This is a genomic window from Paenibacillus sp. 1-8, assembly GCF_056316205.1.
This window is the reverse complement of record NZ_CM149995.1, coordinates 5,000,686-5,057,390: the sequence shown is the minus strand read 5'-3', so window position 1 is coordinate 5,057,390 and position 56,705 is coordinate 5,000,686. Positions and strand designations below refer to the sequence as shown.

The window sequence follows — 56,705 nt, the reverse complement described above, 5'->3', positions numbered from 1 at the left end:
ACAATTGCTCTCGTTGCTCGGACCGAGTGGATGTGGCAAAACGACCACGCTTCGTCTGATTGCAGGATTTCTCGAAGCTAAACAAGGAACATTTTTGTTTGGCGATAAGGATTACACCCGGGTTCCGGTGAACAAACGGAATTTCGGTTTTGTATTCCAAAGCTATGCGCTTTTCCCACATTTGTCCGTTTTTGATAATGTTGCCTTTGGCCTGCGGTTGCGCAAGGTGAAGGAAGATGATGTAAAGCGCCGTGTTATGGCTATGCTAGATACGGTCAGTCTGGAGGGCTTTGAAAAGCGCTTCCCCGGCGAACTGTCAGGTGGTCAGCGTCAGCGTGTCGCGATTGCGCGGGCACTTGTGATTGAACCCGACCTGCTGTTATTTGATGAACCGCTGAGCAACTTGGATGCGAACCTGCGTGTGAATATGCGTGTGGAAATTCGCCGTATTCAACAGGAATTGGGGATTACCACCGTATACGTATCGCATGATCAGGAGGAATGTTTTTCGATTTCTGACCAGGTTGCGATTATGAATAAGGGGAACATCGAGCAATTAGATGCACCATCGACCATTTTTAAATATCCAACTACCGAATTTGTCGCCCGTTTTATTGGATTCAATAATTTCCTGTCTTTTGACGAGCGTGCTGAGGAGGGGGAACGAATTCGTCTGAGTACAAGCGATCTTTCGTTCAGTGTGGCCCGTAATCAGGGGACAGTCCAGCCGGGTGCCCGTCAAGGGGCTATTCGTCCGGATGATTTGGTTATCCGCACAGCAGGCAATGAGACTGGGGAAAATGAGCTTCCCGGCATCATTAAAGTGAGCACTTACCTGGGACGTAGCTATCAGTATGTGATAGAAACGGCGAAAGGAAGCTTCACCGCCAATCAGGAGATGGACACGCCTTACCTCAGTGGTCAACGGGTTACCCTGCATTTTCCGGCAGATAAAATGGTGCTGGTCCAATAATCAGCGGGTTCGACGAAGGAGATACATCATGCGTGCAGACAAAATGATTTTACAAGTTAAGGTGTATAACAGCTATTACAAGACGTTCGAGGAAGGCAATGTTGCTATACTTGACGGCAAGTTTATGTATATCGGTCAGCGTGGCCTAGAGTCGTTTGAAGTGAATGAAATTGTGGAAGGGCACGGGAAATATATGATTCCCGGCCTGATCGACATTCATCTGCATATCGAGAGTACAATGGTGACACCGGCAACCTTTTCCTATGGGCTCATTCGCAATGGGGTAACGACGATTGTACCGGAACCGCACGAAATGGCGAATGTTTTCGGATTGGAAGGCATTCAGGAAATGATGACGGCCAGTAAGGAGTGCGTAGCTGATATGTTCTATGGCATTCCAAGCTCGGTCCCGGCAACACCCATGGAGACCTCGGGTGGGGAGATTGATATTCCTGAGATTGAAACACTGTTGCAAACCGGTGAGATGATCTGCCTGGGTGAAATTATGAACTATGTGGATGTGATTCGTGACCCGGAGAGCAAGACCAATCGCATTTTACGCCATGTTCGTGAGCATTACCCGGAGCTGATCATTGAAGGGCATACGCCGCAGTTGCTTGATCTGGACCTGCATCAGTTGGTCTACGCGGGAATTGGCTCGGATCATACCCACCAAAGCATTGAAGGCATGAAGGCGCGTATGGCTGCGGGGATGTTCATCGAGATTCAGGAAAAATCCATGACCCCTGAAGTGATGGGGTATTTGATTCAGGAAGACGTGGCGCAGCATTTTTGCTTTGTAACGGACGATGTGATGCCGGATTCCTTCGTAGAGTGTGGGCATCTGAACCATATTGTAAGCAAAGCAATCGGGATGGGCATGAAGCCTGAGGATGCCATTTATGCAGCTACGTTTACTCCTGCTGCACGGATGCGAATGCATGACCGCGGAACTATTGCACCGGGAAAAATAGCTGACTTTGTACTGCTGTCTGATCTTGGTCAGTTTGATGTGGAGCAAGTCTATAAGGATGGACACAAGGTATTTGATAAATTCGAGGAATACCATCAGGCACCAGTAAAATGTCGCTTCCCCGCCCATTTTTATCAAAGTGTGAAGCTGAAGCCGCTCACGGAGCAGGATTTTACTGTAGAGCTGGATGTAGCGGATGGCACACATCAATGTCGTATTATGATGGTCAAGGACGGATCGACCTTTACGAGCGAACGAATTGCACCTGAGCAAGTGGCGAATGGTGAGCTGATGTGGGAACAGAGTGAACACGGGCTTATCGCTACTTTTGAGCGGTATGGCAAGAACGGTAACCGGGCCTACGGTTTGATCGGGGGAGACACGATTAAGCGCGGGGCGGTAGCAACCACGTATTCGCACGATAACCATAACTTGCTGGTCGTGGGGCATAACAAGCAGGATATGGTATTGGCCGCGAATACGGTTCTTTCTAGCCAAGGCGGCTTTTGTGTGGTTGAAAATGGCAAGGTGCTGTCCCATCTGCCGTTAACCGTAGGCGGGATTTTAACAGAAGGACCGCTGGAAATGGTAGCGGCCCACGTGAAGGAGCTGCGTTCTGCCTTGCTGTCGCTCGGCTATCGCCATTACAATCCAATCATGTCGCTGAGCACTCATTCTTTACCTGTCAGCCCGGCTTTGAAAATTACGGATCACGGCCTGATTGATGTAAACGCAGGCAAGATTGTACCCTTGATTGTGGACCTTTCGGAGATAAAAGAATAATAGTAGAGCCGACCCTCTTGCGGGTCGGCTTTTTTTTGAAGGATTTGATACTTCACGTAATCTTCATGATTAAGGCCTAATAAGCTCTTGCAAATAACTGAGCTAGTGTTATAATTAAAACAGGATTTAGATTAAGTCTAAATTAATTACTGAGTATTTATTGGAATCACGCATGAGATGTACAGGTTAATCAAACACTAATGTCAACGGGATTCAAGGCTTCACTCCAACTATACTATTGATGATCATGAGAGGGGAATTACACATGAGTACATTAAATCACACGAACGTTCAACCTACACAAGAGGCTATTCAAGAATTGCATAAGGCTTTGAACCGTCAGGTAGCTACCTGGTCGGTGTTGTACACGAAGCTGCATTATTTCCACTGGTACGTAAAAGGACCTCACTTCTTCACACTGCATGCTAAATTTGAGGAGCTTTATAATGAAGCGACAGCTAATCTGGACACTATTGCTGAACGTCTGTTGGCTATTGGCGGCCGTCCGGCTGCTACCTTGAAGGAGCACTTGCAACTGTCAGCCATTCAGGAATCCGCAGGTGAGCAGACAGCCGACGATATGGTGAAATCCGTGGTTGCGGATTTCAAAACCATCACGACTGAGCTGACTAACGGCATGGAAGCAGCGGATGCGGCACATGACAAAGCGACAGAGGATCTTCTTAATGGTCTGAGAGAAACGGTGGATAAACATATCTGGATGCTTAGCGCATATTTGGGATAAGCTTCTGGGAGGGATTCTCACGGATGTGAAGATCAGGTGAACAAGACACTCATCCCGTTGGTTCCAGACCGCCACTGGAGTATAATGACGGATAGGCGTGAAAGACAACGGGCTCATAAGTATGGAGAGCTGCCGGGATGGGGTATACGTATGGAAGTAAAGCAACAGCTTTTGCGTGAAGCAGAACAGTTTATATATACATGCTATGAGGAGCTGGGCCGAAGCCGCGAAGAAGCGGAGGCCCGGCTTCTTGATATTCGTCATGACATTGAAACTACAGGAACGTATGATCATACCTATGATGAGCTGGAGCATGGGGCACAGATGGCTTGGCGTAACAGTAATCGTTGTATCGGTCGTTTATTTTGGGACAAGCTTTTGGTAAGGGATGCCCGCGAGGCTTCGAGTATGGCAGAAGTCGTCCATGAGCTAGGGGAGCATATACGCATAGGCACAAATGGCGGTAAAATCAAGCCGACGCTTACCGTGTTTCGCTCGTCCAAGCCGGGCCAACCGGATATTCGCATTTGGAACCATCAATTGATTCGATATGCTGGCTATGAGACCGCTGAAGGGGTAATCGGGGACCCGATCTCGGTTGAATTCACAAATGCGTGCCGCCGCATGGGCTGGCAAGGAGCGATGACTCCCTTTGATGTATTGCCGCTGGTTGTGGAAGCAGGTGGACAGCCTCCCGAGCTGTTTGATATTCCCAAACATCTGGTATATGAGGTAACTATTGAACACCCGGAACTTCCGGGGTTGGCTTCGCTGGGTTTGCGCTGGTATGCCGTGCCTATGATTTCGGACATGACGCTGGAAATTGGCGGTATTATCTATACGGCAGCTCCTTTTAACGGCTGGTATATGGGGACAGAGATTGGTGCGCGTAATTTTGCCGATACCTTCCGTTATAATATGCTACCGCAGGTAGCTGAGCTGATGGGGCTGGATACTACCAGCGAAACGACATTATGGCGTGATCGGGCGCTGGTGGAGCTGAACAGTGCGGTGCTCTATTCTTTTAAAAAAGCGGGAGTCAGTATTGTCGATCACCATACGGCAGCTGCACAATTCCAGCTGTTTGAGGAACGGGAAGCCCAGGCGGGGCGTGCGCTCACAGGCGATTGGACATGGCTGATCCCGCCGTTATCTCCGGCGACCACGCATATTTTTCACAGTTCCTACGATAATCGGCTTGTAAAGCCGAATTTTGGAGTACAAGAGAAGCCGTATATGCCGAAGAAGCCCCAAGGCTGCCCTTTTCATTCTTAATCATGGAAAGCTTTAAGCATCGGAATCAGGTTCCGGCTTATCCCATGCAACGATAAATAGGGTAGCCAGTGGCCCAATCAATAATGAAAGCAAAAACCAGTTTAGCCCGCTCCGGTTTTTGGCCTGTGCCAGACCGGTGTTAATCAGGGCAAGTGTTCCCCAGCCTACGTAATATTGTTCTTGCATGTTGCCCTCCTTTTTTTAAAGGTATAATATCTTACTGTGCAATACATGAATACATTCATTATTCTATATGATTAGAGTACATTCAGCTTTTTCATATCATAAGTTTGAGGAGCGAAGCGGAGTTGGAAAGAAATCAGGCAGAGTGCATCGTCGCTGAGCTTTTGCAACGGGCTGATATAGGTGTGACGGTCAAGCTGGAGAAACGGTTTCCCGGCGGGCGGCTAATTGGGGGCAAATATGCCATGAATGCTCACGCCATTACGATGTATACAGACACGATTGAAACACAATGTATACAGATGTTCGGTAGCGCCGAACGAGCCGAGGAGTACTTTACGGTTGTGCTAGCGCATGAGATTGGGCACGCCGCTGATTCTGAGCTGCTTGATCTTTCCGATGCTTTGGAGCAGGAGAGCGGGTTAGGGACTCGACAACGGCTTGCGCTGCAAATTGAAGAAAACGCATGGAACTATGCGCTCAGATTGGTGCCGGAGATTGAGGAAACGTTTATTTCCGCCGTTATTGACGAGTCCTTGTTGGCCTATCGGGTCCCGGTTATGAAGCAGTCTGGCATTGCATAAGGATGATGATCCGAGAGCCGATAGGCTCGTTTTTTGTGTGGCGAGATCAAACGCGGGTAATTGGAACGATTCAAAGCAGAAGTTTTTTAAGCTGTGACACGCGTCCCTGAGACAATTCGAGCATCTCGGCCAATTCTTTTTGTGAAACATTAGGGTGCTCTTTCATGAGCTGTTTTAGTTTATGCAGGAGCTCAGTCTGATTTCTGTAATTCCTTCTTTTCTTGGGCTGAGCAGAACGTGTTTCGCCTAAATGACTGGAGGGATTATCGCTCTTTAGTTTCTCAATGCAATCGTTGCATATCAGATGATCTCTGAAGTAGCTCAGGTTATCTACGGCACCGCAAAAATAACAAGATACCCCTGTATATTTACGGATCATCAGGCCCTCGGGTGTAATAAAAAAATCAAGGGCATCTCCAATATTGATATTCATAGAATTGCGCAGCTCCTTGGGTAGCACGATGCGCCCCAGATGGTCTAATGGTCGTGTCATTCCTGTATTTTTCATTATTCATTTCCCCTTTCATAAATGCGCTTATCGGTGCAAAAATCGTAGGTTATGTATGTTGTAAAGTACAAAGCGCGTATACTGCAGTTTGAATTGTATTAGCTATGAACAAAAAAGAAGCTCCAGCATGACGAACAATGACGTCTGCCGGAGCGTGGTACAGCCCAATGAATCTAAGATGTCGAGTTAAACTATTGTGGGTTGGTTGTCCAAATACCGGCTACTTTTAATTGAACCCGCGAAGGCAGCTTCAATGCCGCCAATGTCAGATCGGCCATATCTTGTGGCTGAAGCATGCGGTCCTCGTCGCCAATCGGCAAACCTGCATTTGCCGCCAGTTCCGTATTGACTGTGCTTGGAGTCAGCGCGGTGACGCGAATGTTGGATTTGCGAACCTCCTGCATCAGTGCCTCCGTGAAGCCCATCAAAGCAAACTTCGAGGCGCAATACGCCGAGCCTGTCGCAAAGCCCCGTTCCCCTGCTGTGGAGGACACATTAATAATGTTGCCGCTCTGCTGAGCAAGCATGCTCGGAAGAACTGCGTGTGTGACATAATAGGTTCCCAGCAAATTCACGCGGATAATGCGTTCCCACTCTTCGGGGTCCATGTCTGCGACTGTGCCGAATGTAGCAATTCCTGCATTGTTGATCAAAATATCGACAGCGCCCAGCTCATGCTCCAGCGAGGCTACAGCCGCAGCGGCCTGTGCGCGATCGGATATATCCGCGATAGCGCTAACCACCTTCACGCCGTATGTACTCCCCAGCGAATCTTGCAGCTTTTGCAGGTCAGGTAGTGTGCGTGAGATTAATCCCAGGTTGACGCCTTCCTTGGCCAAGGCCTCAGCAATGGCTTTACCAATGCCTTTGGTGGCGCCTGTAATAATGGCTGTTTTATTTTTAAGTTCCATCCAGTCTCCTCCTTATGGCTACATATCATAGTTGTGCACTTAGGCACATGGTTATATTATACTAATTAAATTTCCCTGAACCAAATTTCAACTCCAACCAGGTCACGTAAGTTGCCTTGCTGCGATCTGAAGTGGAAAACTTCTTGCCATGGTCATGTTGGCTTATTTGGAAATAGCAATATTGCCTGAAGTCGTTTCGACCTTCATAACGTTGACACTACCGGGAACGGATTCGGGAGCATCTATGCTTCCTAAATCGGAGCGAACATTATAAATACCTTTAAAATCAGGAGCCTGCTTAATCCTCACATCACCGGAGTGTGAATCGACTTTCAAGTTGGCTGCGGTACGTTGTGTGATATTCGTACTACCGGAGGTCAGGGAAACTTGACCATTGCCGCTATAATCGCAAATTTTGGCATCCCCTGAAGTGAGGTGTAATTCCATATCTGCTGTAACCTGACTAGCCGTAAAATTGCCGGATGTTAACTTGGCGACCAAGCGGGTACTTTGGAGGTTTGAAATCTCGGCATTGCCTGAAGTGGCCGTGATGCTTGTATTTTGAATGGAAGCATCCTGTAGTTTTACGTTCCCCGAATGTACATCTGCCTGTAGCCCTTTCAGGGTTTCACCAGCGGGCATCTCTACTGTGATCATTTGTTTCAGCTCAGGAGAGATAGAGAAGAATGCCAGGGAAAGGGGTGGCTCAGATTGAATGAAAAGCTTACTGTTCTCAATTCGGGCATTATGAATCTGGTCGGCTACTTGCGTCTGAACTTCTCCACTCATGCGTATCGTGCCCTGCTCGCCGGAACCGGGAGTAAACACAATAGAGACATCATCAGAGCTATTCACTTTAAGATCCTGTAGCTGTCCGCGTGTGAACGTCCATGTTTTATCAATAGCTGTTATTTCCCGCATCGCTTGTTGATTCCATGGAGCACCGTAGGCCACCATCCCGACCACACCGATGATGATACATAGACCCGCTGCAATAAACCATTTTTTATTCATGTTACTCGTTAGCTCCCCTCAGGGTAGTCTGATTCCATTTCGAGTATCGAACGGTACCTCTGACCAGAAGGTTCAGAAGGTAGCGTACTCCAGGCAACAGGAATAGGCCAATCCCGGTCAACGTGATGGCAAAAAAGAATTTAGCGGGATAAAAGTTGCCGTTCAGCGCATAATCTGCGACAGCGAGAAGGGGGGCCGCTATGAAGCTGACTGCTGCTACGGCCAACGAAACCCATACTGCCCATAAAGAGGCTAAGACAGGAATGGAGATTAACAAATTAAGAAATAGCAGCCCCAAGAAAGTAAATAGATTGCGCGCGAAGCTTCCCTGGCGAAGCGGAGGAGGAGAGGTATTCCAGAGTGCGTTAGGATCATCCAGCGCTTCGCGAGCGATATCCTCGGGGTTGCCCAGTTCGCTGGCAATTTCGACTTCGCTTTTTCCATTCACCAGCCCATAGTCAAAATGCTGACTTAAATCACCAAGCAGCTCATTACGTTCCTCTGCGGGGAGAGGGGAGAGACGTTGCTCCACCTCTGTAAGAAACTGTTTTCTATTCATCGGGATTTCCTTCCTCCAGTAGGCTTGCGACATGATGGACAAATTCATTCCATTCCCGTGTAAGTATTCTTGTGTAATTGCTGCCTGCATCAGTCAGCCGATAATATTTACGCGGGGGTCCCTCGGTCGATTCCTGTAAATAAGTTGTACAGTATCCCTCTGATACCAGACGGCGAAGCAGCGGATATAAAGCTCCTTCGGCTACTTCGATATGACGGGAGACGGCCTGAGCCAGTTCGTAGCCGTAACGGTCCCTGCGCCCAATTAAAACAAGAACGCACAGTTCCAGCACCCCTTTTTTGAATTGGATGTTCACATTCATGATGAGCGGTGCTCCCTTCCTGGATGTTATCATTGCTTCATAGGTGTCGTTTGGAGTATGGGGGAGAAATGTGTGCTTGAGCATAAAATAGTTCAGGTACTAATCATAAATTAGTAGTCAGGTATAATTTAACATCATGTACTGATTAATGCAAGGTACTAAAAATTTAAAAATAGATCTACGGGCTCATTTTAGGAGTTTTCTTTTGCTTTTAGAGTCAGTGAGATAGGGAATGCTGTTGAAAAAAGTAGTTTTATTTAGAAATACGCCGAATCCTGGGGAATTTGCGGAAAGGGGCCCGCTTTAATTTCATTCATTAGGATGTTAAATTGTAAAATAAAGGTTCCATAGAGTTGAAGATCATTTCTTATGAAAAGGATGGGGCGAAGAATGAATTGGGAACGCTGGTATATGGAGCTGGATCAGGATGATGAGACTTGGGATGTATCGGAGGAAATCGTGCTTCGGGGCGCGATGCAGCTCCATTTTTGCGGACAGGACTCAGAGGTAGAGATAGAGTTTATGGTGTCCGCCGATTCCGAGGAAGAAGCGCAGGCTATAAGAGAGCCTAAGCAGGAGCAAAAAAAGACGTGGGAGCAATATATGGCACATGGGTCCGACATTCATCCTCATGTGCTGGAAGCGATACATCATTACTATGCAGGTATAGTGGAAAAGTACCGGAACGCTTATATCTCGTGGGGAGAAAATCCGGATGAATATGCGCCCTACGTGAAGGATTCGGCACAATTACTGGAATGGCTACAGCTCGTGTCTATACTGGTTCCTGACTCAACAGAAGAGGATGAGCTGTACTTGAATTTTAGCTGTTCATGGGATAGAGAGCATGGCTTGGGTGTGCATCTGAAGCAGGGACAACCCGAGCATATTCAAGGAGCTTATACATTATATGATTTGGAATAGAATCCCCTTCCGGCTTGCAGGGATAAAAGGGTCCAGGAAGGGGATAGGTATAGAAATTAGCTGGATACAGTCAACGAATCTCTGGCAGCTTGAGCGGCCAGCACCATTTGCCGCAATGCAGCTACAGATTCATCCTTGGTGCGGGTTTTCAGACCGCAGTCTGGATTGACCCAAAATAAATCGGAAGGCAGTACGCGCAGGGCACGCTGGATCATACTCAGCATTTCCGATACATCGGGAATACGCGGACTGTGGATATCGTATACGCCCAGACCAATGCCTTTGTCATACACCTGATCCTCAAAGCTGACAATCAGTTCTCCGTGGCTTCGCGAGGTTTCAATAGAAATGACGTCCGCATCCATATCGGAGATGGATTGGATCATATCCTGAAATTCGGAATAGCACATATGCGTATGGATTTGGGTGGCGGGTTCAACGGTTGCTGTTGTAACAAGGAAGGCTTGAACCGCCCACTCCAGGTAGGCCTGCTGCTGTTCCTTTTTCAGCGGAAGCCCTTCACGGATTGCGGGTTCATCGACCTGAATCATGCCAATCCCCGCTTTTTCCAATGCTTCTACCTCAGCCCGTAGTGCCAGTGCTAACTGTAAAGCAACCTGACTGCGAGGAATATCATTACGTTCGAAGGACCAGTTCAAAATCGTTACCGGACCTGTCAGCATTCCCTTGACCGGTTTGGAGGTCAACGATTGGGCGAAGGCCGTTTCTTCCACGGTCATAGGTTGGTCGAACGACACGTCTCCGTATATAATCGGCGGTTTAACACAGCGGGAGCCGTAGGACTGTACCCACCCGTTTTGTGTAAAGGCAAAGCCTTTCAGCTTTTCGCCAAAAAACTCAACCATGTCGGTCCGCTCAAACTCCCCGTGTACAAGCACATCAATACCAATGTCCTCCTGTATATCAATCCATTCCTTGATTTGCTGCTGAATGAATGTTCGGTACTGCTCGGCAGACCATTCCCCTCTGCGATAGTGCAGACGGGCTTTGCGAACCTCGGCGGTTTGCGGGAAGCTGCCAATCGTCGTCGTAGGAAGTGGAGGCAGCTTCAGCTTGTCCTGCTGAATCACACGACGCTCGACGAAGGGAACGCTGCGTGACTGCGGCTCTTTCGCCAGTAGAGCCGCCATATCGGCAGCGGTCTGTACTCGTGCCGCCGAGCTGTTGAAGCGAGCTACCGCGTCCGCACTCTGCTCAAGCTTGGCAAGTGCCGAGGGTTCGCGTTTGCCAAGCGCAGCGGTCAAAGCTGCGATTTCTTCCAGCTTTTCATCGGCAAAGGCCAGCGCTTGTACCAGCTCTGGGTCCAGCTTATGCTCTGCTTCCAGACTGACCGGCACATGCAGCAGACTGCATGATGGCTGTACGATGAGCTGGGCGGCGGGCGTTTGTTCTGCCAGCTGTTCAAGCAGCGCAGCCACGGCGTTCAGATCGGAGCGCCATATATTGCGCCCGTCAATAACGCCAGCGGCCAGCGTTTTGCCTGCGGGGAAGCCATGCTGGAGCACATGTTGAAGGTTTTCGCCATCATCATGTACAAAATCCATACCTAATCCCTGTACCGGGAGCGTGGACAGGTGCTCATAATGATCCAGACTGCCAAAGTAGGTTTGCAGCACGATATTTAAGGATGGAGCAGCCTCGGACAAGGCTTCATAAGCCTCCTGAATAATGTCCAAATCCTCTGCCGGGAATGAGGTGGTCAGGACAGGCTCATCCACCTGCACCCACTGAACGCCTTCCGCAGCCAGCTCAGACAGGACGCGGGCATACAGTGGCAGGAAGCTTCGTACAATGGCGGCCAAATCCTTACGATCATAGCCTTTGGACAGGGCAACGAACGAATAAGGACCGATCATGACGGGTTTACCCTCAATGCCCAACTCCTGTTTCGCTTCACGATAAGCCTGCAACGGCTTATTCTCCGTGAACACCGGGGTTGCATTCGCCAATTCCGGTACGATGTAATGGTAATTGGTATTCAGCCATTTGGTCATTTCACTGGCGGTGGCACCCTTTTGTCCACGGGCTATCCCGAAATAGACGGATAGGGGAACAGGTCCCTCGAGACGGTAGTTGAACCGTTCCGGCACCAGACCGAACATCACGGATGTATCCAGCATGTGATCGTAATAGGAAAAGTCTCCGACTGGAATTCGATCAATTCCCTTGTCACGCTGCTTGCTCAGATGCTCCAACCGCAATCGTTTCATCTCGATATGCAGTTCACCTTCATCCATGCTGCCGTTCCAGAAGCGTTCCAGTGCTTTCTTCCATTCCCGGTTCCCACCGATACGCGGATATCCCAGGTTACTGCTGATCAAGCCGGGCAAATCAGGCAATTCGGTAAATGACATGTACTTTTCCTCCCAGGCTGGTAACCAGTTTATTTTTGCGTACAAAAAAAGACATTCCTCCCCGGGGTAAAAATGAATAGGGGAAAGAATGCCTCCGTTATTTAAAAATAAAAATTCGGCGACTGCTCTTAACACCTCCCTATCTCCCGTAGGTACTTGCGATGTTGTTGAAATAGGCAGGTCTCCTGACTTACGAATCATGACTTTCAGCGCTCCTTCCCGGTCTGTGGACCAGTGGGTGTATCAACAGCTGAAAATTCCCCGTTTACAGTGGCGGGACCGCGCCGGACTTGCACCGGCTTCCCTTTTAAGCCTGAACTGAATAGAACAGACACCTATCTCCAAGCTATGCGATTATGGTATGACGAATAATTATGCACTCGTATACTTGTTCACCATCATAAGTGAAACCTGCGGGATGCGCAATAGAAACTCCGTTTGAACCTGCAATGAAACGATTAAGTTTATGGAAGCACATTTAAGGTTTATTAAAAGCGTTCTGCTTATCAGTACGTTATCCCGTGTTCCCGATTTAAAGCACCCCCCTTTCCAACTACACGCAAAAAAAGACAAGCCCTCCCATAGGGAAAGGACTCGTCTTAGGGCATAACAACTCATGCGAGTATAACATCGCCTCAGGCTAATGTAACGGTAGATCCTGCCAGAATGCTGGCCTTCACATCAACCAGTCGCTGATTGCGGCTGCCTCGGAAGGGAAGGGTCAGATCCTTTTGCTGTTCTACAAAAGGACCGTCCACAATCACATCGCACAGCAGCGCCAGCTCCTGCCGGGCCTGATCCGTAAGCAGTTCTTCGTAGACGAAGCCCGTATAGGCCCACACGGTTCGGTCAGGGCAGGCTGCGCGGAAGTCGCGTACAAACTGCGAGCATTCCGCTGCCGAGAAAAAGGGGTCTCCGCCGCAAAGGGTTAACCCGTCCAGCAATGGATTATCGGCGATGTCACGGATAACCTCCTGCTGCCGCTCCGGTGTGAACGGTTCGCCTGTACGGAAGCTCCAGGATGCCGGATTGAAGCAGCCGGGGCAGGCATGGCGGCAACCGCTAATGAACACAACGGTGCGCAGGCCGTGTCCTTCGTTCAGAGATTCCGGAATGTAGCCGCATAAATTCACCGATGCTTCACCCGGTCACGTACCTCGGCTTGTTTTGCGGTGTTGAACCGGACGGTATAATCACCTGTCAGATATCCGGTTACCCGGCGTAAGCGCTGAAAATGCGTATGTTCCTCATCAGCACCGCAATGGGGACAGCTTGTCCCGATAATGCCCTCGTAGCCGCATTCCGGGCAACGATCTACGGGATGATTAATGGAGAAGTACCCAATGTTTTGATGAAGCGCATATTGTACAATTTTAAGAAACGCCTCCGGGTTATTCCGCGCATTGCCATCCAGCTCAATGTACGAAATCGCTCCAGCGTTGCACAGGTTATGAAATGGGGCTTCGAGGCTGATTTTACGGGCAGCCGGAAGCGTGTAATACACAGGAATGTGAAAAGAATTCGTGTAATATTCACGATCATTCACACCGGGAATGACTCCGAAATCACGCTGATCCAGCAACGTGAATTTGCCGGATAGACCCTCGGCAGGCGTAGCGAATAGCGTAATATTAAGGTTATGCAATTCACTCATCCGGTCGCAGTAGACACGCATGGAAGCTATGACTCGTTGTGCCTCGCGGTATACAGCGTCATTCTCCCCGTGGTGTTTGCCGTACAGTGCCTTCATGCACTCAGCTAACCCGATGAATCCGATGGAAAGCGTACCGTGCTTTAGTATGCTTCCCACCTCTTCATCCGGCTCCAGCTCTTCTCCGCCTTCCCATACTCCTTCGCGCATCATAAAGTCTGAGGCTTTTGCCGGCTGGCTGGTCTGTATATGATAGCGATGGATCAGTCCGTCCACGGCAATGCGCATAACCTCTTCCAGTCTGGTATCAAAGCCATCCCGGTCAGGTGCCTTGCGCTTGCCTGTGCAAATGCCGTACTCAATGCCAAGACGCACCAGATTAATTGTATTGAATGAGAGGTTACCCTTTCCGCTCTGACGGTTTCTGCCAAAACGGTCAGCAATGGTGCGGGTACGGCAGCCCATCGTCGCAATAATGGTATCCGGATCATCTGCGCGGTAATAGGGCAGGTTGAAGGTAGCATCCACATTGACAAAATTGGGATACATACGTTTGCTGGAGCATTCTACTGCCCGCAGGAACAAGTCATAGTTAATATCGCCTTCGGCCTGATTGATCCCTTTTTTGCATTGGAAAATATGCTGTGGAAAAACAGGGGTTTCCCCGCTGCCCAAGCCACGAATAGTGGCCTCCAGCAACGATTGCGTAACAAGCCGCCCCTCAGCAGAAGTACACATGCCGTAATTCAGTGATGTGAACGGAATTTGTCCGCCTGCCCGACTGCTCATGGTGTTCAGGTTGTGAATAAGTGATTCGGCGGCCTGCCGGGTTTCCGTCTCCGTTTCTTCGCGTGCGAATGCGTATGAACGAGGGCAGATCTCATGTAATAGGCTGTTGGCTATATGTAATTCGTCATCAGGCAGGGCGGGTTCTATTCCTTCTCCGAACAGACGGAGTCCCTTGCGCAGATGCTTGCGGAAGGACCGGGCCACGAAAGGAGCAAGGTCCCAGTCTATTTTATTGGCAGAAACGCCTCCAAATTGGCTGTTTTGCTGAGACTGGAATATGATAGCCACCAGTGCCATAGCAGACATAATAGTTTGTGGTGTGCGCACAGAGCCGTTGCCTGTATTAAAACCATCTCGCAACAAGCGACCAAAAGGAATAAAGATACAGTTCGTAGTCCCGAGCGCATATTGGTCCAAATCGTGAACATACACATATCCGTGGTCGATAGCGTCTGTCAGTTCAGGCGGAAGCACACGCAGTCGCGAATACCACTTGGCGTACTCGGAGCCGAGCTTGCTCATTTTGCCGCTGAACGATTCTCCATTCAAATTTGCATTCTCCCGCAGCGTGTCCAAATCTTGTGCCCCAATGACCCGCTCGCCGATGTCGTATAATTGATGTTCCTCCAACACCTTCATCGCAAAACCCTCCATATAGTAAAATATATATTTTTCTCCCAAAAACAATATATTGACAATATCGTGTACAAACCAATTGTTTCAGTCTATATATTGTATATGTGGATGGATAGAGCGTATGTGATTATTGTCACGTCGATAGGGAGGGGAAAGCACAAAAAAGCCAGGTGAAAAGTCAGGAACACATCAACGAATACGCTCCTTACTCTACACCTGACGATCGAATATTTGACGGAAAATAATATGAGGACAGATCCATTGGATCTGAGTATGTGTTGTAATAAATTACTGGATCATTTAAAGCAGCTTTTTCAACTGGGACACCCGGCCTTGTGAGATATTGAGCATTTCGGCATATATCTTTTGCGGCAGGTTGGGATGTTCCTGAATCAGCTTTCGGAGCTTTTTTACCATGTCTCCTTGCTGCACTCTGGATTGTTTGGGCTGCCAGGTTGTATGGTTATGAACCGGCTTGCTAAGTTCTTGAGCCTGGATGGCTTCGGTGCTGGTGGGATGTACATTTTCCTCTGTCTTTAATACCTGAATGCAATCGGCGCAAATAAAGCTATCACGAAAATAAGTCAAATGATCAACTGCGCCGCAAAATTTGCAGGCTACACCTGTATATTTCCTTAATACAAAGCCTTCTTCATTCACGAAAAATTCGAGCGAATCACCAATATTGATATCCATCGTGGTACGCATTTCCTTGGGAAGCACGATTCGCCCCAATTGATCCAGAGGCCGTGTCATTCCGGTATTTTTCATAAGCTCTTCCTCCTTCAATTATATATATCCTGATTATACCAAAAAATATTATTTTTTGCTTTGTTTACTGAAGAAAATATACAATTTTTTTATGCATTTATCATATACCTTCACACGTATTGTCGGGGTACTCCTTTTTCGTTATGATATATTAAAACGCTTTCATACACCTTTTCATCGTATTTTGATTGGGATAAGGAGATGACGGATATGAGTCATGAAACAACGGGTTTAGAATATCTTTTTCAAAATCCGAAGATTCATCCGAAAAGCCTTTTACAGAAGGCAAAGCCCAGTCTATGATGACCTCTTACAACCTGATTAATGGGACACCTGCTACGTTGTATCACGGTGTTAACGATATTGTCAGGGACGAATGGGGAATGGACGGCTTTGTGGTCAGTGATGCCGGTGATGTGATGGGAATCGTAAAGGATAGCGCCCGATACGAACGATAGCTCTGTCACTGAAGGTACCGTCAACTCTCTTGTTACACTTGATGCCACGGATACTCTGAATGTGTGGGTGGACATTACGAATCAGAGCAGGTTTGCCGGAGAAGAGGTCGTACAATTATATGTGCGGTCCGGGGCTTCACGGATTTCAGCGTATTTGTCTGGAGCCGGGCGAGACGCGAACGGTTACATTTACGGTTCGAGTAAAGGACTGGGCAATTTGGGATGTCACGCGGGATCGCTATTGTGTTGAATCAGGCGAATATACATTGCTGGCAGGCGCTTCTATTACAGCGGATTCCGGCCTTCAGGCTTGAACTTGCTTCTGACTTCACGTACAATGCATTCAACGAAGTTTCTACAGCTTAGGGGTGTCATTACATTTGAATAGTAAGAAAAGACTACGCACCGCGACGCCCAAATGGCTTGGAGTCGCGGTCAAGGCGCTTGTCTATTTGGAAAAGCATGGAGAGCTCTGTGCCAGCGGTTCCATTGCCCGCTCCATTGACTGCGAAGTAACCTTGGTGCGCAGGGTGCTGACGCGACTTGTACAGGCGGATTTAATTGCGGCACGCGAAGGCCGCGAGGGGGGCTATGTGCTTACCCGCTCGGCAGATCATATTACACTCGCCGATATATACCACGCCATTGAAATATGCGATCCCATTTTTCCTGGCATGATGCATGAGCCGCAGAGCAGCCCTTTTTGCGAGGATTTGGCGACAGCCGTATCGGAAATTGTAGCCGAAAGCGAACGCCGGATGCTGGAAGTATGGGAATCCCATACCCTGGCTTCGCTTGCCAAGCGTACCACGCTGGTGGTAGGCGGCTGCCATCGTGAAGGCAAGGATGCCAAGGCTTCCTCCAAAGGGGATTAACACATTTTTTTCAAAACAGATAATAGCCGATACGACTCTTCCGAGAGAGGGTTGTATCGGCTATTTCTGTAGAGTTATACCTGATAGGAGCAGACCCGATTGCGCCCTGCATTTTTAGCTTCGTATAGTGCTTTATCCGCCTGTTCCAGCAGAGCCGCCCCGGACATATCCCCCCCCGTATCGGGAAAGGTCGTTACGCCGATAGAGACCGTGATTTTGAGTACAAGCCCGTCCGACAAAACAAACTCGTACTGATCTACCCCACCAAGGATCTGATTCGCTATGCGTAACGCTTGCTGGAAAGCACAATTCGGCAGAAGTACGGTGAATTCCTCCCCGCCGCTGCGGGTTACCACATCAGAGGAGCGACATTTGCCCATCAAAATCTGACCTAGCTGACGCAGCACCGCATCCCCGGCCGCATGACCGTAGGTATCGTTCACTTCCTTAAAATGATCAATATCCAATACAAGTACAGATAGATGCTCATGACGCTGACGAGCTTGGGGAAGCTTCTCTTCCAACGATAATTCAAGCTGTCTCCTGTTGCTCAGATTCGTGAGATGGTCTGTAAAGGAGGTATGCTCCAGACGAAGTAACAGCTCATTGGACGTGTTGATGGATTCGGCAATGAGATACAGGAGACATCCGCCGACCATGGAAATGAAGAACTGTAGCGGATAAACGCGCAGAACATCATAGATATCGTCCAAATTGATCAGGAGAGAGCAGAAGATTATCCCCAAGGCAAAAACATTCATGGTTATAAGCTTCAATAAACGGGACCAGGACAGACGTGACAGCAGAGCGCAGCCCAGACCGATAAGTATCATGAAAATCGCGCTGACGATGGCTTGCTTGGTTACACCAAACAGCAATAATCTGCCCACACACAAACAAAGGGTAGCTATGAGCGCTGCCGGACCGCCAATGTATGTTGCGGTAGCTACAACGGCCAGATGGCGAAGATCGGCAATGGTATTAAATCCGACTGGAATCGAGTAGTACATAATCACAATGCCGTAGCCACCAAATAGAGCGCCACCGATCCAATGAGCCTTGCGTTTTAAATTTTGGAGACGTATTTTATATCTTTGCGATATGAGACCGGTTATGTACAGAAAGGTGACAAGAATACAGGTATTTACAAAAAACGTACTAAACAAGATGCTAACCCTCCCGAGAGGCATATTACTTCATTTTATCAAAAAAAATGACATTAAGCTTGAAAATGAAGAACTTTATTGAAATTTATTACGCTGACGTGGCTTATAACGTTTCGTTCCTTCATTTAATGCATAAATGGGAATAGAATGAGCATACTCCAAATATCAAATAATTAGGAAAAAATAGGTGGAATATATGACTACCACTCTGGAAATGAGGTTTGCTCATGATTCGCTATCCCTATCGCAAACATAACAAAAAGTCGGATGCGGACAAAAATAATAAAAATTCTTCGCGTTATTTAAAGATCGAAGCTCATTTGGAAACCAACTTGCAGCAATTTAAGGAATTGACGTCCAACAGCCCGGACTTCCTGATTCGCCGCTTTAGTCTGGGGTTGAAGGCAGACGTCCCTGCGGCCATTGTATTTCTGAGTAGTATGGTCAAGACGGATATGGTGAATGAACTCGTCATGAAATCACTGCTTAGCCGACCATCTGCCGAGATGGCTGCCGAGGCAAAAAGTGCAGAAGAGCTTTTCAGTCGGATACAGAGTCACGCGCTCGAACTGGGTGAAGTGAAGGAATGTGATGATTGGAACTCTATGATGGAGCAAATATTGACGGGATATACGATTATTTTACTGGAAGGCTGTGAAAAAGCCATCGCATGCGGTACACGTGGAGGAGAGGCGCGGGCGGTCGCTGAGCCCACCACACATACTGTCGTCAGCGGACCGAAAGAAGGATTTGTAGAATCACTGTTTACAAACATCTCTCTTATACGCCGACGGATTAAAAGCTCCGAGCTTGCGATAGAGATGTTCAAAGTGGGAAATACGTCCCTCACGAATGTGGCCATGCTGTATATGAAGACTATTGCAGATCAAAGTGTCATAGATGAGGTTCGCAGACGGGTAAAATCCATCAATATTGATGCGATATTTGAATCCGGCATGGTAGAAGAGATGATACAAGATCATTATCTAACCCCTTTACCGACCATTTTTAACTCGGAAAGACCCGATACGATTAGCAGCAACATTATGGAGGGGCGAGTAGCGCTCATTGTGGATGGAACCCCGTTTGTGCTAGTTATGCCTACGGTATTTGCTCAATTTTTTCAGAGCTCTGCAGATTATTCGGAACGTTTCAACATGGTGATCGTCGTGCGGCTCATCCGGTATATCAGCTTTATTATTCTGATCCTGGGGCCGTCTCTCTACATTGCCTTAACGACGTATCATTATGAAATGATACCGACCCCACTGCTCATCAGCATAATGGCGCAGCGGGAATTTGTTCCTTTTCCGGCATTTGTGGAGGCGTTTATTTTGGAGGTCACCTTTGAGATCTTGCGTGAAGCTGGTATTCGAATGCCGCGTGTGGGCGGGCAGACCGTATCCGTTATCGGTGCGCTTGTATTGGGACAAGCGGCTGTGGAGGCTGGACTCGTCACCCCGCTGCTCACAATTGTAGTAGCGCTGACGGGGATTGCCAGCTACGCCATTCCGGCATATAACATGGCGACTGCCGGAAGACTGTTCCGGTTTGCCTTTATGTTGCTGGCTGCGTTTATGGGCTTGTTCGGTATAACATTGGGGCTGATTGCGCTGATTGCTCACATGAACAGCCTGCGCTCCTTCGGTGTGCCCTATATGGCTCCCTTCAGTCCCTTTATACTGGAGAACCAAAAGGATGCTGTATTGCGGCTCCCATTCTGGATGATGCAGGAACGTCCTAAAAGTATTACATCTACGAATCAGAAACGAATGAAGGATGGAAGTGCGAGTTCCCCTTCCAATGAAACTACACCGCAGGAGGGGGGCGCTCAGGGTGCATCAGGGGAAGGGGAATGAACAAAGCACAGCAACCTTCAAGTGGAGAATGCGGGTTCTGAGTTTGGTAGGACTGCTATGGATTCCATTTATATCCGGTTGCTGGGATTCAGTGGAGCTAAATCAGAGAGCGATAGTAGCGGCTATAGGCATTGATATGGATGGAGAATCCGGTTATGAAGTTTCTCTACAGGTTATCGTGGCGAGTGAAATATTAGGGAATAAAGGAAGGGGAGATAGCCCTGTCGTGTTATACCAGCAGAAGGGAAAAAGCATATATCAAGCAATCCGCAGGGCGTCGCAGAAGATTCCGCGGGATATTTCCCTCTCCCATGTGAGGCTTGTTGTTCTTGGAGAGAAGCTGGCCCGCCATGGAATCGGGCATACCCTTGATTTTATGGAGAGGTATGTAGAAACCCGATCAACGATGAAAATGATGGTGGCCCGCGGTAAAACTGGAAAGGATGTATTGGCATCCATGACCGCGATGGGCCGCATTCCGGCTAGAGACATCTCAGGAAAATTAGAAAGATCCCAACGTATGTACGCAGGTCATTACTCAGTGAATCTGGATGATGTTATTCGCGGCATATCCAATAAGGGCGGAGGGCCTGTCATTACCGGTGTAGAAGTAGATGGTGATTTGGAACAAGCCCGCAAGTCTAAATTGGAGACCATTATTCCAGAAGCTATGGTTCACATTAAGGGGATGGGAGTGTTTCGAAAGGATCGTCTCATCTATTGGTTGGACGATGATAAAGCCGTTGGTTTGTCCATGGTGAATAACAAGATAACAGGATCCGAAATGGTGCTGGATTACGGTAAGGAAAGTGGAGTTATCGGTATCACCACTGTATTTTCGCGGACGCGAATACACAGTCTGATGGAACGAGGTAAGCCTGTATTTATAGTTGATCTAGAACAGACGGGTTCCATAGACGAGGTCGAGAGTTCAATTGACATGAAAAATCCACAGGTGATGAAATATTTGCAATATCAATGGTCGAGGGAAACCAGGAAGATTATGGATTCGGTTATCAGGGACGTTCAGCGTATGCACAGCGATGTTCTCGGATTTGGGCATGAACTGGAAATGAGTCACCCTACACAATGGGAGAAGCTTTCTTCTCAGTGGAGCCAACATTTTGCAGAGAGTGCTGTTCGTGTTCATGTAACTTCGGTAATAAAGCAATCGCAGACGCTGATAGAACGCCATTTGAGGAGCGATACGGATTAGTGAATTAAGGAAGGTGAGGACACTGTGAAGAAGGAGCAAGTGATAGATGCAATGGAGATGATCTCCTTAATGTTACTGTTTGAATTAGGAACCACGGTGATTTCTATTCCTGGGAGGGATGCGGGTAAGGATGCATGGCTAGCTATCTTATTGTCTACGGGCTTCGGTGCTCTCCTTTTCTTTTGCTACGGCACTCTTCATCGGCGTTTCCCCGGCATGCTGCTGACCCAGTACATCAAGGTGATTACGGGTAGAAAAGTAGGAAGTGTACTTGCTTTCCTGTATATTTTGTTCTTTCTGTACGGCGGGACGCGTGATTTGAGAGATGCCGGTATTCTGATTTCTGATACGACTCTTTTTCGTACACCGTTGGCTGTAATAAGCGCCCTAATCATAGGGGTAGTGATGTACGTAATGTATTTGGGAATTGAGGCCGCTGGACGGACAGCGATTTGGCTGTTGTCCTTTCTACTATTGCTGGGCTTGACTACAACTATCTTGCTCTCGTTATCCGGCTCTATAGACTGGAAGAATATGATGCCCATAGCTCAGCATGGCTGGGGGGGAATATGGAAGGCGGTTTATACCGAAGGCATTATGCTCCCGTTCGGCGAGATGGTTACGTTTACGATGATTCTTCCTTCGTTAAAAAAAGATTATCGTGCCAATGTTGTGGGTATTACTTCTGTGCTGCTGGGAGGCATAGCCTTTTCCTTGATTGCGTTGATAAATGTGCTGGTTCTAGGAGAAGATTTGTTCCAGCGAGCAACATACCCGCTGCTCACGATGATCGGCAAGGTGGAAATAACGGATTTTATCGACAGGCTGGATGTGATTGGCGTTATGACCGTTATCATTGTCGACTTTTTTAAAATTTTTATTTTCTTTTATGCGGCGGTTAAAGCAGGAAGCGATGTACTGCGTATTCCTCCCGACAGATTGTTGTTGCCATTTGGACTGATTATGCTTACCTCCTCCTTGCTAATGGCCCAAAGCTATCAAGAGCATATTGCCATAGGTCAGTTTGTGCTTAAGTGGATGTTTCCGACATTTTCAGTGGTATTTCCTCTTTTGCTGCTTATCGTGTCAGGATTCCGAAAAAAAGGTAGCAGTAAAGGAAAAGGGAATGCTTCATAAGACACTATCTTAATGTTGAACGACACGTCAGTATCATTTATTTGCCCCGTTATTTGTTGTTACCTCTTTGGCCTTGTTGCTCTTTTGTATGGAAGCAGAGGTGGAGGCGGGAACACTCAGAAATCGTGACCATCGAGAGAAAAGAAAGCGAAATGTGTATCCAATTTGCTTTTTACCTACGGTAACCAAGAGCAGCAGTAGCATTCCTGCCAAGACGATATATTCGGATGATCGCGTGGTGCGAAAAGCCAATAACATAGGCTCCCAGGGATTATGAATACCGAATAGCCAATTCACCAGCAGATTGGTTCCGAGCATGAGTACCATAAAGAGTGTGAATATCCAGAGTATTTTCATCAAATATCCCCCTCGTGTGTATGAGTTGAACGTATATCTTGTATACATTGTGTTGCAAAGTGGCTCAATTTATCCGATTCCATTGACTTGAAATGAATTAGGATTTATACTTATTCTAAATTAATTTTTGTTGTAATTATAAGTTGAGAATAAATATAATCTGCGTTCGTTAAGGGAGATGCGGTATGAGAACTTTGAATTTAACTTCGCAGCGCCAAGCAGTGTACGATGTGGTCCGTGAGGCCCACGATCATCCCACTGCGGCTGACGTTATGAACCGGTTGATGGAGCGCGGATATAATCTTGCCTATGGAACGGTCTATAATTCACTGCGTTATTTGACGGATAAGGAATTAATCCGCGAATTAAAGCTGGGGGAGGCCGCCAGCCGTTATGATGGACGGATGGACGACCACCAGCATATTATCTGTCAGGTGTGTGGACAGGTAGATGAAGTGATGAGCGAGGTTCCACATGATTGGATTGAGACGGTTGCGCATGAAACGGGGTACACTATTGCCCATGCCCATGTCGTATTCGGAGGAGTGTGTAAGGCATGCCAAAGCAAGCGAATCAGGTAACGAATCAGCTCAAAGCGGCAGATATGCCGAGACGGGTGAAGGGCATCTGGACCTCCATGCTGTCAGCTCCTTCTGTCCCTGCGTTCCAGGCGGTTCCTTCCAATGAGCCGTTGTACTGTCCAACGACGCGTCGCATCGTTCTGATCAGCTCGGTTCCAGGTGTAGTTCACGGCTTGGTGCGTACGCTGTCAGACGCGTGCTTTGATGTGATGGTGTTCCACCGCTGGGAGCCTGAAGTACAACGTCATCTGGGAAGCGATCTGCTGATTTACGATTTGACCGCTACCGATACACGGAGTGAATTACTGGATATCCGCAATCGTCTTGAGGCAGAACAGATGAAAGACATACCCGTCATATATGTGATTCAGGATCGGATGGCTGTAGGTGCGCATGAGTTGCTTCCTTCGGAAGAAGTTCTGGTATGGCCGCTGGCTTCCAATCATATGGTGCATGATATTGAACGGATGATTGTACGACATCCGGCAGCTTCCCGTCAGGCAGCGCAAGGAAGCCGTCGCACGGTGTTCAAGGACATCTGGATTGACCGTGATAAAATGTTAGTATATAAAGAAGAGAGTCAATTGAATCTGACCAAAACGGAATATGATTTGCTGTTGAAGCTACTTGATGCTCAAGGCAAAGTCATTTCTCGTGAGCAGATGATGCATGATATCTGGGAGACGGATTTTGTAGGCGGCAGCAATGTCGTAGATGTGCATGTCAAAAGCTTGCGCAAGAAGCTGGGCGACCGGCCTGCGGAGCCTGAATATATAGCAACGGTAAGAGGTGTAGGCTACAGATTGGCGGATTGAACGGAAGCTGATCAGGCTATGAATTGCCGCCGGATGGAGACATTCGGCGGATGTATATAAGTCCCTTTGAAGAAACTGACATTAGGTGTGACGGTTGACTTTATCAGGATGTATACACTACAATCGGTAGTGCGAGGTGCTTCTTATGAAACGACTGAATTTTAAAACTGGCGAAACCGGACTCAACCGTTTTTTCGGATCTCTGGAAGCCCAAATTATGGATATTTTATGGTCCACTTCGGATCGGAGCATCAAAGAAGTGCAGACCGCGTTGGAGGGGGATCGGGACTTTAATTTCAATACGGTAATGACCGTGATGAACCGTCTGGTGGAAAAGGGAATACTGAGCAAGAGTATACGCGGGAGAACGTCTTTGTATCGACCGGTTTTGAGCAGGGAAGAATTCAGGGATGAACAGTCCAAGGAGTTAAGCCACGAACTGGTGGATGAATTCGGCCCACTCGCTGTAAATCATATGATTGATGCTCTGGAGGTGGCCGATCCGATGCTGATCGAACGTCTGGAACAAAAAATTAAACAATGGAAAAAGGATATATAGACGATGTGGAAAACACGTTCTAAATTACTGTTTACAGCAGGCGCCTTTATTTCGGGTTTCGCCCTTATACAGATGGGTATGTACGCCGGGCAGCATATTTTCGGCTGGAAATTGGATTTTAACGTGTTTCAGATTTGTAGAAGTCTGTTGCAGAACTACGGAATTGGCTACATGGTGGATGCGCTCAGTGGACTCGTCTTTCTCACCTTCGGGATTGCCGGGGTAGAAGCGATACGACAGTGTATGGCCACAAGGGCAGCTTTCAGCAGACTGCGCCGGATGCGTGATTCCATGCTTACGGAGGCTTTGGGTGCACGATATCGTGATCTTGGAGCTGACCGGATTTGGGTCATTAGTTACGCGAAGCCTGCCGCATTCACCATGGGCTTATGGAAGCCGCGCATTGTGCTGTCCTCCGCATTGCTGTCTGTACTGGACAGGAATGAGGAGGAGGCAGTTGTATATCATGAGGCGTATCATATGAAGCATTATGATCCGTTGAAGACCTGGCTGCTGCAAATGTGTGCTACATTGCTATTTTACTTGCCCGTGCTGCGTCATATTACAAAGCTTTACAAGACAGCTCGCGAAATTCTGGCTGACAATGAAGCAATTAACCGCACAGGTTCACCGATGGGAATTGGAAGTGCATTGCTCAAACTTCTTAGTATGACCCCCGCCAATGCCCATCTGGTGAATTCCGCCGCTTGTTCCTCTTTTGCAGAAACGTCCATTAATTATCGGATCTCACGTATTCTGGACCCTCAGCAAGAGCTGGTAATCCAACTGCCCTGGCGTTCGATTATGTTTTCCGGTTATGTACTTGTGATGCTGACGCTTATGTTTGGACTGGCTATAGTCTAGTCTGGCAAGATATGTCCTGGCGGGTGGCGCGCTCTGCGCTACCGATTCTTCATATGTAATACACTACAGCGTGTAGTTTATTGCATGATCATACTACAACCTTAGAGGGAGATGAGTTTATGAATCAAACACTTACGAATATTGGATTGTTGCTGGTACGCATTTTTACAGGGGTCATTTTCATTGTTCACGGGTCACAAAAATTTCAGGGATTAGACGGAACCTCGGGTTTCTTCCAAAGTATCGGGCTTCCCGGCTGGTTGGCCCCTGTGGTCGCTACAGTTGAGCTGGTTGGAGGTATTGCACTGGTTCTGGGTATCGGAACAAGAATCGCCGGAGCAGCATTGACGATTGTCATGATTGGTGTTCTGTTAACTGCTAAAAAAGGACAACCTTTTGGTTCTATTGAATTTGATCTTTTGGTTCTGTTCGCCAGTCTTCAGCAAGCGTTGGGCGGCGCACGTTTTCTTTCGCTAGATCAGTTGTTCAGCCGTAAAAAGCCTGAAAGTAGTAGCGTACAGGTCTAAATAATCATACAACCGCACCCTTAGTCGCATAGGGTGCGGTTTTTATTTTGCTTGTTTGTGAAAATTTCCTGTAAATCATTTGCTTACTTTAACCGATATAGTTTCCATTGAGTGTAATTCAAATATATCGCTTTTTGAGCAAAGGGGAAAAACACATGGAAACAACGCGAAAGAGAAAGACTATATGGACACTCAGGAACAAGCTAAGTTTAGGTTTTTTGCTTGTTTTGCTAATTCCGAGCTTAAGTATTTCCATTGCGGCCTATAAATCATCATATAATGCTATGGAAAAACAGCTCCACATCAGTGCAAATCAGGGGGTAGCCACGGCTAACTCGATTATTGAATATGCAATCGTCAGTAAAATTAAAGATGTGAGTTATTTGGCGGAGCGTCTGGACGGCTCGATGATTGATGATCGAAACAGCCCTTTGATTCAGCCCAAGCTGATCCAATACAAAGGCTTGCACGAAGATGCGAATGATATTTTTGTTGGAACACCGCAGGGGCTGATGATCCGGGGGGTGCCCAAGGAGGACGAAGGGACATTTGATCCTCGCAAACGACCATGGTACATCGAAGCGATGAAGCAACCCGGTAAGGTAGCGATCACCCCTGTTATTATCAATTCATCGGGTATTCCTGTTGTGGTGGTATCTCAGACGCTTTCCGACCAGTCCGGGGTTATCGGGATCTCTCTAAATCTGGAAAGTGTACGTAAACTGGCCTCTATCAAAGTGGGCCAGCAGGGGTATATTGCCATTTTAGATCATACGAAGAAATTTGTAGTCCACCCTACGGCTAAACCGGGTTCATCTTCTCAGGAAAGTTTTATCAATAAAATGTATACTGCACCGAGCGGGAACTTTAACTATATGCATCAAGATCGTGAAAAATATTTGACCTATGTAACGAACGAGCATACCGGCTGGAAAATTGCAGGTACCTTCTATCAATCCGAGATTAGCGATGCCACCGCTGCTATGCGTTATGTAACCATTTTCGTGCTGGCAGCCTCGTTGGTGCTTGCACTTATTGCTATTTTCCTGATCACCCGTTCGGTTCTGGTACCGATCCGCAGATTGCAAAAATCGGCAGAGCGGATCAGTGAAGGGGATTTGACCGGAGATCTGGAAACCGGAAAAACAGATGAGGTTGGCGAGTTATCTTCCCATTTTCAAACGATGGTGGACAGTTTACGCACGATGATTCGAAGCGTACACGAAACAACAGATCGGGTAAGTTCCTCGGCAGAGGAGCTGGCTGCGGGTGCAGATCAGACGACTAAAGCTATCGAGCATGTCACCATTGCTATTCAGGATGTAGCCGTAGGCAGCGAACGCCAGGTCCAGAGTGTAGAATATGGCTCCGGGCGTATGGAGGAATTTGCCCGGCAGGCTGAGAACGTATCCGAGCGTATGATGGGCGTATCTGAAAATGTGAAGCGAAATGCTGAGTCAGCTCAAGAGGGCAGCAAGGCAGCTACGCAAGCTGTACAGAAGATGCATGACATTGACGAGACGGTTAATGATCTCGGACAAGCGATGGATTCTCTTAGCGAGCGCTCCGGTGAAATTGTGAATATTATCAGTGTTATATCCGGTATTGCCAAACAGACGAATCTGCTGGCACTGAACGCGTCCATTGAGGCGGCACGCGCCGGGGATCATGGTAAAGGGTTTGCTGTGGTTGCGACAGAGGTACGTAAGCTGGCCGAGGAATCGGCCAAATCGGCTACCTTGATTTCGCAGCGTATTGATGCGATGCAGGTGGATATGAACCATGCTTTGACGGCTATGCATCAAGCACGGACACGGGTTACGGAAGGAATTGATTCGGTATGCACGTCGGAGCAATCCTTTGCAGAAATTAGCCATGCCGTGGAACGAGCGATGGAGCATATCAATGATATTACCGGAGTGACACAGGAGATGGCTCGGGGAGCAGTAGGTGTCGTTGGAATTATGAGCGACATTTCCCAGATTTCGAACGAGGCAGCGGGCAACACCGAGTCGATCTCAGCCGCCGCTGAGCAGCAGCTCGCCTCTATTGAGGAAATTGCTTCTTCCTCAGCGGACCTGAGCCAAATGGCAGAGGAACTGCGCGAGCTGGTCGGACGTTTCCAAGTGGAAGGAAAAGAACAATAAAACCAAAAAAGCGCCCGGATACATGAGTCTATCTCATGTCCAGGCGCTTTTTTTGCATGCATTTTGCCACAACTTCTTGTTGAAGGTATAAAAATTATCTTTGGAATGACTTGCGACGATCCAGCCGAAAACGCATGCGGCGCGGGCTGTCGGAAGTGCGTAGAGAACTTCTTTGATACATATTGTTGAGCAGCAGCGCGAAAATGACCAGTAATGTCCCGTACAGCTCAAAGTGGCTGATGGTATAGCCTTGGAAATACATAAGTACCAGCGTGGTAATCGGTACAAAGTTAATAAATAAAATTCCGTTCAGCGGTGACAACATTCGGATTCCGGCATTCCAGCTCAGCAAGGCTGCCAGCCCCGGAAGCAGGATCATAAAGCTCATTTCGTATTTGACCGACCATACATGCTGCCAGTCCGGTACCGCAACCCAGTTGAAGGCGGAGGCGGTTGTAACGACTACGAAGGAAACCAGGGTTCCGAGCAGGCAGGTTAAGGTAGAGTAGCGAAGGGTGGACCATCCTGCAAAATGGCTGCCTCCCATGGAATACACGACCCATCCAATCACCCCTGCGAAAATGAGCAGCAGCGGCAGCAAATGCTGTCCGGCGAGTGTGAAGAAGGTCCATTTTCCGTTCGTAATCACGAGTACAGCTCCAGCCAGTGCAATCATCATACTGATCAGTGTGTATTTTGGCGGCATTTTACGGGTCATGACCCATATCATCGCAATCGAAATCATCGGCATCAGCACTTCCATAATAGAAGCTACAAGGGTACCTGCTGCACCCATCGCGTGCTGTCCCTGGAAAACGGCCATGTTGTAGATGGTAAATCCCATCGTACCGAAGAACAGCAACGTCTTGCCCTTGCCCTCAAAGCGAAATGCAGCCCGTCCCTCCTTGAGCCACAGGAGGACAATTAATATGAGCGTAACCGAGAAATAACGTAAAAATGAAAAGTACAGCGGATTAACTTGTTGCAATGCAATGTGCGAAACCGGAAACATGGCCCCCCAGGACATACTGGCGATCAGGCACAATAAAGATCCGGTCATGATTTGTCTATTCATGGTGAAAAAAAGCTCCTCCTTGCCGGCCGCAGCGGACATATCTTATGGACACATCATAATGGATAGGGAGCTGTTGGTAAAATGATTGAAAATAAACGTTATCATCATTTAAAATGATAATAAGTGACAAGGCACGTCAATTTTGATAGCCTTGCCCTTCACGATAAGGGGGAGCGGTAGTGGATCTGAACGACTTAAACATTTTCCAGACGGTGGCTGCTCATGGCAGTGTCAGCAAGGCGGCAGCCGAGCTTAGCTATGTCCAGTCCAATGTAACGGCCAGAATCAAGCTGCTGGAAAAGGAGCTGCAAACGCCTTTATTTTATAGACATAAGCGGGGCATGATCCTCAACGCAGAGGGCAAGCGTCTGCTGCAATATACGAAAAGCATTTTGTCGCAATTCGAGGAAATGAAACATGCATTTCAGAGTACCTCAGCGCCTTCGGGGGTGCTGGAGATAGGGATCGTGGAGACGGTGATCGCTCTCCCGGCGATTTTACATGCTTACTATAGCAAGTACCCAGATGTCGAGTTGTCCCTCAAGGCAGGGGTTACGGAGCACCTGGTACAGGAGGTTGCGGAGATGAGGCTGGATGGTGCCTTTGTGACCGGACCGGTGAAGCATCCCCTCATTGAACAGTTGGATGTGTTTCAGGAAAAGCTGGTCCTTGTTTCCCAAGGAGATGACTTTTCCGTTGAGGATGTAACGACCCGTCCGCTCCTTTTATATAAAAAGGGCTGCGGCTACCGTGGGCGGCTGGAAACCTGGCTCAAGATGGAGGGCATTATTCCCAAGCAGATTATGGAGTTTGGAACATTCGAGACGATTATCGGCAGTGTGGCGGCTGGCATTGGAATGACGGTTTTTCCTGAATCCTCGATCAGCGGGCTGGCTGCCCAGGGTCTGGTGCATTGTCATGCAATGCCTGAGCCGTACAACGAAGTGACAACGGTATTTATCCGTCGTAAGGAAGCCTATGTGACCAGTACCTTGCAGTCTTTTATGGATGAAATTATCGCTCAGACAGAGGCATAGCTTTATCGTTGGGTGGAGATTGTCTCCATCGTGCTGTACGGCGAGCTGCGTCATGAGACAACCGTGGGCATGTGGCGGTAACGAATTTTGGTGGTATCCAGCGGATGTCCGCGGGCCACGGGATCATCCATACGGAGCACAACGCTTCGCAAACGGACGATGTCAGTTTACTTCAATTGTGGTTTGGCCCGCTTACGAGAGGGCTGGAACCGTCGTATGAAGCTACTGCGTTCAACCCGGATCGTTGTTCTGGGAGACATATTTGTGCCCCTAAAATCTTTGTATTTTCGGAAATCAACAGTTTTTCAGTGGCCTCACTTTATGCTGGTGGGGCTTTTTTTGTTTTATATTGCTCATATAGGCTTACTCTGCCCAAAGCGGATACTTCAAATAAGTTACAAAAGTTATTGACAACTGTTAGATTTTGGAGAACAATAGAATACAAAAATATAAAAATTTTGGAACTTTTATGTGAAGGGTGGATATGACATGAAGCATACACCTACGGTTTTAGCGGAGTTGGAAGATTATTTAAAGCAAAACGACTTGACTTTGGCTCAATTTGCGGAATATTCAGGTGTTCATCAAAGAACACTTAGTAACTGGATTACTCAACATCGTCCTGTTTCTGTACAACAGCTTGACCTAATCACGTTGGCCATGGGATTACCGGAGGGTTATTTTTACGAACTATACATAGAAAATTACATCATCAACCTTCCCCCGAATTGGCGGCGAATCGAGCCACTATTATATCGTTGTGGAGAGCTGGACAAGCTGGATGCGATCCGTCGAATGGTTGGACATATTATGGACAATCCGTTGTATTCGCCCAGACTATTTGACATTGCGGAAGCGCTATTTGCACAGGGACGACATGCTGCGGCACTGCTGCTCTATGAGAGTGTAGCAGAAGTGGAAAAGTACCAACATTCGGAACGCTTGGCAATCTGCCATTATCGTATATTCACAATTCAGGTTGGAGACGATCATAGGCGAAATCTCAAGGCAGCTACACGTTTTGATCTTTTGTCCATCGTTTAGAAGAAATAGACCAGCTTGACGCATTGAAGGATTTGGCTAACGTGTATAGGTCTTTGCGTGAATGGGATCGTGTCTTGGAAGTTGCCAAGGATTTAAGGACTTTAGCCAAAGCTCAATACTCCATGGCGTTAAAACAGAGAAGGGAACAACATAAGAAGCTATTGCGACCACTATTTGTTTACGTAGCTTTCAGTAATTTGCTTATCGGAGGCGCTTATTACGAGCAAGAAAACTATGAGTTAGCCTTGCGAGTAGCCCATGAATCTTGTGATTTGGAATGGGTTAAAGAGACTGATGAAGAAGCTATGCGCTGGAAAAAGTTATTTAAGGAGTGGAGCGAGGCTAATGTGTATTTAACCAAGCTTATGGCTGGAGATATAGAAGTACTTCCTTTATATACTGAGTTCATCTCAACAAAAAATGAGGAAATACTTCCGGGTTTATGGAATATAATGATTGCAGCCAATCGTTATAACATAGACGTAGATGATATTCTGAATCGATTTGAGTGGGAAATTTCAAACTTACATGATCAAGGAGGAGATGAAACCACTGACCAGCAAAATATCGACGATCAGATTAGCGGCTTTTTGAGTGAATTGGCCGACTACTATTTATCTAGAGGCCAGTACGAAAAAGGAATTCGGTACTTATTAGACGGCATGAGAAAATCCACTATAATCAATAATGAACACTCTATCCTTCGTTGCGTGAGAATGTTCGAACGTTATCGGAAATTTGTCTTAGCTGAAGCCAAGACGGAGTATCATAATTTAGTGGAAATGGGGTAATGTTTTTATGAAGCGAATAATTAGAAGGCTATGCACAACTACTTTTTTATTGGTATTAGTAATAAGTGCACAAACAGGTGGTTTTCAAGTGTTAGGCTGGCATATAGGAAGTTAGCACGCTTGGCTAAATAGTATGAGTGTTTGTTTGTTTCTAATCTAATTGAAAAGGTGTGGTTAGACAATGTTGAAAAAAATGGTTCTTCTGATCGTCGCAGCTAGTTTTCTGTTTATCGCGAATGGGCCTAATCATGCTTATAACCAGCACCATAGTATTCAGCTTTACGATACCATTGGAGGATACTAAACGGATAGGAACAAAACAATCCCCGCTAACCTTAACCGGTCGGCGGGGACTGTTTTATTATCTCTTTTCAGCCCGATACTATGATGTAACTGCGGCATTAAAACCTTGTTATCTGTTCCGAATCACTTTAATTAATGCTTTATTATATTCATATGTTATCATATCCGTTTTACGCAGGAGATGAAGTTCCCTTATCTTCGTTATTTTTAACTTTTCTTATTTTCTTAGTTCTCCCTCTAAGAATGACGAACATATAAACTGTAGCAATCAACAATGACTTTATATAGAGAGCGTCATGTAATTGTTGAGAGTAGAAAGCTAGAACAGCAATAAACATAAGGACGGAAACAGTTATTTGTACTGCAGGATGATAAATAAGCTTTATAAATTTACTATGTTCATTACTTTTTTGAAGGTCAATTACTAAATATAGCACGAAAATAGGAATAGTAAATAAAACACTTTTAAGTATATCTACTATTGTTTGTGATCTAAGTGTAATAAGTATAAGATACGACAAAGTAAGTACACCAAAAGTAATAAAAGAAGTATTGATATTTCTTAATTTTAAAAATCCTACTAACCATCGCACTAACACCTTGAAAGGATAAACAATTAGAATCGAAAAAATCCAAGTAAGTACAATCCATAAAATGTCTGATGTAGCGGTCATATATAATCTCCAATAAATCCGCATCGGCTACGGTATTTGCTTTTTCATCTGTAATATATGTATCGGTATTTTCCGTCATTTCCTTTACAGGAGACATACAGGCAAAGAAAGACGACTAAATTTTGTGGGCTGATATAAGTCCTCATTGCGGGATATAGTCATTATAGAGGGCTGGGACAGGGAACAGAAGATCGTCACGCCCCCAGTGGCTGCAAATAGATATACGGAATATTAAGCCTCGGATTGATCTGAGGTTTATTTTTTTGTGTTCTGGAAAAGATATACCTTGTAGAGGAACGTGTGTTCGAAATATAATTTGTGCATACCACATCAGGAGGCTACATACATGTCTAAAAAACTTGAAGGCAATGGAATTTGGGAAAGCTCGCGCATCATTATACCGGAGCATAAAGAGGCTTATTTGCGTCTAATGAAAGACCGTCAGCGGCGCGGCAAACCAGAACTCGACGACCAAGAGGTGCGATTGATCGAGCAGGCGCTTATAGACTCTTACAACTCACGTACAGCCGTCACGCTGGTGGTTTTTAGCCCGTTCGACGATAAGGTTATGACTGGTGTAGTAACATCCACTAACACCAGCAGAAGAGAAGTAAAACTGTTTCGGGGGGAAGATGATTATAGTTGGGTTAAGTTGGAGGATATTATTTCTGCAAGTACATAAAAGGTCCCCAAGTAAAAAGGCCACTGAAAAAGTCTCTTTAATAAAAAACGTCAAAAAAACGAGCCTCTAGAATCGCTTCTAAGGCTCGTTTCGCGTTTGGGGAATCATATTTGACCCCCTAAAGTTTTGGTGTTTTTAAAAATCAGGTAGTTTTTCAGTGGCCTCCAAGTAACCGGTGCTTTTTTTACGTCCTTTATCAAGTTGAAAATATGTTTACTATTTAATATTTTTCGTATATATTAATATTTGGAAATTATCTTTTCACAAATATTTCCTACAAAACTAGATTAAATTAACAGAGGAGATTATTTCAATGAGCATTTCATTAAGAATAGAACGCAAATCCGGTGGTGAACCAATCGAGTTTGTAAAAGGTGAGATCATTGGCTTTACTTATAAGAATAATAGTTCCATAAACCTTTCAGCTAAGTCTCCAAACTTGGCTCATTCGCTACATATTCGAAGCAAAATTCCGCTTCATTCGCTTCCTCCAGTTATAGACAATGCGGATAATTCCAACATGCTGTATACATGGGCAAACACAGAATATAAACCTGATAGTGAGGATTACTATCGCAAATGTAATATCCAAATCGTGAGAAATGAAAACACAATCCGAGATATTACGTTTACACACGCATATGTAGATAAGTATCAAGAACAGATTGATACCAGCAAAGAGATCCTTGAGTTTGAACTTGTTTTAAAACAAAAAGAAGATCAATTGGGAAAAATTCAATACAGTCCTCAGTTAGAACCTAAGGAAACAAGAGAAAAGGATCAGTCTGATGTCTCGCAAAAAGTACTGGAAGGTGCATATAGTAAGAATATGTTAGTGTATGCAGGAAATAATACTTTTCCGTTTGAAAATCCTATGGTAGAACTAGAAAAGGCTTGGGTGCGAGGCGCAGAGAAGGTAAAAGATTCGACAGATACTGTAATACATTATCCTGATCGTAAAGCATTTGCATTAGTAGCTGTTCCTATAGCTCGAAAGAAGTACGGGGACATCACGGCCAATTTACTTCAACATTCACTTGATTACAAACCAGGACATTTACACTTTAACGAGTGGTCATATGAGGCGCAGCAAATTAAAAAGTCTAAAGAGCACATCGCAATAGTTAATGATGAAGTCAAAAAAGCTAATGGTAAAAAAGTTAAAAGTTTTTCTTATAATGGATCTGCGAAATTAGAAAGTGATAGAGATTTATATAATGCTTTTCACAACATGTATTATGAAATAAATGGGGATTACGTTGACGGGCAATGGAAAATTACCACAATTTATTATGATAATTATAATTTCGAGTATAATTTTAAACGAATGTTTACTGGGAACAACAAACTCGGTTGGGCTGCGGCCAATCTAACAAATATAATGGAATCATGGGGAACACTCAATGAGTATACGTCTTATGTAACAGTAACTGATACAAGAAAAGCCTGGAAGTGAGGTGTGAATTGCAGATGAAGTTTAGATATATCTTTATTTTGATCTTGGTCTCTCTACTAGTTATAACTACTACTATAATTTTTCTAGTAAATTTTGCGGATAATACGAACTATAAATACCCAGATGGCAAAGATACCGTAGAATATTTTGGTGACGGGACTTTTCAAATTTTGAGAGGGGGGCGGGACAACTGTTTAATACTTTATAATCATCTTGCTGCTCCAACGGAAAAAGCTGTTGATAATATTGTGTCATATAAGATAAAAAAAAATATCGTATATGTGGTTGGGGAAAATGGCTTCATCAAATTGGATTCAAGTACCAACACGTACGAGCAAAAGAAACGGATTACCGACTTTACTTCCGAAGATAGAGAGATATTCAATAAATTAATGGAAAAATAGAAGCTATCATAAGCAAATATCGTATCCTTACGTTTGAAGTAAGTGAATACTCAAAATAAAAACGAAATACCCTGCCTATAGTGGGGGCCACTGAAAAAGTCCCCATTGTTGAGAGTAAGAGAATATCCAAAGAAAAACGAGCCTCTAGAATCGCTTCTAAGGCTCGTTTCGCGTTCAGGGAGACATATTTGTACCCCAAAAATCTTTGTATTTTCGGAAATCAACAGTTTTTCAGTGGCCTCCATAAGTGCAGGGTCTTTTTGTCATCTGTTCAACATGCTGAGCCCGTTGGATACATAATCCTGTGCGGGCTGGTACATCCTACATGTTATATTACCTATCCGGCTCATTCGTAAAGGGGGAAATAACGATGAAGAAAGGACGCTTTCCCAAGTTGCCGAGATTGCCGTGGAGCCGAAGAGCGGTTCCGGCCCCGGACCGCAAGGCGCGAGATTCCCGTGTTCTTAAGGGCCTGCCTGAACCGCCGTGGCTGGAACAGCCGTTGCGGAGCAGTCTGGAAGACAATTTGACCGCATTGCGCGATATTTTCAAGGATTGCTCGGATGTTGTTTATCGCGAGCTGATGATTTCCCCTGACCGCAAGGGGCTGTTGGCTTATTTGGAAGGCACGGTGAAATCAGAAGACTTGCAGGATCATATCCTGCGGCCCGTCATTTTGGGCATGATGCTCAAGGACCCTGAAGTGAACGGGCAATTGGAGCCGCTGGATGAAACTCGTATTTCCATGTCCCAGACCAAAACGATGGATCAATGGAATAAGGTAGCGGAAGCCATATTGGATGCCAATGCAGCTCTGTTCGTGGAGGGTACGCCCCGTGCTTATATTTTCAGCGCCAAGGGAGGCGTTCGTCGTGGAGTAGAGGAGCCGCAGACCGAGTCGGTTATTCGTGGTCCACGTGAAGGTTTCACGGAAACGATTCGCGTTAATACGGCGCTGCTACGTTTCAAGCTAAAGACGCCGATGCTCAAAATGTACAGCATGACGCTCGGTACAGAGACTAAGACAAGCGTAGTGCTTACCTATATTGAAGGCATTATAGATCCGAAGCTGGTGGAGGATGTTAAAAAAAGGCTCAGCGATATCGAAATTGATGGTTTACTGGAGACTGGATATATCGAGGAACTGATTGAAGATCATCCGTTTTCGCCGTTTCCGCAAATGGAATATACGGAACGGCCGGATACCGTCACTGCGCAATTGCTGGAGGGACATTTTGCCATTTTTGTGGATGGGACACCTTTTGCCCTGATTGGGCCAGTGACGATGTGGCAGATGCTTCAGGCCAGCGAAGACTATTACGAGCGCTTTTTTATCAGTAATATGGTGCGCTGGATTCGTTATCTTTTTCTCCTCCTGGCTCTTTTCCTGCCTGCATTATATGTAGCGGTCACGACCTATCACCATGACATGCTGCCGACGACACTCATTTTGAGCATTGCCGCAGCACGTGAATCCATTCCTTTCCCCGCCTTGGTGGAAGCATTGATGATGGAGGTTTCCTTTGAGGCGTTGCGAGAAGCGGGGATTCGTCTCCCCAAAACGGTCGGTCAGGCTGTCAGTATCCTCGGCGCGCTCGTCATCGGGCAGGCATCCGTACAGGCGGGGATTGTATCGGCGCCGATGGTCATTATCGTGTCGCTCACAGGTATTGCTTCGTTTACCATTCCGCGTTTTAACTTTGCGATTACGGTTCGTCTGCTGCGGTTTCCGATCATGCTGATGGCGGGGGCGTTCGGATTGTTTGGAATCGCAATCGCGACAACGCTGATTGCTACGCATTTAACCAACCTAACGTCGTTTGGCGTGCCTTATATGAGCGGATATAGCCCGTACAAACATATGGATCAAAAGGATATCGTCGTTCGTGCGCCTTGGTGGAAAATGACCAAACGTCCTTCATGGATTGGGAAAGGCAACAACAAGCGGGCGAAAGAAAAGATGAATGGATCGCCGACAACCGAGGAGGGATGGTGATGAAGCCCCGAGGGTCTGATGCAGGGAAAATACGTAAAGCGGCTGTGATCAGCTGTCTGTTGCTCTGTTCTGTTCTTTTGGGGGGATGCTGGGATCGTCGTGAGGTGAACGATGTGGCCTTTGTGATGGGAACCGGGCTGGATAAGGAAGGCGATCAATACCGGGTAACGATGCAGATTGCGCTCCCTGGACAGCTCGGCTCCTCGGGAAGCACAGGAGGCGGAGGAGGGACAAGCGGAACCAAATCCTACTATCTGGAGTCCAGAACAGGCCCCAGCTTTCGGGGCGCAAGTACCGAGGAACAGCGGGGCGTATCACGAACGCTGAATTATTCTCATCGCCGGGTGCTGTTGTTTAGCGAAGAACTGGCACGGGAAGGGGTCAGCAATATGATGGATGTATTGGCGCGTCTTCCGCAGAACCGTCTGTCTGCTCTGGTGGTCATCACGAAGGGATCGGCGCTGGATGTGCTTCAGGCGGATGCACCGATTGAGCAATATCCGGCAGAAATGGTGCGCGAGCTGAACTACTCCTATATGAAAAAGCCCCGTTCTATCAAGCTGCTGATGAATTCTATTCTGCTGGAGGGCATTGACCCTGCTGTGCCAGTGATGTCCCTGGTGAAGAACGGCCCCTCTAACTTGAAGGACAAAAAGACGAATATTCAGGTTGATGGGCTGGCTGTATTTCGTAAGGACAGAGTAACCGGCATTATAGATAACCATCTAAGTCGGTTTTTGCTGCTGGGTATGGACCAGGCCAAGGATACGGAAGTATTTATAACCCCTCCCAAGGGAAGTGGTTATCTGTCCGTGCATCTCATCGAAAACAGCGTTCATATCAAACCCTATGTTCATGGGGATGATATCCGGATGAACATTCAACTGAACTGTAACGGAAATGTAAAGGAGAATGAGACGACTTTCGATATTTCCAACGAAGCAAACTTGAAGTGGCTGGAGCAGCAGGTAGAACGTAAGATCAAGGAGGATTTGGGAGAGGCTGTCCGGGTTATTCAACAAAAATATCATTCTGATGTGCTTGGTTTGGGCCGGGTGATCATTACGAGCCTTCCGAATGAATGGGAACGGATTAAACCTCGCTGGGATCAGTTGTACCCCAAGGTGGAAGTCACCATAAAACCGGTGGTGCATATAGAAAATATCGGTGTAGTTACCAAGCCATTCGGGATCAAGAAGGAGCAACTCCAGAATGAATAAAGTGTTTCTGCTGCCCTTGGTGCTGGCGATCATCTTCATGTATCTGATTGACCGTAAAAACCTGAACGCCGCACCTGCTGTCAACCGCTGGATCTCACGTGTATTGTACGCTCTTAGCATCGGCATCTGGATCTACGGAACATCGACAAACAGTAAAGTCTATGTGGCTACATGGCTGACCCGTTTTATTGATATGTGGCTGCCCCCTTTGTTGTAACGAGTGCAAGATGCCTGTGGGCAAAAGGAGATGTACCTGCATGAAACAGTTCACAACCAGACAAATCGTGCTGCTTGGTGTATTGCTGGAGGTCAGTATTACCATTGTACATGCTCCGGCGCAGGCAGCAGATTATGCGCATCAGCATGCCTATTGGACCTGTGCGGTTGCAGCCATCGTGTTATGCCTGCCGATCTGGGCGATGCTGAAGCTCAGTCAGCGTTTTCCCGATCAGGATCTGCTTCAGGCCGTGGTGAGCTCTCATCCCGTGCTGGGGCGTATGCTGCTCTCGGTGTATCTCATCCTGTTCCTGATCATTTTTGCGCGGGATTTGAGAATTATTACGGATTTTGTGGAGATTGCGCTTTTACCGCTGACCCCGATTGTCGTGATTTCCCTGATTCTGCTGCTAACTTTAGTGTTTATGGCTAAGGGGGGAATTAGCACTATTGTAAATATGGGGGAAATTTTCGCGCCAGTGTTGATCCTGACCCTGTTGACCTTGCTACTATTTTTCGGGCGTAATATGGATTTTTCGGTGCTGAGACCATTTTTACATCCGGATGTAGGTGGAGTTGCCAAAGGAAGCTGGCGCATGTTGGGTTATATGGCGGACATCATGATGTTGCCCTTTGTGATTTCCGGGAGAAATTATAATCCCCGCAGTGCATGGCTTGGACATCTGATAGGGACCGTTTTTATGATCATGATTGTGATGCTGACAGAACTGGTAACCGGGATTCCCATTTTGTCACGGCTGTTTTATCCTTCCTATGAACTGGTGCGTCAGTTGCAGCTATCGGATTTTCTGGATCGGTTCGATTTGTTTATAGTCGCTCTTACTGTGCCAACCCTGCTTACAAAGATAGGGTTCGAACTATACGTTATCAGTTTGACTGTAAAGCGTATGTTTGCTCCTGCCTGGGGGAGTTTGATTGTATGGCCAATCGGTTTGTTGGGTTATGTCTGTTCCTTTATGCTGTTCTCCAACGTTGTCCAAATCTATGACTTTAGCCGGGAATGGACCATGGTCATGATTATTTTCTTTGTGCTTATGCCTTTTGTGCTATGGCTGGTGATTAGGCCCAAACGTAAAGAGAAAAATGACGGTGATGAGCCATCTGGTGGTGAGCAGGATAAGAGGAAACAGGAGAGCCAGCAGGGAAGTGGAGAAAGACAAGTCGAATTATAAGCTTACTATATCCATCGGAAAAGCAATTCTTATTTGTCTTTTAGCTCCTTGATTGTATACTTGGTAGAAAGGAGTATGACTTCTACAAGGGGGGAAACAGGATGGCCCAACGCATGGCAGGCAAGAGAGTCGCCCTTGCCGGTCCCCGTAAAGCAGACGAAATGGCGCTGCTGGTTACAAAAATGGGGGGCGAGCCGGTGCTACGTCCGGCCCAGGGTACGGTTTTTCTGGACGATATCGAGCTGCGTAATGCTATTGTATCGTGGGTGAAGCAGCCGCCGGACTGGAACATTTTCACGACAGGCATGGGGCTGGACGCGCTGTTCGATATGGCGGAGGATATGGAAGTAGCAGAACAGATTTTGGAGCTATTACATTCCTCGAACATTGCAGCGCGGGGCTACAAAACGGTCAATGGACTCAAAAAGCGTGGCTTTACGCCCGCTGTACGGGACGAGGACGGAAGCTTGATCGGGTTGACGCAGGCCTTTGCTCCGTACGATCTGAAGGGGAAGGAAGTGCTGTTGCAGCTACATGGTGATCCAGCCCCCCGGCTGGTGAAGTGGCTGGACGAGCAAGGCGCAGTTACCCGGCAGGTGCTTCCCTATAAGCATATTCCGCCGGAGGAGGCAAATTTGCAAGCATTGCTACAGGATATCCTGAACCGCAATGTGGATGCAGTTACGTTCACCAGCGGTCCACAAATCCGCTTTTTGGCTCAATATGCGAGGGAACAGAAGCAGATGGAAGACGTGCTGGAAGCTTTTCGTCAGGATGTGATCGCTGTGTCGGTAGGCAAGGTGACGGCGCAGTCCATTTTGGAGGAAGGGATTGAACGGATCGTGTTTCCGGTGGAGGAACGAATGGGCGCGATGATGGTGGAGCTGGGAAGATATTTTGAGCATAGCGCTTCGGCGCATGGCTGCGGTCTGGAAGTAGTGAACTGAAAACTACCCCATATCCTTGCGATAAAGGGTAAAATGAAGATAAGGGCCTACAGGGTCTTTATCTTTTTTTGTTGGACATGCATCGACAGAAGTTTTTGTTATAGCGAAAATATTTATTTAATATAATGAAAAAGCCTCGATGCTGGATACCAGAACAGGAGCTGAGACGTTATGAATTCCATTTGTGTCTTTGCCGGGTCCAGACCCGGACATTCATCGGTATATCTTCAGGAGGCAGGCAAGCTTGGAGAGGCTATGGCCCGACATCATGTTCGTCTGATCTATGGAGGCTCCAGCAAGGGGCTGATGGGCGAGGTCGCGGATGCGATGCTGGCAGGGGGCGGTCAGGTCACCGGGATTATGCCGACCCTGTTATTCGATGCAGAGATCATTCACCGGGGAGTTACCGAATTTATTGAGGTGGCGAGCATGCATGAACGCAAAGCGGTGATGAGCGAAAAGGCTGACGCATTCATTGCCCTTCCGGGCGGATTGGGAACATTTGAGGAGCTATTCGAGGTACTATGTTGGGGGCAAATCGGCATTCATCGCAAGCCTATCGGGCTGCTGAATGTGAACAGATATTTTGACCCGTTGGCGGAAATGGTGCGTCATAGTGTGCGTGAGGGATTTACCGGAGTTGACCATCCAGCGCTGCTGAGTATCTCTGCGGACCCGGACGAATTGCTGCATATGCTAAAAAACAAGGCGGAAAACTTGAAATAAAGCGTTTTTCATGCTTGCGCAACTGATTGAGGCAAGGTTATGATAAGACCCATAATCAAATAGCGGACAGACAAGGTGCCTTTGTGATAGCAAAGGGTAACAGGGAATCGGGTGCAAGTCCCGAGCGGTCCCGCCACTGTAAGGAAGAGGATTTTTTCAGACGTCACTCGTGAGAAACCGGGGAAGGCGAAAAAATCTGTTGATGCCGAGCCAGGAGACCTACCTTGATCTGTATGCACCGTTAACCTTCGCGGAGAGGACGGGTGTACGAAATCAGGAAATCAGGCGCACGTTGCTTTTTCCATGTTGGTTACAGGTTTGCGTGGATCTGAACGTGCAGAAGCGTTCAAGCGTGAACAGGCAGATGGAAAGCAACGGCACGATGGCGGGAGACAAGAAGTGTCTGTCTTCTTATGCTGTGTCCGTCTGATGATACGATGTGTACATAGGAAACCCATCCGGGGAGGATGGGTTTTTTTGAGTTACAGGATGTCCATATACAAGTGGAATAGATAGAAGTGTGGAAAACATAGCCTGGATTTAAGAAGGAGGATAACGATGAGCCGATTAGGAAAATTGCTCGTGATTGGATTCGGACCGGGGGATATGGAACATATCACCAAACGGGCGCTGGATGCGCTGGCCGAGAGTGAGGTCATTATCGGTTACAACACCTATGTAGATCTGATCCGTCCGTTATTGAATGGACAGGAGATTGTTCGCACAGGCATGACAGAGGAAGTGAGCCGTGCGCAGGAGGCGGTTCGACAGGCGGAGATGGGCAAGAAGGTAGCCGTCATTTCCAGTGGAGACGCAGGCGTATATGGCATGGCCGGGCTAGTGTACGAAGTGCTGATGCAAAAGGGCTGGCGTCGTGAGGACGGGGTTGAGGTAGAAGTCGTGCCGGGAATATCGGCGATTCAGTCCTGTGCTTCGCTGTTGGGTGCGCCCGTCATGCATGATGCATGCACGATCAGTCTGAGTGACCATTTGACCCCTTGGGAAACGATTGTGAAGCGTGTAGAAGCGGCAGCTTCGGCGGATTTTGTCATTGCACTGTACAATCCGCGCAGTGGTCGGCGTACACGCCAGATAGTTGAGACGCAGTCCATTTTGCTGCGCTACCGTGATCCGCAGACTCCGGTAGGGCTGGTCAAGAGTGCTTATCGCGACCGTCAGCAAGTAATTGTGACGACGCTGGAGGACATGCTCAACCATGATATCGGTATGCTGACGACCGTCATCATCGGCAATTCCTCGACGATGGTGTATGACGGTCTGATCGTGACGCCGCGCGGGTATCAGCGCAAGTATACGCTGGATGCGTCCGAGCAGGCGCTCCAGCCGCATCAGCGGCTCCGCACGGAAGCGGAGCCGTGGTCGCTGGGCGCGCAAGAGGATCGCGCGCTGAATGCGTCGCAGGCAGGCGCTGCACCCGCAGTGCCAGCCCCCGCGGGTGCTGGCGGGACCGCCCCCGCTCCTTCCGCGAGCGGCGCTGCTGCGGTGGCAACGCAGGCACGCCCGCAAGCGGTGGCTGCCGTGCAAGCCGGGGTGGCCCCGGCATCGCTGGCAGCGGAGGCGCTGAGCCGCCTCGCTGCGGGCGGCAAGCTGCCGGGCGCAGCGAGCGCGCGCTGGAGCGGGCAAGCGCCCGCCGTGAGCACCGCCGGAGCGGTGGCTACGGCCGGGACAGCGACAGGTAGCTTTGGCAAGCCTGCGCTGTTTGAGGTGGGCGTTTCCCCCGGCGTGGGAAACAAGAAGTTCACCGCTCACCAGATGGCGCTGCTCGCCGAGGTAGCGGGTGATGAAGGCGAGCTGGAGTATACGCCGGATCACCAGATCGTGCTGCGCGTGCCATGCGCAGACCCGGAGGAGCTGGTAGGGCGGCTACGGGATGAACGATTCATCGTGATGCCGATTGGCGATGTGTTTAAGGTGAAGGCGTGCGACTTCTGCAATATGGAGAAGGATGATGCTGTGCCTGTGGCAGAGCATCTACAGGTTGTACTGGGCGGATTGCAGGCACCCAAGGAAACGAGCATTGCTTTGAACGGCTGCGGTATGGCCTGCTATGGAGCGGTGCTGGAGGATATCGGGATTGTGTACCGCAAGGGTGGATACGATCTGTTCCTCGGCGGCAAAAAATTCGGACGCAACGCTCATGCCGCTCAACCTGTAGCGGAGGGCATTCCGGGGGATCAGATTACGGATATCGTTGAGAACGTCGTCGCTGAATATAAGGAAAAAGGGCATCCGAACGAGCGTTTTCATAAATTTTTCAAGCGTGTGGGCGTGGTAGCGGGTTTTCGGCATGAAGATGCGCCTGCAACAGTAGAAGTGAATGCCGTCTGCGGCGATTAATGCGCTAGAAAGCCTGTTTTTATGGATGTAAGCATACAGATAAAATAGGGCGTCTTGCAGGTTATCCCTATTGATGAGGAGGAAAATACAGCAGTGAATGCAATATTGTTGGTTGGACATGGAAGTCGAGACCCGGAGGGGAATCAGGAGCTGATGGAATTTGCACAGGCGGTGGCAGATCGGGTACCGGATATGTGCGTGGAAACCTGTTTCTTGGAGTTGGCACGTCCCGGCATTGCCGAAGGAGTGCAGACATGTGTGGAAAAAGGGGCGACGCGTGTCGTTCTTATTCCGATTATTTTGTTCGCAGCGGTACATGCCAAAATTGATATTCCGATGGCTATTGACCGGGCAAAGGCGAAATATCCGCAGGTGGAATTTGTATACGGACGTCCGATTGGCGTTCACGAAAAAATCGTCAGCATTCTGCAAAGCCGCTTGAAAGAGGCCCGTCCGGTTGCGGTTCCAGCCGGTATGGATAGCGCTGTGGAGGCTTCTGCCGAGGTGACGGATGAAGAAACGGCTGTGCTGGTGCTGGGACGCGGAAGCAGCGATCCGGATGCGAACAGCGACTTTTTCAAAATTACCCGTATGCTGTGGGAAAAACTCCCGTATACGTGGGTGGAGAGCAGCTTTATCGGTGTGACACAACCCTCATTTCCAGATGGCTTGGAGCGTTGTCTACGTCTAGGCGCTAAAAAAATCATCGTGCTTCCATACTTTCTATTCACGGGTGTGCTGATTAAGCGTATCGGAGAAATGACAGAGGAATTTGCGGAGTCTCATCCTGCATTGCAAGTGGAAATGGGCGGATATTTTGGGTTCCATCCACAATTGGTCGAGCTGGTGTTGGAGCGTGCCAACGAAGGCTTGGTTGGCAAGGTCATGGCCAATTGCGATAACTGCCAGTTCCGTCTGGAGGCGCAGGAGCACCACCATCATCACCACGACCATGATCACGACCACGGGCATGACCACGATCATCACGATCACCATCATGATCATCACGACCATGACCACCATGCGCATGGACACGATCATCATCATGAGGAACACTCACATGATCACGACCACAATCACGAGCATGTACATGCGCACAGCCATGATGACCATGATCATGAACACCACCACGATCATTCACATACGCCGTCTGTTGTGAACGGAAGCGGGATTTCAGGTGGCGGGCAGGTGAAGGACTCATGATTTTCATGCTATGCGGAACGAGCGATGCTCGGGAATTGGCGCTGCAAATCCGTGACAATGGCTTCAAAGTGCTGACCTCCGTCGTAACAGAAAGCGCGGCAGCCAGCTTGTCCGAAGTGGGGCTTGACGTACGTACAGGTCGAATGACAGCCGATGAAATGGCAGCAGTAGTTCGGGAACAGGGAGTGCAGGCCATCGTTGATGCCAGTCATCCTTTTGCAGAAGAAGCACATGCGAATGCCATGACAGCCGCTCGTGAATCCGGTGTTCCTTATATTCGCTACGAGCGTGCGGGGCTGGTGTATGACAATCATCCGTTGCTTCATATCGTACCCTCCTATGAGGAAGCCGCATTGGAAGCGAAGCAGCTCAAAGGCTCTGTAATGCTTACGACAGGCAGCAAGACGCTCGGCACGTTCACCCAGCATTTGCTTGGAGACCCGGAGATTCGTCTGGTCGCTCGCATGCTGCCACGCTTGGATAATATGGAGAAATGCGGCGAGCTGGGCATGGAGCAAAAAAATATTATCGCCATGCAGGGACCTTTTTCCCGCGAGATGAACGAGGCATTGTACAAGCATTTCGGCACGACGGTGATGGTCACCAAGGAAAGCGGACGCACGGGAGCGGTAGATGAGAAGGTTCAATCTGCGCTGGAGCTGGGCATTCATGTTATTTTGATTTCCAGACCGGAAGTGGAATTTGGCACCGTATTTAATCATTTCGACGGAGTGATCGACGCATTGCGCACAACCAAGGTGGACCCTTCGATCTGAACTATGACCCTGTGAATCTGATCGATCCGGGTAATTAACAACCCAGTCAATTTGATAAATCCAGAACTTTTTCTGGCGTGTATTTAAAATATAGTCATCTTAAAATACGTATATAAACTAATTTTCCATAAAGGAGTGGTCGAGACGATGGATTTTAAGACGGATTTTAAACCGCTAACGGTGCAGCCGCAGGAGATTGAGGGCAAAAGCTTCGAGATGATCACGGAAGAACTGGGAGAGCATCCTTTTACAGAAGCGCAATATCCAGTCGTACAACGTGTGATTCACGCGTCTGCTGATTTTGAGCTGGGCCGCAGCATGGTGTTTCATCCAAAGGCGATTGAAGCCGGGGTTGCAGCCATTCGTGCAGGGCAGCAGGTCGTTGCTGACGTGCAAATGATTCAGGCGGGACTCAGCAAGGATCGTATCCGTCAGTTTGGCGGAGATGTGCATGTGTACATTTCGGACCCGGACGTGATGGAGGAAGCGAAAAGGCTGAATACGACACGCGCCATCATTTCGATGCGCAAAGCGATTCAGGCAGGTGAAGGCGGTATTTATGCGATTGGCAATGCGCCGACAGCGCTGCTGGAGCTGATTCGTCTGGTAAAAGAAGGAGCGGCCAAGCCCGGACTGGTGATTGGAATGCCTGTCGGTTTCGTATCGGCGGCAGAATCCAAGGACGAGCTGCGCAAGCTGGATATTCCGTTCATTACGAATATTGGGCGCAAGGGCGGCAGTACCATCGTCGTGGCGGCATTGAATGCGATTTCCTTAATGGCTGTCCGCTAGATGCGGTTGTCCGTTTGCTGTATCATGAAATGAATTGGAGCATGATCAGCATGTGAGGTTAAGGAGGAATGGGTATGGAAAAGGAAGCGGCGTCCGCCGACAGGCCCAAACGGATGAAAAGCGGTGAAGCTCCCGCGTCGGACAAGCCGATGCGGTCAGGCTTTACGACCGGAGCCTGTGCGGCTGCGGTTGCCAAAGGAGCGGTGCAACTGCTCATCACGGGCATTCCGCCGAAGGAAGCGGTGATATCGCTGCCAGCGGGATTCGATCATGCGTTTGAGCTGATCGAGCCTGTGCTGAACGCGGACGAGGCTTCCTGCACGACGATCAAGGACGGTGGCGATGACCCGGATGCGACGCATCAGGCGAGAATTATCGCGTCTGTTAGCTGGCGCGAGGAGCCGGGCATTGAGCTTGACGGCGGCATCGGCGTGGGGCGGGTGACGAAGCCCGGCCTGCCTGTGCCTGTCGGGGAAGCAGCGATTAATCCGGTGCCGCGCCGGATGATTACGGAGGCTGTGACAGGCGTGCTTGAGGAGCACGGATCGGCCAAAGGTGTCCGTGTCGTCATCAGCGTGCCGGACGGCGAAGAAATCGCCAAGAAGACGCTGAATGGGCGACTTGGTATTCTTGGCGGTATCTCCATACTGGGTACGCGAGGTGTGGTGGTTCCATTTTCCACGTCGGCTTATAAAGCCAGTGTCGTGCAGGCCATATCGGTTGCGCAAGCGATGGATTGCAAGGAAATTGTCCTGACCACAGGCGGCAGCAGTGAAAAATATGCCATGCAAATGTATGATCAACTGACGGAAGAAGCCTTTATTCAGATGGGCGATTTTGTCGGCTTTGCGATCAAGCATGGGAAACGGCTGGGAATGAAAAAGATTATTCTCGTCGGCATGCCCGGTAAGCTGTCGAAGGTCGCTCAAGGTGTCATGATGGTTCATTCCAAGAGCGCTCCGGTGGACTTTGGCTTTTTGGCCGAGGTCGCGCGTGAAGCGGGTGTGGACGAGTCGCTTGCAGCGGCGGTGGCCGAGGCGAATACAGCTACCCAAGTGGCGGATATGATGACCGAAGCGAATGCGCTGAGCTTTTTTGAAAAGCTGTGCACCTATGGCTGTCAGCATTGTCTGGAGCATGCAGGTGGTGGAATCGTCGTGGAAATGGTACTGGTAACGATGAAAGGGAATGTGCTGGGGAGGGCGAGAGTCGGTGAGTAGAGTGATCCGTGTCATTGGTATCGGTGAAAATGGAGCGGCAGGTCTGTCGCAGGAGACGCTGGAGCGAATCGAGCGTGCGGACGTGCTGGTTGGCGGAGAGCGCCAACTGGCCTTTTTCAAGGCAGCCGCAGGGGAAAAACGGACATTAAAGAGCGGCTTCTCCGCCGTGGTAGAAGAATTGGGACGTTTGCGTGAGGACAAGGATATTGTCGTGCTCGCGTCAGGCGATCCGCTTTTTTTTGGCATCGCAGGGTATTTGTCCGCCAAGCTGGGGGCTGAGCATCTGGATATTTTGCCGCATCTCAGCTCGGTTCAACTGGCGTTTGCGCGTCTGGGTGAAAGCTGGCAGGATGCCGTGCTGGAAAGCGTACACGGTCGTCCAATGACCGGGCTGGCGCAGCGGATCGACGGACAGGACAAGGTCGCGTTGCTGACGGACGACCGGAATCATCCCGCCGCAGTCGCTGCCTATTTGCTGCATTATGGCATGACGGAATATGATGCCTTTGTCGGCGAGCATTTGGGTGGACCGGATGAGACGTATCGGCATTATACGCTGGAAGAGATGGCGCAGGGAACGTTCCAACCACTGAATGTGGTTATTTTGCGCCGCCGTAAGGGTGAAGACGTGCCTGCAATTCGTCGGGGATTTGGCTTCGAGGATGCAGAATTTCACCAGCGTAAGCCGGAAAAAGGGCTGATTACGAAGCGTGAAGTGCGCGTGTTCAGCTTGTCCGAGCTGCGTCTGACAGAGCGAAGCATCGTATGGGATATTGGTGCAGGGTCCGGCTCTGTAGCTGTGGAGTGTGCGCGGCTGGCGAAGTACGGGCAAGTGTTTGCCATTGAGAAGAACGAAGGCGATCTGGCCAATGTGGAAGCGAACAAGATCAAATTCCGCACCGATTTTCCGGTCATTCACGCCAAAGCGCCTGCCGGACTGGAAGAGCTGCCAGATCCGGATGCGGTGTTTATCGGCGGGAGCGGTGGAGAACTGGCGGAGCTGATTCGGCTGTGCGCTTCCCGTCTGCGTACGGATGGACGAATTGTAGTGAATGCCGCAACGATTGAGACGCTGCATGACGGCATGAAGGCGATGCAGGAAGCGGGGCTGGAAACCTCGGTGACGTTACTGCAAACAGCGCGTAGCAAGCCGATTTTGAATATGACGCGTTTTGACGGACTGAATCCGATATATGTCATTACGGGGCGGCCGTCGGTGGAAGCGGCTGACGAAGTAGCAGGGGAGTAATTTGGTAGATCAAGAGGGGGAGAGAGACAGCATGAATACGGCGGCAACAGGAACACTTTACGGCGTAGGCGTAGGGCCGGGTGATCCCGAGCTGATTACGGTCAAGGCGTACCGGATGATTCGGGAATGCGCAGTTGTGGCATATCCGAAAAAACGTCGGGGAGGCAAATCGTATGCCCATGAAATCGTGGAGCTGTACGTAAACCCGGAGGAAAAAGAGATGCTGGGGCTTATTTTCCCGATGACCAAGGACCCGGTTGTACTGGAACGGGAGTGGAATAAAACGGTGGTTGCCTGCTGGGAAGCGCTGCGTGAAGGCAAGGATGTTGCCTTTGTCACCGAGGGGGACCCGAATCTGTACAGTACCTTTATTCACTTGGCGCGTCTCATGAAGGAGCTTCATCCCGAGGTGCCGATTGTATCTATTCCGGGCATTTCCTCCGTGTTGGGAGCAGCGGCGGCCCTGGAATTGCCTTTGGCAGACGGAGATCAGCAGGTCGGTATTATTCCGGCTACGGAGGATCGGGAAGCGATGAAGCGGGCGATTGAGAATCACGATACGGTCGTGTTTATCAAGGTTGCCAAGGTGCTGGATTTGATTTTGGATGTGCTGGATGAACTCAATCTTGGGGACCGTGCATCTGTCATTACCAAGGTCACTTCTCCTTATGAAATGGTATGGCGTAACGCACGTGAGCTGCGCGGACAGGAGCTTGAATATTTGAGTTTAATGGTGGTGAGCAAATGACGTTGGAGCCAAAAGTATATATCGTAGGAGCAGGTCCCGGCGACCCGGAGCTGATTACTGTCAAAGGCTCCCGGATTCTACGCACGGCCGATGTGGTATTGTACACGGATTCACTCGTGAACGACGAGTTGATTGCCACGGCCAAGCCAGAGGCGCAGGTACTGCAAAGCTCAGGCATGGATCTGGAGCGGCAGGTCGAGATTATGAGCGAGGCTGTGCAGGCTGGACGCAGTGTAGCTCGCGTACATACAGGTGATCCGGCAGTGTACGGTGCGATTTTGGAACAAATGGTGTTGCTGAAGCAGCGCGGAGTAGCATACGAAATCGTACCAGGCGTCAGCTCGGTCTTTGCTTCTGCGGCGGTGCTGGGTGCAGAGCTAACTGTGCCTAACCTGACACAGACGGTCATTCTGACGCGTGCCGAAGGCCGTACACCTGTACCGGATCGGGAAAAGCTGCGCGACCTGGCATCCCATCACTGTACAGTGGCCCTATTCCTCAGTGCAACGCTGGCGAAAAAAGTGGTCGTTGAGTTTTTGGCGGCAGGCTGGAGCGAGGACACGCCTGTAGCGGTTGTGCAGCGTGCAACCTGGCCGGACCAAAAGATCGTGCGCACGACGCTCGCTCAATTGCCTGCCGATCTGCGCGCAGCAGGAATTACGATGCATGCCATGATTTTGGCAGGCTGGGCGCTCGATCCGGGGCTGGTGGACAAGGACGCGCATCGTTCCAAGCTGTATGATAAGTCGTTCACCCACGGCTACCGAAAGGGAGTGAAGCCCGGTGAGTAATCCATTTGCCGCTGTGGCGATCACGAAGCATGGAGTGGAGATGGTCCGTAATTTAGGAGCCAGCTTTCCGGGCACGGATGTGTATTACATGTCCAAGTTTGAACGGGGTGACGAGCAAGAGCGCGACATTCAATTGTTCGAAGGCTCGGTTAAGCTGATTTTACCGGATTTATTTAAGCAATATAACGGTATTATTTTATTTATTTCCCTCGGTGCGGTCGTCCGTATGATTGCACCGATTCTAGTGGATAAAAAGGTAGACCCGGCGGTGGTCGTCATTGATGATCGCGGGGAGCATGTCATTAGCGTACTGTCCGGGCATTTGGGCGGTGCTAATGAACTGACCCGTCATGTGGCCTCCGTACTCGGCGCACGCCCGGTGATTACGACTGCATCGGATGTACAGGGCACGATTCCGGTGGACATGTTGGGTCGGGAATTGGGTTGGGTGGTCGACAGCTTCGACAAGGCAACTCCGGTGAGCGCGGCTGTTGTGAATGAGGAGCCTGTGGCGCTTGTGCAAGAGACAGGCGAACGGAACTGGTGGCGTTATGACAAGCCTGTGCCTGCCCATATCAAGGTATATGCTTCGATGCCAGAAGCGTCACAAGAGCCGTTTAATGCGGCCTTGGTCGTTAGCGACCGTCTGCTGGAGCCGGAGGAAGAGGAACAGTTCTTAACGAATGGTGTGCTGTATCGTCCGAAAAGTCTGGTGCTCGGCATCGGCTGTAATCGGGGTACTGCTGTGGAGGAGCTGGAGGCTGGCGTGCTGGACACCTTGAATGAGCTTCGCTTGTCTGTGAAAAGCGTGCGCAATATTGCGACCATTGATCTGAAAAAGAATGAAGAGGGCCTGCTTGCCCTTTGCGCCAAATATGGCTGGGAGCTGGTGACGTATACGCCTTCAGAGCTAAACACCGTACAGCTTCTCAATCCATCGGAAACGGTCTTCAAGTACACAGGAGCGTACGGTGTCAGCGAGCCTTCGGCCTTGCTGTCCTCCGGTGCAGACCATTGGCTGCTGGAGAAGAAAAAAAGCGGCAACATGACCATTTCCGTAGCACGGGTTTCTTATGACTGACCGCAATAAGCAGGATGTGCGGACGGATCAGGCCGCTGGCGCACGCAGAAGCCGCATCGTCGTGGCTGGAACGGGCAGCGGCGCGGGCAAGACGACCGTTACCCTGGGGCTGATGAAGGCTTTTGCCGCCGGCGGCCTGCGGGTACAGGGCTTTAAGTGTGGGCCGGATTATATTGATCCGACCTATCATACCGCCGCGACCGGAACGCCTTCGCGTAATCTCGACTCATGGATGACCTCGCCGGATACGGTGCGTGAAACCTTTATCCGCGCCTCCGAGGGTGCGGATATTTCCGTAATCGAAGGCGTCATGGGGCTGTATGACGGCAAGGACCCGCTCAGCAACATCGGCTCGACTGCCGAAATCGCGATGCTGACGGACAGCCCCATATTGCTGGTGGTCGACGTGCGTAGTATGGCACGAAGCGCCGCGGCTATTGTACTCGGCTTCCAGCGTCTGGAACCGAAGCTGCGCATTGCGGGTGTAATCGTGAACCGCTGCGGAAGTCAAGGGCATTACGGCATCGTCAAAAAGGCAATCGAGCAGGAGTGCGGCATCCCCGTGCTCGGTTGGCTCCAACGCGACGAGGGGCTGGATATTCCCGAGCGTCATCTGGGCTTGGTCCCGGCTGTCGAGCGCGGCGAGCTGGAACCGCTCTTCCAACGGGCGGCAGAGCTGATCCGCGCAGGCACGGATTTGGACGCGCTGCGGGCACTGGCGGACTCGGCTCCGCCGCTGTCTTTGCCAGCGCAGCCGTTATTTTCCACGGATCGGCTTTCGTCGGAGAAGCAAGCCGAAGCCGGGGAACGTCCGGTCATTGCCGTCGCCCGAGATGCGGCGTTCAATTTTTACTATCCGGAAAATTTGGATTTGCTGCGTCAGTCGGGAGCTGAACTTTCCTTTTTCAGTCCGCTGGCGGGAGAACGCGTACCTGAGGGTACAAGCGGCCTATATCTGGGCGGCGGCTTTCCCGAGGAGTTCGCCGCAGATATCGCTGCGAATACGGGCTTTTTAGAAGATATCCGCAACGCGGTGAGTCGGGATATGCCTGTATTCGCCGAATGCGGTGGTTACATGGTGCTGGCGCGTACGCTTACAGATTGTTCCGGTGCCGTGCATAGCATGGCGGAAGTGATCCCGTCCGATGTGCGGATGCAGGACAAGCGGGCCGCGCTCGGATACCGGGAAGCAACTGCATTACAGGATTGTCTGTTGCTGGAGGCTGGAGAGACAATTCGGGGTCATGAGTTTCATTATTCCGTGATGGCCTATGATGAATCAGCCTCCCCGTTCCCTTATGCCTATCAGACCAAGGGAATGCGCGGGCTCCAGAGCGAAGGCTATGCGAAGGGTAACCTGTTGGCAGCCTACACGCATATCCACCTCGCTTCTTTTCCCAAGGCGGCAGTTCGCTGGGTGGAAAAGTGCAGGGCATACGGTCAGTAATCCGCTATATAGCGCCCATCGCAACTGTAGTTCATGACAGGATAAATGAAGAACTTGATATGTACGCAAAAAGGCCGGTGCCCTTTATCACAAGGTTCCGGCTTTTCTAAACTTAGGCAAGATTCAACCTTACACTACATGGAAGCGTATTCATTACGCTTTTGATGATTCGCTCACATGAGCTTCTTCAACTGGGAAATCCTTCCCTGACTCACGCCTAGCATAGAAGCGAGTTGTTTTTGTGAGGATGCTGGATGCTCTTCCATAAGCTCTCTCATTTTTTCCAGAATAACATCTGTACGCTGATAAAGCTTTTTCATATGCATATTTTGCTTGATTGGAGCCGTATTGGTTTCTGCCGCCGTGACCGGAAGCAAATCTTCCGTTTTCATCGCAGCTGCACATTCGTCGCAAATAAACTGGTCCTTAAAATAGGTGTTCGTATCAACCGCACCGCAAAATATGCAATTGGTTGATTTGTACTTACGGAGCATGAGTGTCTTGTCTTCAATAAAAAACTCTAATGGATCGCCGATGTCAATCTCCATCGTCATGCGCAACTCTTTAGGAAGCACAATCCGTCCCAAGCTGTCCAAAGGCCGGGTCATTCCAGTCCTCTTCATTCATGCAACCTCCCCGGTTTTTAAGATTCATAGAATGTATAAGTTTTAAGCAATGCTTAACAATTCTATAACCGCAAGCATAAACCTCTACTAAAAAGCGAACCAGCTTTTTTAGAAAACACATGGACACGCTTTTTTTCTTACGAGTATACCATAAACCGATTAATTCGCCAGTGTTCATCCATATAAATTTTTGAATGTGTTTATTCCGATCGAATATATATGCTATAATCTTCTGCTAAAGGATTTAATAGCCCGTCTGTAGAATTATTTATATATGCCGTAGCTCGGACGATGATGGCGGTGTTATGCGCAACAGGTGAGGGCTAATTGAAATTTTTGAGCGCCCGACCCACACAAATAAGAATAAATGACACGGGGCATCGCCTTTAAAGTCCTTATATACAGATTAGGCAAGGAGGATTCATCATGGAAAGAAGAAAAGCATTGTTGTTAGGAGATTATACGTATCCGGAGTTTCACCCGCTACAAGGGGTGGACGGAGAGATTAGCCATATTTTACAGGATTGGATGACGGTTCAATGCAGTGAAAATCGTAAAATGCTGCTCAAGGAAAACCTGGCCTCATTTGATTTGTGCATCTCGTACTGCGACAGCCGCAAGGAGGTTTTGTCTCCCCAGCAAACAGCAGGGCTGCTATCCTACGTCAGTGGCGGAGGTGGACTGCTCGTACTGCATAACGGAATTACGTTGCAAGGTCGATATGAAATTGCACAGCTTATCGGGGCGCGTTTTTTGCGGCATCCTGCTGCGGGTCAGTTGTCCTTCAAGGTGACGGAGCCGGACCATCCGATTATGGAAGGGATTGAACCGTTTGAGATTGAGGAGGAGCCGTATCGGTTTGATTTTGACCCGTTTACTGAAAAAACACTGCTGATGGAATACGAACACGAGGGCCAATGGTGGCCAGCAGCTTGGTCGTTGTCCTATGGCTTGGGTCGGGTCGTCTACTTGATGCCTGGACACAATCAGCCAAGCTTCCAACATGAAGGATATCGTAAGCTGATTCTTCAGGCTGCCAAGTGGGCTGGACGCTTGCCGGGCTAACATAGCTGATGTCGTCAAACGGGGGGAGCTGCGGACTTTATGCAGGTCCCCTTTTCGGGTTATACTATAGGTAATCACAGGTAGGGGAGGATATATCATGAGCGATTTGTTCAAAAAAGCCATCTCTTTGGGATGGGGCCTCACCATTGTCAGCAAAGAAAAGGTGGAAAAAGCCGTCGAGGATCTTGTGAACCGGGGAGAACTTGCACCCTCGGAATCCAAGGCGCTGGTTGATCGTCTGATCGAACGGGGCGCAGAGGAACAGGGACAGTTCAAAACGGTGATCCGCGAGCAGGTTAGCCGCATTTTGCAGGAGCTGGAAGTACCTACCGAAAATGATGTCGCAAGTTTGGAGCAACGTGTGGCATCCCTGGAAAAACAGGTAGCGGAGCTGGAAAAAGAAAAGGCGGCGCTTACGGGTTCGAGCGATGCTGAGGAAGGGAATCGACTGGATTAAAATGGCGGTTCGTATAAAGCACGCCGGTCGTTACCGGCAAATTGCCATGGCGCTGGCGCGTCATGGCTTTGGCTATATGGTGGAGGAAATGGGCCTGTTCCAGCTATTATCGCTGCCCCGCAAGTGGCTGACGAGAGAAACACCAGAGTCCAAAACGCTGGGTGAACGGATTCGGCTGGTACTGGAGGATCTGGGGCCTGCGTTCATTAAGCTTGGACAGCTGGCAAGCACGCGCGCAGATCTGCTGCCAGAGCCGATTATCCGTGAGCTGGTTAAGCTTCAGGATCAGGTGCCGCCTTTTTCCGCTGAAACCGCACGTGGCATTTTGGAACAGGAGCTGGATACGTCGTTGGAGGATATCATGGCCCGTTTTGACGATGTTCCGCTGGCTGCCGCCTCCATTGGCCAAGTGCATCTGGGTAAGCTGCACACCGGAGAACTGGTCGCCATTAAAATCCAACGTCCCGGCGTTAACCGCATCATTCGGCGGGATCTGGACATTTTGCGGGAACTGACTGCAATGGCAGTCAAACGCTGGGAATGGGTGGAACGCTATCAGCTTAGCCAGATGGTGGAGGAGCTGGGCAGATC

The 56,705-nt window shown here is 48.8% G+C and carries 57 protein-coding genes, 3 pseudogenes and 2 riboswitches (2 of these 62 only partly in view); of the genes and pseudogenes, 45 read left to right on the top strand and 15 right to left on the bottom strand.

Going from position 1 to position 56,705, the window contains the following annotated elements:
• The 4 genes from AC0WRU_RS23290 to AC0WRU_RS23275 form a co-directional block, all read left to right on the top strand.
• Positions 1 to 973, top strand: the 3' portion of a protein-coding gene (locus AC0WRU_RS23290) for an ABC transporter ATP-binding protein (protein ID WP_476126488.1). It extends 86 nt beyond the left edge of the window; only the last 973 of its 1,059 coding nucleotides appear in the window; its start codon lies off the left edge, out of view; it ends in the stop codon at positions 971 to 973.
• 28 nt (positions 974 to 1,001) lie between these two features.
• The gene (locus AC0WRU_RS23285; RefSeq protein ID WP_476126486.1) at positions 1,002 to 2,729 is read left to right on the top strand and encodes an adenine deaminase C-terminal domain-containing protein; all 1,728 of its coding nucleotides are present in this window, start codon (positions 1,002 to 1,004) and stop codon (positions 2,727 to 2,729) included.
• 265 nt (positions 2,730 to 2,994) lie between these two features.
• Positions 2,995 to 3,474 (top strand): Dps family protein, encoded by a 480-nt coding sequence (locus AC0WRU_RS23280; protein ID WP_476126485.1) that lies wholly within the window; start codon positions 2,995 to 2,997, stop codon positions 3,472 to 3,474.
• A gap of 150 nt (positions 3,475 to 3,624) precedes the next feature.
• The gene (locus AC0WRU_RS23275; RefSeq protein ID WP_476126484.1) at positions 3,625 to 4,749 is read left to right on the top strand and encodes a nitric oxide synthase oxygenase; all 1,125 of its coding nucleotides are present in this window, start codon (positions 3,625 to 3,627) and stop codon (positions 4,747 to 4,749) included.
• Positions 4,750 to 4,761: 12 nt separating this feature from the next.
• Here the strand turns inward: AC0WRU_RS23275 and AC0WRU_RS23270 are convergent, their stop codons facing one another.
• The gene (locus AC0WRU_RS23270; protein ID WP_476126483.1) at positions 4,762 to 4,935 is read right to left on the bottom strand and encodes a hypothetical protein; all 174 of its coding nucleotides are present in this window, start codon (positions 4,933 to 4,935) and stop codon (positions 4,762 to 4,764) included.
• Positions 4,936 to 5,057: 122 nt separating this feature from the next.
• Here AC0WRU_RS23270 and AC0WRU_RS23265 point away from each other — a divergent pair, with 122 nt between their 5' ends.
• Positions 5,058 to 5,516, top strand: a complete 459-nt coding sequence (locus AC0WRU_RS23265; RefSeq protein ID WP_476126482.1) for a hypothetical protein — start codon at positions 5,058 to 5,060, stop codon at positions 5,514 to 5,516.
• Positions 5,517 to 5,586: 70 nt separating this feature from the next.
• Here AC0WRU_RS23265 and AC0WRU_RS23260 read toward each other — a convergent pair whose 3' ends face one another.
• From AC0WRU_RS23260 to AC0WRU_RS23240, 5 genes are all read right to left on the bottom strand, one after another.
• Positions 5,587 to 6,024 carry an AbrB/MazE/SpoVT family DNA-binding domain-containing protein gene (locus tag AC0WRU_RS23260; RefSeq protein WP_476126481.1) on the bottom strand — a complete coding sequence of 146 codons (438 nt, stop codon included), beginning with the start codon at positions 6,022 to 6,024 and terminating at the stop codon, positions 5,587 to 5,589.
• 191 nt (positions 6,025 to 6,215) lie between these two features.
• Positions 6,216 to 6,935: a 3-ketoacyl-ACP reductase gene (locus tag AC0WRU_RS23255; RefSeq protein WP_476126480.1), complete on the bottom strand. Its 720-nt coding sequence runs from the start codon at positions 6,933 to 6,935 to the stop codon at positions 6,216 to 6,218.
• Positions 6,936 to 7,097: 162 nt separating this feature from the next.
• A complete protein-coding gene (locus AC0WRU_RS23250; protein WP_476126479.1) occupies positions 7,098 to 7,949 on the bottom strand; it encodes a DUF4097 family beta strand repeat-containing protein in 852 nt (283 codons plus the stop codon).
• A 1-nt stretch (position 7,950) separates the two neighbouring features.
• Entirely contained in the window at positions 7,951 to 8,508 is a 558-nt protein-coding gene (locus tag AC0WRU_RS23245) for a DUF1700 domain-containing protein (RefSeq protein ID WP_476126478.1), read from the bottom strand.
• A complete protein-coding gene (locus AC0WRU_RS23240; protein WP_014278596.1) occupies positions 8,501 to 8,830 on the bottom strand; it encodes a PadR family transcriptional regulator in 330 nt (109 codons plus the stop codon). Before AC0WRU_RS23240 ends, AC0WRU_RS23245 begins: the two co-directional genes overlap by 8 nt.
• Positions 8,831 to 9,220: 390 nt before the next feature.
• Between AC0WRU_RS23240 and AC0WRU_RS23235 the strand changes: the two genes are divergently transcribed.
• Positions 9,221 to 9,754, top strand: coding sequence for a DUF6985 domain-containing protein (locus AC0WRU_RS23235; RefSeq protein ID WP_476126477.1), 534 nt, complete (start codon positions 9,221 to 9,223; stop codon positions 9,752 to 9,754).
• Positions 9,755 to 9,810: 56 nt separating this feature from the next.
• Here the strand turns inward: AC0WRU_RS23235 and metE are convergent, their stop codons facing one another.
• The 4 genes from metE to AC0WRU_RS23215 all read right to left on the bottom strand — a co-directional run bounded on the left by metE (position 9,811) and on the right by AC0WRU_RS23215 (position 15,976).
• Positions 9,811 to 12,129 (bottom strand): 5-methyltetrahydropteroyltriglutamate--homocysteine S-methyltransferase, encoded by a 2,319-nt coding sequence (gene metE / locus AC0WRU_RS23230; protein WP_476126476.1) that lies wholly within the window; start codon positions 12,127 to 12,129, stop codon positions 9,811 to 9,813.
• A 158-nt stretch (positions 12,130 to 12,287) separates the two neighbouring features.
• Positions 12,288 to 12,483: riboswitch (cobalamin riboswitch) on the bottom strand.
• 281 nt (positions 12,484 to 12,764) lie between these two features.
• Complete coding sequence (gene nrdG / locus AC0WRU_RS23225) at positions 12,765 to 13,262, bottom strand: anaerobic ribonucleoside-triphosphate reductase activating protein (protein WP_476126475.1); 498 nt, start codon at positions 13,260 to 13,262, stop codon at positions 12,765 to 12,767.
• Positions 13,259 to 15,208 carry an anaerobic ribonucleoside triphosphate reductase gene (locus tag AC0WRU_RS23220; protein ID WP_476126474.1) on the bottom strand — a complete coding sequence of 650 codons (1,950 nt, stop codon included), beginning with the start codon at positions 15,206 to 15,208 and terminating at the stop codon, positions 13,259 to 13,261. Before AC0WRU_RS23220 ends, nrdG begins: the two co-directional genes overlap by 4 nt.
• Positions 15,209 to 15,505: 297 nt before the next feature.
• Complete coding sequence (locus tag AC0WRU_RS23215; protein WP_476126473.1) at positions 15,506 to 15,976, bottom strand: AbrB/MazE/SpoVT family DNA-binding domain-containing protein; 471 nt, start codon at positions 15,974 to 15,976, stop codon at positions 15,506 to 15,508.
• Between the two features lie 266 nt (positions 15,977 to 16,242).
• Here AC0WRU_RS23215 and AC0WRU_RS23210 point away from each other — a divergent pair.
• The 3 genes and pseudogenes from AC0WRU_RS23210 to AC0WRU_RS23200 all read left to right on the top strand — a co-directional run.
• Positions 16,243 to 16,425, top strand: a pseudogene (locus AC0WRU_RS23210) (glycoside hydrolase family 3 N-terminal domain-containing protein); the annotation flags it as partial.
• 128 nt (positions 16,426 to 16,553) lie between these two features.
• Complete coding sequence (locus tag AC0WRU_RS23205; RefSeq protein ID WP_476126472.1) at positions 16,554 to 16,748, top strand: fibronectin type III-like domain-contianing protein; 195 nt, start codon at positions 16,554 to 16,556, stop codon at positions 16,746 to 16,748.
• Positions 16,749 to 16,814: 66 nt separating this feature from the next.
• Positions 16,815 to 17,309, top strand: a complete 495-nt coding sequence (locus tag AC0WRU_RS23200) for an RrF2 family transcriptional regulator (RefSeq protein WP_476126471.1) — start codon at positions 16,815 to 16,817, stop codon at positions 17,307 to 17,309.
• 74 nt (positions 17,310 to 17,383) lie between these two features.
• On the opposite strand, the gene AC0WRU_RS23195 is transcribed toward AC0WRU_RS23200, so the two are convergent.
• Entirely contained in the window at positions 17,384 to 18,475 is a 1,092-nt protein-coding gene (locus tag AC0WRU_RS23195; RefSeq protein ID WP_476126470.1) for a diguanylate cyclase, read from the bottom strand.
• Positions 18,476 to 18,702: 227 nt separating this feature from the next.
• Here AC0WRU_RS23195 and AC0WRU_RS23190 point away from each other — a divergent pair, with 227 nt between their 5' ends.
• Genes AC0WRU_RS23190 through AC0WRU_RS23180 form a run of 3 tightly spaced genes read left to right on the top strand, consistent with a single transcriptional unit; the run spans position 18,703 to position 22,687 of the window.
• Positions 18,703 to 20,334, top strand: a complete 1,632-nt coding sequence (locus tag AC0WRU_RS23190; RefSeq protein ID WP_476126469.1) for a spore germination protein — start codon at positions 18,703 to 18,705, stop codon at positions 20,332 to 20,334.
• Entirely contained in the window at positions 20,312 to 21,550 is a 1,239-nt protein-coding gene (locus AC0WRU_RS23185; RefSeq protein WP_476126468.1) for a Ger(x)C family spore germination protein, read from the top strand. The genes AC0WRU_RS23190 and AC0WRU_RS23185 overlap by 23 nt, the downstream gene beginning before the upstream one ends.
• Before the next feature lie 24 nt (positions 21,551 to 21,574).
• Positions 21,575 to 22,687 (top strand): GerAB/ArcD/ProY family transporter, encoded by a 1,113-nt coding sequence (locus tag AC0WRU_RS23180; protein ID WP_476126467.1) that lies wholly within the window; start codon positions 21,575 to 21,577, stop codon positions 22,685 to 22,687.
• Positions 22,688 to 22,720: 33 nt separating this feature from the next.
• Here the strand turns inward: AC0WRU_RS23180 and AC0WRU_RS23175 are convergent, their stop codons facing one another.
• The gene (locus tag AC0WRU_RS23175) at positions 22,721 to 23,044 is read right to left on the bottom strand and encodes a YczF family membrane protein (RefSeq protein WP_476126466.1); all 324 of its coding nucleotides are present in this window, start codon (positions 23,042 to 23,044) and stop codon (positions 22,721 to 22,723) included.
• A 185-nt stretch (positions 23,045 to 23,229) separates the two neighbouring features.
• On the opposite strand from AC0WRU_RS23175, the gene AC0WRU_RS23170 reads away from it, so the two are divergent.
• The 6 genes from AC0WRU_RS23170 (at position 23,230) to AC0WRU_RS23145 (ending at position 28,537) form a co-directional block, all read left to right on the top strand.
• Complete coding sequence (locus AC0WRU_RS23170; protein ID WP_025683969.1) at positions 23,230 to 23,625, top strand: Fur family transcriptional regulator; 396 nt, start codon at positions 23,230 to 23,232, stop codon at positions 23,623 to 23,625.
• Positions 23,601 to 24,440 carry a winged helix-turn-helix domain-containing protein gene (locus AC0WRU_RS23165; RefSeq protein WP_476126465.1) on the top strand — a complete coding sequence of 280 codons (840 nt, stop codon included), beginning with the start codon at positions 23,601 to 23,603 and terminating at the stop codon, positions 24,438 to 24,440. Before AC0WRU_RS23170 ends, AC0WRU_RS23165 begins: the two co-directional genes overlap by 25 nt.
• Before the next feature lie 145 nt (positions 24,441 to 24,585).
• Complete coding sequence (locus tag AC0WRU_RS23160; protein WP_476126464.1) at positions 24,586 to 24,999, top strand: BlaI/MecI/CopY family transcriptional regulator; 414 nt, start codon at positions 24,586 to 24,588, stop codon at positions 24,997 to 24,999.
• A 3-nt stretch (positions 25,000 to 25,002) separates the two neighbouring features.
• Positions 25,003 to 25,863 (top strand): M56 family metallopeptidase, encoded by an 861-nt coding sequence (locus tag AC0WRU_RS23155; RefSeq protein WP_476126463.1) that lies wholly within the window; start codon positions 25,003 to 25,005, stop codon positions 25,861 to 25,863.
• Between the two features lie 119 nt (positions 25,864 to 25,982).
• A complete protein-coding gene (locus AC0WRU_RS23150; RefSeq protein WP_476126462.1) occupies positions 25,983 to 26,390 on the top strand; it encodes a DoxX family protein in 408 nt (135 codons plus the stop codon).
• Positions 26,391 to 26,545: 155 nt separating this feature from the next.
• Positions 26,546 to 28,537 carry a methyl-accepting chemotaxis protein gene (locus tag AC0WRU_RS23145; protein WP_476126461.1) on the top strand — a complete coding sequence of 664 codons (1,992 nt, stop codon included), beginning with the start codon at positions 26,546 to 26,548 and terminating at the stop codon, positions 28,535 to 28,537.
• 94 nt (positions 28,538 to 28,631) lie between these two features.
• Here the strand turns inward: AC0WRU_RS23145 and AC0WRU_RS23140 are convergent, their stop codons facing one another.
• Complete coding sequence (locus AC0WRU_RS23140) at positions 28,632 to 29,612, bottom strand: DMT family transporter (protein WP_476126460.1); 981 nt, start codon at positions 29,610 to 29,612, stop codon at positions 28,632 to 28,634.
• A gap of 179 nt (positions 29,613 to 29,791) precedes the next feature.
• On the opposite strand from AC0WRU_RS23140, the gene AC0WRU_RS23135 reads away from it, so the two are divergent.
• The 4 genes and pseudogenes from AC0WRU_RS23135 (at position 29,792) to AC0WRU_RS23120 (ending at position 32,788) form a co-directional block, all read left to right on the top strand.
• Positions 29,792 to 30,649 carry a LysR family transcriptional regulator gene (locus AC0WRU_RS23135; protein WP_025683975.1) on the top strand — a complete coding sequence of 286 codons (858 nt, stop codon included), beginning with the start codon at positions 29,792 to 29,794 and terminating at the stop codon, positions 30,647 to 30,649.
• 12 nt (positions 30,650 to 30,661) lie between these two features.
• Positions 30,662 to 30,906, top strand: a pseudogene (locus tag AC0WRU_RS23130) (pirin family protein); the annotation flags it as partial.
• Between the two features lie 232 nt (positions 30,907 to 31,138).
• A pseudogene (locus tag AC0WRU_RS23125) lies at positions 31,139 to 32,484 on the top strand (helix-turn-helix domain-containing protein).
• 181 nt (positions 32,485 to 32,665) lie between these two features.
• The gene (locus tag AC0WRU_RS23120; RefSeq protein WP_476126459.1) at positions 32,666 to 32,788 is read left to right on the top strand and encodes a hypothetical protein; all 123 of its coding nucleotides are present in this window, start codon (positions 32,666 to 32,668) and stop codon (positions 32,786 to 32,788) included.
• A 169-nt stretch (positions 32,789 to 32,957) separates the two neighbouring features.
• Here the strand turns inward: AC0WRU_RS23120 and AC0WRU_RS23115 are convergent, their stop codons facing one another.
• On the bottom strand, positions 32,958 to 33,461 hold the full coding sequence (locus AC0WRU_RS23115; RefSeq protein ID WP_476126458.1) for a hypothetical protein: 504 nt from the start codon (positions 33,459 to 33,461) through the stop codon (positions 32,958 to 32,960).
• Between the two features lie 346 nt (positions 33,462 to 33,807).
• On the opposite strand from AC0WRU_RS23115, the gene AC0WRU_RS23110 reads away from it, so the two are divergent.
• From AC0WRU_RS23110 to AC0WRU_RS23015, 20 genes are all read left to right on the top strand, one after another.
• A complete protein-coding gene (locus tag AC0WRU_RS23110) occupies positions 33,808 to 34,143 on the top strand; it encodes a YolD-like family protein (protein ID WP_476126457.1) in 336 nt (111 codons plus the stop codon).
• Positions 34,144 to 34,456: 313 nt separating this feature from the next.
• Positions 34,457 to 35,599 (top strand): hypothetical protein, encoded by a 1,143-nt coding sequence (locus tag AC0WRU_RS23105; protein ID WP_476126455.1) that lies wholly within the window; start codon positions 34,457 to 34,459, stop codon positions 35,597 to 35,599.
• A 14-nt stretch (positions 35,600 to 35,613) separates the two neighbouring features.
• Positions 35,614 to 36,003 carry a hypothetical protein gene (locus tag AC0WRU_RS23100; protein WP_476126454.1) on the top strand — a complete coding sequence of 130 codons (390 nt, stop codon included), beginning with the start codon at positions 35,614 to 35,616 and terminating at the stop codon, positions 36,001 to 36,003.
• Between the two features lie 370 nt (positions 36,004 to 36,373).
• Positions 36,374 to 37,999: a spore germination protein gene (locus tag AC0WRU_RS23095; protein ID WP_476126453.1), complete on the top strand. Its 1,626-nt coding sequence runs from the start codon at positions 36,374 to 36,376 to the stop codon at positions 37,997 to 37,999.
• The gene (locus AC0WRU_RS23090) at positions 37,999 to 39,219 is read left to right on the top strand and encodes a Ger(x)C family spore germination protein (protein WP_476126452.1); all 1,221 of its coding nucleotides are present in this window, start codon (positions 37,999 to 38,001) and stop codon (positions 39,217 to 39,219) included. The genes AC0WRU_RS23095 and AC0WRU_RS23090 overlap by 1 nt, the downstream gene beginning before the upstream one ends.
• Positions 39,212 to 39,436 carry a hypothetical protein gene (locus AC0WRU_RS23085; RefSeq protein WP_476126451.1) on the top strand — a complete coding sequence of 75 codons (225 nt, stop codon included), beginning with the start codon at positions 39,212 to 39,214 and terminating at the stop codon, positions 39,434 to 39,436. Before AC0WRU_RS23090 ends, AC0WRU_RS23085 begins: the two co-directional genes overlap by 8 nt.
• 40 nt (positions 39,437 to 39,476) lie before the next feature.
• On the top strand, positions 39,477 to 40,628 hold the full coding sequence (locus AC0WRU_RS23080; RefSeq protein ID WP_476126450.1) for a GerAB/ArcD/ProY family transporter: 1,152 nt from the start codon (positions 39,477 to 39,479) through the stop codon (positions 40,626 to 40,628).
• Positions 40,629 to 40,729: 101 nt separating this feature from the next.
• Positions 40,730 to 41,575, top strand: a complete 846-nt coding sequence (locus AC0WRU_RS23075; protein ID WP_025683982.1) for a uroporphyrinogen-III synthase — start codon at positions 40,730 to 40,732, stop codon at positions 41,573 to 41,575.
• A gap of 171 nt (positions 41,576 to 41,746) precedes the next feature.
• A complete protein-coding gene (locus AC0WRU_RS23070) occupies positions 41,747 to 42,301 on the top strand; it encodes an LOG family protein (RefSeq protein WP_025683983.1) in 555 nt (184 codons plus the stop codon).
• A 57-nt stretch (positions 42,302 to 42,358) separates the two neighbouring features.
• Positions 42,359 to 42,542, top strand: a riboswitch (cobalamin riboswitch).
• Positions 42,501 to 42,731 carry a hypothetical protein gene (locus AC0WRU_RS23065; protein ID WP_162472174.1) on the top strand — a complete coding sequence of 77 codons (231 nt, stop codon included), beginning with the start codon at positions 42,501 to 42,503 and terminating at the stop codon, positions 42,729 to 42,731. Its footprint overlaps the riboswitch before it by 42 nt.
• Before the next feature lie 128 nt (positions 42,732 to 42,859).
• Positions 42,860 to 44,659, top strand: coding sequence for a precorrin-3B C(17)-methyltransferase (gene cobJ / locus AC0WRU_RS23060; protein WP_476126449.1), 1,800 nt, complete (start codon positions 42,860 to 42,862; stop codon positions 44,657 to 44,659).
• 93 nt (positions 44,660 to 44,752) lie between these two features.
• Positions 44,753 to 45,862, top strand: a complete 1,110-nt coding sequence (locus AC0WRU_RS23055) for a sirohydrochlorin chelatase (RefSeq protein WP_476126448.1) — start codon at positions 44,753 to 44,755, stop codon at positions 45,860 to 45,862.
• Positions 45,859 to 46,638, top strand: coding sequence for a precorrin-6A reductase (gene cobK, locus AC0WRU_RS23050; RefSeq protein ID WP_476126447.1), 780 nt, complete (start codon positions 45,859 to 45,861; stop codon positions 46,636 to 46,638). The genes AC0WRU_RS23055 and cobK overlap by 4 nt, the downstream gene beginning before the upstream one ends.
• A gap of 147 nt (positions 46,639 to 46,785) precedes the next feature.
• Entirely contained in the window at positions 46,786 to 47,430 is a 645-nt protein-coding gene (locus AC0WRU_RS23045) for a precorrin-8X methylmutase (RefSeq protein ID WP_476126446.1), read from the top strand.
• Positions 47,431 to 47,504: 74 nt separating this feature from the next.
• The gene (locus AC0WRU_RS23040) at positions 47,505 to 48,650 is read left to right on the top strand and encodes a cobalt-precorrin-5B (C(1))-methyltransferase (protein WP_476126445.1); all 1,146 of its coding nucleotides are present in this window, start codon (positions 47,505 to 47,507) and stop codon (positions 48,648 to 48,650) included.
• Positions 48,643 to 49,899, top strand: coding sequence for a precorrin-6y C5,15-methyltransferase (decarboxylating) subunit CbiE (cbiE, locus tag AC0WRU_RS23035; protein WP_476126444.1), 1,257 nt, complete (start codon positions 48,643 to 48,645; stop codon positions 49,897 to 49,899). Before AC0WRU_RS23040 ends, cbiE begins: the two co-directional genes overlap by 8 nt.
• A 31-nt stretch (positions 49,900 to 49,930) precedes the next feature.
• Complete coding sequence (gene cobI, locus AC0WRU_RS23030; RefSeq protein ID WP_476126443.1) at positions 49,931 to 50,647, top strand: precorrin-2 C(20)-methyltransferase; 717 nt, start codon at positions 49,931 to 49,933, stop codon at positions 50,645 to 50,647.
• Entirely contained in the window at positions 50,644 to 51,438 is a 795-nt protein-coding gene (gene cobM / locus AC0WRU_RS23025) for a precorrin-4 C(11)-methyltransferase (protein ID WP_476126442.1), read from the top strand. Before cobI ends, cobM begins: the two co-directional genes overlap by 4 nt.
• Complete coding sequence (locus AC0WRU_RS23020; RefSeq protein ID WP_476126441.1) at positions 51,431 to 52,519, top strand: cobalt-precorrin 5A hydrolase; 1,089 nt, start codon at positions 51,431 to 51,433, stop codon at positions 52,517 to 52,519. Before cobM ends, AC0WRU_RS23020 begins: the two co-directional genes overlap by 8 nt.
• A complete protein-coding gene (locus AC0WRU_RS23015; RefSeq protein ID WP_476126440.1) occupies positions 52,512 to 53,966 on the top strand; it encodes a cobyrinate a,c-diamide synthase in 1,455 nt (484 codons plus the stop codon). The genes AC0WRU_RS23020 and AC0WRU_RS23015 overlap by 8 nt, the downstream gene beginning before the upstream one ends.
• A gap of 173 nt (positions 53,967 to 54,139) precedes the next feature.
• Here AC0WRU_RS23015 and AC0WRU_RS23010 read toward each other — a convergent pair whose 3' ends face one another.
• The gene (locus AC0WRU_RS23010) at positions 54,140 to 54,589 is read right to left on the bottom strand and encodes an AbrB/MazE/SpoVT family DNA-binding domain-containing protein (RefSeq protein ID WP_476126439.1); all 450 of its coding nucleotides are present in this window, start codon (positions 54,587 to 54,589) and stop codon (positions 54,140 to 54,142) included.
• 429 nt (positions 54,590 to 55,018) lie between these two features.
• Between AC0WRU_RS23010 and AC0WRU_RS23005 the strand changes: the two genes are divergently transcribed.
• The 3 genes from AC0WRU_RS23005 to AC0WRU_RS22995 form a co-directional block, all read left to right on the top strand.
• Positions 55,019 to 55,657: a ThuA domain-containing protein gene (locus AC0WRU_RS23005; protein WP_134912104.1), complete on the top strand. Its 639-nt coding sequence runs from the start codon at positions 55,019 to 55,021 to the stop codon at positions 55,655 to 55,657.
• 97 nt (positions 55,658 to 55,754) lie between these two features.
• Positions 55,755 to 56,114, top strand: a complete 360-nt coding sequence (locus AC0WRU_RS23000) for a phasin family protein (protein ID WP_476126438.1) — start codon at positions 55,755 to 55,757, stop codon at positions 56,112 to 56,114.
• Between the two features lies 1 nt (position 56,115).
• Positions 56,116 to 56,705, top strand: partial view of an ABC1 kinase family protein gene (locus AC0WRU_RS22995; protein WP_476128702.1) — the 5' portion only. Its footprint extends 1,081 nt past the window's final position; the window shows 590 of its 1,671 coding nt (coding positions 1–590); it begins with the start codon at positions 56,116 to 56,118; the stop codon falls past the right edge of the window.

Excerpts from the sequence above, each read along its gene's own strand:
- AC0WRU_RS23005 (WP_134912104.1), top strand. The coding sequence starts at position 55,019 with ATGGAAAGAAGAAAAGCATTGTTGTTAGGAGATTATACGTATCCGGAG.
- AC0WRU_RS23160 (WP_476126464.1), top strand. The coding sequence starts at position 24,586 with ATGAAACGACTGAATTTTAAAACTGGCGAAACCGGACTCAACCGTTTT.
- AC0WRU_RS23235 (WP_476126477.1), top strand. The coding sequence starts at position 9,221 with ATGAATTGGGAACGCTGGTATATGGAGCTGGATCAGGATGATGAGACT.
- AC0WRU_RS23255 (WP_476126480.1), bottom strand. The coding sequence starts at position 6,935 with ATGGAACTTAAAAATAAAACAGCCATTATTACAGGCGCCACCAAAGGC.
- AC0WRU_RS23220 (WP_476126474.1), bottom strand. The coding sequence starts at position 15,208 with ATGAAGGTGTTGGAGGAACATCAATTATACGACATCGGCGAGCGGGTC.
- AC0WRU_RS23170 (WP_025683969.1), top strand. The coding sequence starts at position 23,230 with ATGAGAACTTTGAATTTAACTTCGCAGCGCCAAGCAGTGTACGATGTG.
- AC0WRU_RS23120 (WP_476126459.1), top strand. The coding sequence starts at position 32,666 with ATGTTGAAAAAAATGGTTCTTCTGATCGTCGCAGCTAGTTTTCTGTTT.
- AC0WRU_RS23070 (WP_025683983.1), top strand. The coding sequence starts at position 41,747 with ATGAATTCCATTTGTGTCTTTGCCGGGTCCAGACCCGGACATTCATCG.
- AC0WRU_RS23045 (WP_476126446.1), top strand. The coding sequence starts at position 46,786 with ATGGATTTTAAGACGGATTTTAAACCGCTAACGGTGCAGCCGCAGGAG.
- AC0WRU_RS23155 (WP_476126463.1), top strand. The coding sequence starts at position 25,003 with ATGTGGAAAACACGTTCTAAATTACTGTTTACAGCAGGCGCCTTTATT.
- AC0WRU_RS23150 (WP_476126462.1), top strand. The coding sequence starts at position 25,983 with ATGAATCAAACACTTACGAATATTGGATTGTTGCTGGTACGCATTTTT.
- AC0WRU_RS23015 (WP_476126440.1), top strand. The coding sequence starts at position 52,512 with ATGACTGACCGCAATAAGCAGGATGTGCGGACGGATCAGGCCGCTGGC.
- cobK (WP_476126447.1), top strand. The coding sequence starts at position 45,859 with ATGATTTTCATGCTATGCGGAACGAGCGATGCTCGGGAATTGGCGCTG.
- AC0WRU_RS23285 (WP_476126486.1), top strand. The coding sequence starts at position 1,002 with ATGCGTGCAGACAAAATGATTTTACAAGTTAAGGTGTATAACAGCTAT.
- AC0WRU_RS23040 (WP_476126445.1), top strand. The coding sequence starts at position 47,505 with ATGGAAAAGGAAGCGGCGTCCGCCGACAGGCCCAAACGGATGAAAAGC.
- AC0WRU_RS23165 (WP_476126465.1), top strand. The coding sequence starts at position 23,601 with ATGCCAAAGCAAGCGAATCAGGTAACGAATCAGCTCAAAGCGGCAGAT.
- AC0WRU_RS23095 (WP_476126453.1), top strand. The coding sequence starts at position 36,374 with ATGAAGAAAGGACGCTTTCCCAAGTTGCCGAGATTGCCGTGGAGCCGA.
- AC0WRU_RS23110 (WP_476126457.1), top strand. The coding sequence starts at position 33,808 with ATGTCTAAAAAACTTGAAGGCAATGGAATTTGGGAAAGCTCGCGCATC.
- AC0WRU_RS23085 (WP_476126451.1), top strand. The coding sequence starts at position 39,212 with ATGAATAAAGTGTTTCTGCTGCCCTTGGTGCTGGCGATCATCTTCATG.
- AC0WRU_RS23190 (WP_476126469.1), top strand. The coding sequence starts at position 18,703 with ATGATTCGCTATCCCTATCGCAAACATAACAAAAAGTCGGATGCGGAC.
- AC0WRU_RS23270 (WP_476126483.1), bottom strand. The coding sequence starts at position 4,935 with ATGCAAGAACAATATTACGTAGGCTGGGGAACACTTGCCCTGATTAAC.
- AC0WRU_RS23080 (WP_476126450.1), top strand. The coding sequence starts at position 39,477 with ATGAAACAGTTCACAACCAGACAAATCGTGCTGCTTGGTGTATTGCTG.
- cobJ (WP_476126449.1), top strand. The coding sequence starts at position 42,860 with ATGAGCCGATTAGGAAAATTGCTCGTGATTGGATTCGGACCGGGGGAT.
- AC0WRU_RS23240 (WP_014278596.1), bottom strand. The coding sequence starts at position 8,830 with ATGAATGTGAACATCCAATTCAAAAAAGGGGTGCTGGAACTGTGCGTT.
- AC0WRU_RS23145 (WP_476126461.1), top strand. The coding sequence starts at position 26,546 with ATGGAAACAACGCGAAAGAGAAAGACTATATGGACACTCAGGAACAAG.
- AC0WRU_RS23100 (WP_476126454.1), top strand. The coding sequence starts at position 35,614 with ATGAAGTTTAGATATATCTTTATTTTGATCTTGGTCTCTCTACTAGTT.
- AC0WRU_RS23205 (WP_476126472.1), top strand. The coding sequence starts at position 16,554 with ATGTGCGGTCCGGGGCTTCACGGATTTCAGCGTATTTGTCTGGAGCCG.
- AC0WRU_RS23260 (WP_476126481.1), bottom strand. The coding sequence starts at position 6,024 with ATGAAAAATACAGGAATGACACGACCATTAGACCATCTGGGGCGCATC.
- AC0WRU_RS23280 (WP_476126485.1), top strand. The coding sequence starts at position 2,995 with ATGAGTACATTAAATCACACGAACGTTCAACCTACACAAGAGGCTATT.
- AC0WRU_RS23090 (WP_476126452.1), top strand. The coding sequence starts at position 37,999 with ATGAAGCCCCGAGGGTCTGATGCAGGGAAAATACGTAAAGCGGCTGTG.
- AC0WRU_RS23175 (WP_476126466.1), bottom strand. The coding sequence starts at position 23,044 with ATGAAAATACTCTGGATATTCACACTCTTTATGGTACTCATGCTCGGA.
- AC0WRU_RS23105 (WP_476126455.1), top strand. The coding sequence starts at position 34,457 with ATGAGCATTTCATTAAGAATAGAACGCAAATCCGGTGGTGAACCAATC.
- AC0WRU_RS23250 (WP_476126479.1), bottom strand. The coding sequence starts at position 7,949 with ATGAATAAAAAATGGTTTATTGCAGCGGGTCTATGTATCATCATCGGT.
- AC0WRU_RS23245 (WP_476126478.1), bottom strand. The coding sequence starts at position 8,508 with ATGAATAGAAAACAGTTTCTTACAGAGGTGGAGCAACGTCTCTCCCCT.
- AC0WRU_RS23075 (WP_025683982.1), top strand. The coding sequence starts at position 40,730 with ATGGCCCAACGCATGGCAGGCAAGAGAGTCGCCCTTGCCGGTCCCCGT.
- AC0WRU_RS23140 (WP_476126460.1), bottom strand. The coding sequence starts at position 29,612 with ATGAATAGACAAATCATGACCGGATCTTTATTGTGCCTGATCGCCAGT.
- AC0WRU_RS23215 (WP_476126473.1), bottom strand. The coding sequence starts at position 15,976 with ATGAAAAATACCGGAATGACACGGCCTCTGGATCAATTGGGGCGAATC.
- AC0WRU_RS23275 (WP_476126484.1), top strand. The coding sequence starts at position 3,625 with ATGGAAGTAAAGCAACAGCTTTTGCGTGAAGCAGAACAGTTTATATAT.
- AC0WRU_RS23010 (WP_476126439.1), bottom strand. The coding sequence starts at position 54,589 with ATGAAGAGGACTGGAATGACCCGGCCTTTGGACAGCTTGGGACGGATT.
- cobM (WP_476126442.1), top strand. The coding sequence starts at position 50,644 with ATGACGTTGGAGCCAAAAGTATATATCGTAGGAGCAGGTCCCGGCGAC.
- AC0WRU_RS23000 (WP_476126438.1), top strand. The coding sequence starts at position 55,755 with ATGAGCGATTTGTTCAAAAAAGCCATCTCTTTGGGATGGGGCCTCACC.
- metE (WP_476126476.1), bottom strand. The coding sequence starts at position 12,129 with ATGTCATTTACCGAATTGCCTGATTTGCCCGGCTTGATCAGCAGTAAC.
- cobI (WP_476126443.1), top strand. The coding sequence starts at position 49,931 with ATGAATACGGCGGCAACAGGAACACTTTACGGCGTAGGCGTAGGGCCG.
- AC0WRU_RS23115 (WP_476126458.1), bottom strand. The coding sequence starts at position 33,461 with ATGACCGCTACATCAGACATTTTATGGATTGTACTTACTTGGATTTTT.